This window comes from Chloroflexus islandicus (assembly GCF_001650695.1).
In the GTDB taxonomy this organism is placed as follows: Bacteria; Chloroflexota; Chloroflexia; order Chloroflexales; family Chloroflexaceae; genus Chloroflexus; species Chloroflexus islandicus.
In genome coordinates this window covers 57,672-98,351 of sequence record NZ_LWQS01000036.1, presented here as the reverse complement: position 1 = coordinate 98,351, position 40,680 = coordinate 57,672, and the positions used below count along the sequence as shown (strand labels likewise).

Below are 40,680 nucleotides of genomic sequence, written 5' to 3'. Positions count from 1 at the left end.
CGTGCGGCAGTTTCACTGCCGCCATGCCGCCGCAGTGCAAGAGCGTCTCACTGCTCAGACGTGATAGATGCCACGCTCCTCGCGCATCACCGGCAACTCAGCGAGCCATGCCAAATCGCGCCCGATCACCAATTCGCGCAGCGTGGCATGATGGGTGTTTTTCATTGGCACTAATCGCATCTGAAAGCCATACTCGCGCGCAAGTTCTTTCACCTCTTCCGCTTCATCATACGTTAGCAGCACCTCGCCGGCCACCTGCCGGCACAAGTGGAACAGACGCCGGTGATCGATCTGGTGGTAGCGGTAGAGCCGTTTGCCGGCCCGCTTACCGCCGGCTGTGTAAGGCGGATCGACAAAGAACACGGCATCCGTGCAGCGGGCAAATTCTTCAATCACTGCCATCCCATCAGCGCAGCGAATATCGATCCGGTGAGCCACCTGTTGCAGATCACGCAGCCGGCGGGCTAAGGTCTGAGGGTACCAGCGCGAGGCGATGCCTTTGCCGTTTTCGCCGTGCTTGAGAAAACTGGCGCCATCGGCCAGAATTCCGCCGTGGAGGGTACGGTTGCGTAGAATGGTGTGAAAGGCGCGTTCGCGCAGACTGGCCGGCGGACGGCTCAACTCAGCGATCAGCGTTTCGCGGCTGAGTTGGAACGAGAGAATGCGCTCGGCCAGCCATTCTGCTTCGCCGCTAACAATCGTTTGCCAAACCGCAGCCACATCCTCGTCGAGTTCAACCATCACCACGCGCTCGACCCAATGCTCAAACAACGCGGTGAGGCTGATAATCCCGCCGCCGGCGAATGGTTCGACCAAGATGCGCGGCTTCTGTGCTAAACTGGCCATCCAGCGCCGGAAGGTAGGGACAAACCACGTCTTGCCACCCGGATAGCGAAACGGGCTGCGCTGCGGAACGGCAGCGACGTTGACAGGCTGCGGCAGGCGGGTTGGTCTATCACGGGATTGCTCGCCGTCTGGCGTATCAGGAAACAGATCGAGTTGGTGTGGATGGGTCATAGGCTGTTGCTGCTAGCTTGTTGGTTCCCTATGTCATTGCGAGGCGCCGTCAGGCGGCGACGCCATCCCCCGTTTTCCGCTTGTCATTGCGAGCCAAGCGTAGGGGCATCACACCGTGATGCCCGCGCGTAGGGGCATCACACCGTGATGCCCGCGCGTAGGGGCATCACACCGTGATGCCCGCGCGTAGCGACGCCATCCCCCGCTTTCCGCTTGTCATTGCGAGCCAAGCGTAGGGGCATCACACCGTGATGCCCGCGCGTAGGGGCATCACACCGTGATGCCCGCGCGTAGGGGCATCACACCGTGATGCCCGCGCGTAGGGGTATCACACCGTGATGCCCGCGCGTAGTGACGCCATCCCCCGCTTTTCGCTTGTCATTGCCAGCGAAGCGAAGCAATCTCCCGCGAGCACGGGAGCAATCCCCTCAGCGTTCGCTCGCGCTGAAGCAGGAGATTGCTTCGGGCGCTACGCGCCCTCGCAATGACAAGCGGGATTGTCATCACTTGCCGCCAGAGCGATTCGCCAACACCTCACCCATACTCCACCATCACCTGCACCATACCCGCTGGCGCCTGATCGAGCAGCGCATACGCCGCCGCCGCTTGTGCGATCGGGAAGCGGTGGCTGACCAGCTCGGCCAGCCGGAGCTGGGGTAACAGCTCGAGCACGGTTGCGGTGCGGCGGGCGTAATCCCAGCGCGGCAGGGTTTCCGGCGCCAGCCGGCCTACCTGCGATGAGCGCACTGTCACCCTCCCGCGGTGGAAGTGGCCGCCGAGGGTGAGTGTCACCGGCTTTTGCCCGTACCACGAAGCGACCACCACCAGCCCTTCGACGGCCACCATCTCAATCGCCGGTTGCAGGGCCGCTGGCGCGCCGCTCACCTCGATGGCGATGTCAACCCCGCGTCCGCCGGTCAGTTCAGCAATCGCTGCCGGATCGGCGTGGGCCAGCGTGATTGCGCCGAAGTGTCCGGTGAGTGCGCGCCGGTACGGGTCGGGGTCAATCGCGATCACGCGCACGCCGGCGCGGAGCAAGAGCTGCGTCACGAGCAACCCCACCACGCCTTGCCCCAGCACCGCCACCGTCTCGCCCAACCGCGGCGTAGCGTCGTGGCAGATGGTCAGCGCCGTTTCGACGTTGGCGTAAAATCCTCCCAACGCTGGATCAAGGTTGTCAGGGAGCCGCTTGACCAGATGCGCCGGCACGGTAAAGACGTTCTGGTGAGGGTGCAAGGCGGCGACCGCATCGCCAATCTTGAGACCATCGACACCGGGGCCAACATCGATCACTCGTCCAGCAATGGCGTAGCCGTATTTGATCGGGAAAGCGAAGCTACCGCTAAGGGTCGGCAGATCAAGCGGCAGGGTAGGATCGACTTCGCCGCGGTAGACCAGCCGCTCGGTGCCGTGACTGATCAACGAGGCGATAGCGGCCACCCGCACCTCGCCGGCTGCCGGTGGCGGCGCGGTTTCCCGGCGCACGGTGACGGTGCGCGGTGCGGTGAACCAGATGGCTTCAGCGGGAAGGGTTTGCATAGCGGGTTTCAATGCGATAGTGCAAAGCGGTCAACTGTACTGGATGTCGCCCTCTATCACCACATCGGCGCCGTACACCGTCCATGTTGCGTTAGCCAACTTCATCGCCTGCGCGAGCGTTGTCATACCTAGATCGCCGATCGCAACCGGCCCCGCGCCAAGGATCAGCGGCGCGATCGTGATCGCAACCGCATCGGCTAAACGCGCGCGCAGCAAGCTGGTGAGCAGCCGCGCGCCGCCTTCGACCATCACGCTGGCGATGCCGCGTTCACCCAGCGCCGCCAGCAGCGCTGCGAGATCGACTCTGCCGGTTGAGGTGGCCGGCACGGTGAGGATCGTCGCGCCACGTTCCGCCAAAGCAGCGCGTTGTGCTGCCGGCGCGGCGGCGGTGCAGGCCAGCACGGTGCCGTGAGCGGCGCCGTCGCGGATGACCGCGGCGGTTAGCGGGATGCGCAGCGTGCTATCGACGATCACCCGCAGCGGATCGCGCCCCTCGACCAGCCGCACCGTCAAACGCGGATCGTCGCGCAGTACCGTGCCGATGCCAACCATAATCGCGTCGTGGGCAGCGCGCAGCCGGTGGCAGAAACGCAGTGATTCCGGCCCGCTAATCCATTGCGAGCTGCCATCAGCCGCCGCCACTCGCCCATCGAGGGTCTGGGCAAAACTGAGCGTCACTCGTGGTCGGGTCATCGCCGGCGCACAATCTCAACGACCGAGCCGGCGAGGATGGTGTCGCCGAGCCGCACCCCCGGCTTGGCCACCCGCACCGCCACCGCGCGAATCTGCGGATGGTCGGTGAGCACTGCCGTCGCAATCCGCTCGGCGACCGCTTCGGTCAATTGCAACGCTGGCCCGCAGACAATCTCGCGCGCCCGATCGTGAATCTGGCTGTAGTCTACCGTCTGGTTCAAGTCGTCGCTGGCCCCGGCAGCGCGCAGGTCAAGCTCAACCGCCACATCCACCACAAACCGCTGGCCGAGCTGGTTCTCTTCCGGGCGGGTGCCGTGGTAGCCAATAAACTGCATCCCGCTGAGGATAATCCGGTCGTGGCCGATCCCCCAATCACTCATCGTCGCTATCCTTTTCTACCGCGAGCCCGTACATCAGCGGGATCGCCGGCACGTCGGGCGGCGCGTGCCACCGGCGGTCTGTCGCCGGAACCATCCGCTCGAACGGTCGCTCACCATTGACATAACAATATTCGCGTAGCTCACGGAGCCGCAAACCGGCCTGTGCCAGCGCTGTCACCACCTCACCCACTCCCCAGCGATAGAGGGTGCATGGCTCGGGGTTAGTAAAATCGCGCACACCGGGCAAAAAGCCGGACGGCGACAAGCCGCCTTCCGCTGCGCCGACATAATCTCCCACTCCCGGCAACTCCAGCGGCGCGCCGCCGTGCGGGTAGTCGTAAGCCAGTCGCCAATCGGCGCTAAACATGTTCGAGGCGGGATGAAACTCCATCAGCGCAAACCTCCCGCCGGGAGCGAGCACGCGGGCAATGCCGGCGGCGAAGGCGGTGAGATCGCGCAACCAGCAGATCACGCCGTAACCGGCATAGATGCGCTCGAAGCGCAGACCATCCGCTGCCGCGGCGGCCAAATAGGCGTAGACATCAGCCTGCACAAACGTAGCCGGAATGCCGCTGGCCGCACTCAGTGCCTGCGCATGGGCAATCGCGGCATCGCTGAGATCAACGCCGGTGACGATGGCTCCCTGCGCGGCCAGTGAGAGGCTATCGGTCCCCGTGTTGCAGAGCAGGTGCAACAAGCGGCAACCGCGAATCTCGCCAAGCAACGCCATCTCTTCCGGGAACAACGTCGAACCGCCGTGGCGCAGAAAGGCAGCTTCATCGGCGCGATGGCTGGTATGCGCCGGCACCACCGCATTCCACGAACGGCGGTTTTGTTCAGTGATCGGGTCGGGTGTCATCGTCTGCGCTCAATAGTAGTGCGTGTCTTCGTCCTCATCAACACCAAAAAACCGTAACCATTCCTCAATTTCAGCCTTGCTCAGCGGGCGATCAGCGCGTTTATCGCGGGCATTGACGCGCGGCTGATCAAGCGCCTGCAAGCGGCGGGCAAACTCTTGCGCCGAGATGACCGGAATGCCGCGCGCTTGCGCTTCCCCCGCCACGGCCCGGTCTGAGGAAACGACCAGCCACTCTTCCCGCCGCCGGATCGCCCGAATCTGCCGGATGAGTTCGTGATCGGCGGTTTGCGGCGGTTTGGCGAAGCGCGTCTCAATACCGTAACCGTTCAAGTTTTGCGGATGGCCGTACACGCCGCCGTCGAAGACGACCACAATCTTACGGCCACGCTTGCGCGCAGCGTAGCGGCGAAGTTTAGCAACCAACTTCGCCTCGTCGTCGGGATCGCTCAATTCGATGTCTGGCATTTGGCCGATTAAGTTGTGGCCGTCGATTAAAATAGGCATGTCTCTATTGTACCTGATGTATGGCTTGCGCTGCCGGTGTTCTCTTGTGGACCCGCTTGTCATTGCGAGGGCGCGCAGCGCCCGAAGCAATCTCCTGCTCAAGCGCGAGCGAACGCTGAGGGGATTGCTCCCGTGCTCGCGGGCCGTTTGTCATTGCGAGGGAGTGGCGGCGTCCAGCAGCGCTGGCGCCGCCCGACCGAAGCAATCCCCCGCTTCAGCGCGAGCGAACGCTGAGAGGATTGCTCCCGTGCTCGCGGGAGATTGCTTCGCTACGCTCGCAATGACAATCCTACCTGTCATTGCGAGGGCGCGCAGCGCCCGAAGCAATCTCCTGCTCAAGCGAGAGCGGACGCTGAGGGGATTGCTCCCGTGCTCGCGGGAGATTGCTTCGCCTCGCAAGGGCATCACGATGTGATGCCCCTACCCTCGGCTCGCAATGACAAGCGAAAAGCGGGAGATTGCTTCGCTACGCTCGCAATGACAAGGAGCTACCACCATGCTGCCTCACCAGAACGCATATCTCGTCGCGCCGCGCTTCCTCGCCGGCGAGTATCCTGCTTCCACCGCGGCTGAGGCTGCTCGCCTTGAACAGTACATCGCGGTTGGCGTCTCGTGTTTTATCGATCTGACCGCGCTGGGAGAGGCATGGGACTACACGGCAGCACTGCCGTCTTCTGTCCACCATCTCCGCTTTCCTATCCCCGATTTTGGCCTGCCGGCGTCGCCAGCCGTGATGAACGCGATCCTCGACGCGATTGACCAAGCGCGGGATGGCGGCCAGACCGTCTATCTCCACTGTCGCGGCGGGATTGGCCGCACTGGCACGGCAGTGGGGTGCTGGTTGGTACGCCACGGCCAGACCGGCGATTCAGCGTTGGCAACACTGGCGCGCCTGTGGCAAACCGTCGCCAAAGCCGCCGTTCATCCCCATAGTCCAGAGACGCCGGCGCAAGTCGCGTATGTGCGGAACTGGGCAACGTTGCAACACTCACTGCCGGCAGAGCGTCGGATGCAGTGAAGGACACAACGCGAGGGGGAATGAACGATGCGTACAACTGATCCGCCGATCGGGCCGGAACGTCCGGTCGAGCGCCAAATGGGCCGGCGATTGCTGGGGATTGCCCTGATCCTCGGCGGGCTGGGCTGGTTGTTGTTTGAACTGTTGAGCCGGGGTACGATTGCTGGGATTGATCTGAACCTTGCCCGTTCTGATAGCGCGCAAACCATCCCGGCGCAACGCTTCACCGTGGCGCGGGTTGAAGTGAGCGGCGTGAACGATCAAGTCATCGTGAATGGTACGACCGGCGAAGAAGTGATCGTCAGCGGTTCGCGGCTAGGTTTTGGCTGGGCGGCGAACGCGGCTGCCGATGCCGCTGCCCAAATCGATGTGCATATCGAGCAACGCGGTGATACGCTCTACGTCAATGTCAATCACCAGCCATGGGCGCCGTGGAGCTTTGGCCGCAACCCGTATGCGCGCCTTGAACTGGCCTTGCCGCCTGATGTAACGTTCAACATTTCGCTGGTGTCGGGTGACGTGACGCTGCGCCAGACCGCAGCCAGCGGAACTGTCAGCACAATTAGCGGCGATGTGGTCGCCGACGGTGCGCGTGGCCAACTGACCATGAATACGACCAGCGGCGACATTGATCTGCGCGATTATCGCGGCTCGTTGCGGGTGACGACGGTGAGCGGCGATCTCACTGCGGTTGGCCAACTGGATGAGGTAATCGCGCAGACGACCGGTGGTGATGTGAAGCTGCGCGGCGAGCTTGGCGCCATCCAGATCACGACCGTCTCCGGCGATGTCGAGATCGATACCGCTGAGGCGGTACGGTTGGCGGTTGAGACGACCAACGGCAAGGTGTCGTTTACTGGCCGGCTGGCAAATGGGCAGCAACGGTTGTCAACCATTTCCGGCGATATGGCGATCACCCTCCTTGCGCCGGTCAATGCCAATCTCTCGTTTGCAACGGTGAGCGGGCGGATCGATGTGCCCGATCAATTAGCCGTGCAAGCGTTCAACCGGCGTTCGTTAACGGCGACCATCGGCGAGGGCGGGGCAGCGTTGAACGCGACTTCAACATCGGGGAACATCACCTTACGGTTGCGTGAGCCGTAATAAGTGCTGTCTACGCTTGGATGGAGTGCAGCAGCGCTTCACAAACGTGTGATGAGTATGAGTCGGTACGGCTCAGATGCCGCGCTGCTGTAGAGAGCGGTAGCGCAACCGTTCCTCAGATCTACCTTTATGGAGTGCGGCAGCTTCGCTGCCGCTGGTCACTGCGGGGTACGCCGATCTATTCCATCCACCCGGTGGAAACGCTTATACAAAACCTGTGCAAAATCATTGCAAACGTGGTATGCTGATTCTAGGCAAACCACGTTTGTCGTTTACCAATCTAACAGATGGAGTATGTGATAGATGGCAACCACACTGACCGATCCACAGGCTACGCGCCGGTTTGAAATCCGTGAAGAATACCGCAGCGGCCCTGACGGGTTGATGCGGGCTTGGATCTCATCACCCCAACAAGGCTTGCCGGTGCTCTTGATCCACGGCTACGGCGCATTGATCGAACACTGGCGTCCGGTGATGCGCCCAATTGCCAGTGAGCACACCCTCTACGCGATCGATCTCTACAATTTTGGCTATTCGGCCCGGCCCGCGGGCCGTCCGAGCCGCGAGCGGTGGGCCGCGCAGGCGGCGGCCTTCATCCGCGATACCATCGGCCAGCCTGCCGTGGTGGTCGGCCACTCGATGGGGGGCGTGGTCAGCGCCCAACTGGCCCGCGCCTATCCTGATTTAGTCAAAGCGCTGGTACTGGTCAACAGTTCAGGCGCGCAATTGCAGGCCCGTCCGCTCAGCCCCATTGACCGCCTCATGCTCAACGCGATTGGCGCGCCATTGGTTGGTGAAGCGCTAGCCGGTGTTTTCGGCAATCGCTGGGGCGTGCGGCAAGGCTTGCTCTCGGCCTACCACCGCAAAGAGTGCGTCACGCCAGAGCTGGTGGAGACGTTCAGTGGCCCGCTGCGCCGGTACGGCGCCGGTTCGTACCTCAAGGTCAGCCGCGAATTTGCCAATCTCGTGCTCGATCTCACGCCGGGCGAGATTCAGATGCCCACGTTACTCATTTGGGGGGCGGAAGATCAATCGATCCCGCCGGCCCATGCCGAGATTATCAAGAACCGGATGATCCCGCACGCCGAGATCAAGATCATTCCTGATAGCGGCCATTGCCCCTTCGACGAAACCCCGCAAGCCTTCCTCGACATTCTCTTGCCGTGGTTGCGGCACTTGCCCGCCTAAGGTTGATGCCGTCGTCGTCGTTACGGCGACGACGGATCCCACTGGTTCATCATCGCCTGCGCGGCATTGCGAAAATAGTCGGCCATCACGCTGCGGGCCGGTTCCGGCACACCGGCTTCATCGAGCGCGGCCAGCATGTGTTCGAGCCACGCATCGCGTTCGGCTGGCCCGATCGGGAACGGCGCGTGCCGCATGCGCAGCCGGGGATGGCCGCGCCGTTCGCTATACGTGCGCGGGCCGCCGAAATATTGCATCAGAAAGAGCCGTTGGTGCTCTTTGCCCGGCTCAAGATCCGCCGGGAACATGTGACGGAGGCGCGGATCAGCCTCCACCCGCGCATAGAAGCTATCCACAATCCGGCGGAAGGTGGGTTCGCCGCCGATCTGCTCATAAATGGTTGGTTCGCTCATGGGAATGCCTGCACTAGAACGATCGCTGTTGCGCCGTCGCCGGCGCTGTTTTTATGCTACCATAAGTCCGGTGGTTCGTCCGTATCCTGCCCGATCAGGGCAACGATACCAATGATTGCTGTGGCGAACCTTGTCCGCAAGCTCTTCCCTATGGAGTGCGGCAGTCAAACTGCTGCACTCCATCTCAGACACCAACCGCTATGACCTATCCTACTCTTTCCATTGCTACTGATCGGCTTCGTCTCACGGTTCTGGCCGCCGGCGGGCCGCGCATTCTCGGTTTGCAGCTTGACGACGGCCCTAACCTGTTGGCCGAAACGCCGGCGGCGCGTTGGGCAACGCCGTGGGGCGAGTTTGCCTTGCTCGGCGGCCACCGGCTCTGGCATGCCCCCGAAGCCTTTCCGCGCAGCTATTGGCCCGATCTGGCTGGGCCAGAGGCCGAGCTCATCGATAATGGCGTCATCTTGCGCAGCGCCGTTGATCCGGGCGGGATTGCCAAAACCATTGCCATCACGCTTGATCCAACCCAACCGCGTGTGCATCTGCGCCATACCCTGACCAATCATGGCCTATGGCCGGTGGAATTGGCGCCGTGGGCGATCACCCAACTGGCGCCGGGCGGGGTGGCGATCTTGCCGCTGCACGATGGCCAACCGCCGGCGAATCCGCTCGCGCCTCATCGCCAGATTGCCTTGTGGCCCTATACCCCGTTACCCGATCCGCGGCTCCACCTCACCGCCGATTACATCCTCATCGACACCTCGCTCAGCGGCCCGCCGGCCAAAATCGGCGCGCATAGCCCTGCCGGCTGGTTAGCCTATCTCCATCACGGGGTAGTGTTTCTCAAGCAGGTTACGTATCATCCTGATCAACCCTACCCTGACCGCAACAGCAACCTCGAAATCTACTACGACCAAGGCTGTACCGAATTAGAAACGCTTGCGCCATTGCTGCGATTAGATCCCGGCGCCGCTGTCACGCACGACGAAGTATGGCTCGTTGCGCCATGGTCAAGCCACATAGATCGCGGAGATCTTTTCAAAACCCTCGCCAAAATGGTAGCGGAGCTGGTATAATAACGGCGCGCGGTACAGAGTAATAGCAGATATGACATGGGCTGGCAGCCGCAACGCGACGCCATTCGGGGCCTCATGGCGATAGCCTCGTTGCAAATCATACTACGAGGGATATTGCTCGCCAGTGCGGAAAAACGCCGCGACTGAGCCGTTATATTGCAAGATGCGGCCATGCCGCGCCGCGCCAGACCGAGCGCGCTAAGGCGCTGTACATCATCAGAATGCGGTAAGGTTGTGATCTCTTTCTGATACATATGAGCAACATTTGTTGACACCTGCCGATATTCGTGCTACTATTGCGGTACAGGCCAAAATCAGCGGAACAGTAGCAGGTTTTGGCTTTTAAGCAAAAACTCCGTGTGGTATTCGATCGTAACCTCTGGACGCCGCCACGGCGGCGGTTGATGACAGCCGAGCAGTAAGCTCCTGGAAAGGCCCTGATGCGCACTCTGATCTTCACCGGAAAAGGCGGCGTTGGCAAAACAAGCGTCGCGGCAGCAACGGCCCTCCGGGCTGCGGATCGTGGCTTAAAGACGTTGGTGATGAGCACCGATCCGGCCCACTCACTGGCCGACTCGCTCGATCTCGAGGGGCCGCTCGGCCCCGAACCCGTTCGGATCACCAAGAACCTTGACGCGCTCGAGGTCAGCATCTACCACGACATCGAGAGCAATTGGGGCATCGTGCGCGAACACTTCGCTCAGCTCATGGCCGAGCAGGGCGTGCAGGGCATTTTGGCCGATGAGATGAGCGTCTTGCCGGGTATGGAGGAGGCGTTCCCGCTCATCCGGATCAAGAAGCACAAGGAGCGCGGCGATTACGATCTGCTGGTGATCGACTGCGCGCCGACCGGAGAGACGCTGCGGCTGCTCTCGGCTCCCGAAACGTTCAAGTGGGCGATTAATATGCTGCGCGGCGCCGAGCGGTTTGTGATCAAGCCGATCCTCCGCCCGATGAGCAAGATTAATCCGACCCTCAATAAGATGGTTGCGCCGCCTGAGGTGTACGAGGCGGTTGATGATATGTTCCGCCAGTTGGAGGGCGTGACGGCGACGCTGGCCAACCCGCTTGAGACCTCGATCCGGTTGGTGATGAACCCCGAAAAGATGGTGATCAAGGAGAGCCAGCGGGCGTTGACCTACCTGTCGATGTATGGCATGACCGTCGATATGGTGGTGGTCAACAAGATTCTGCCGCTTGATCAAGACAGCGGGTATTTGAACCACTGGCGCGATGTGCAACAGCGCTACCTGCAAGATGTCGAGCACTCCTTCGTGCCGTTGCCCATCCGGCGGGTGCCGTACTACCCCGAAGAGGTGGTGGGGCTTGAGAAGCTGCGCCAGATGGGTGACGACATCTATGGCGACATGGATCCGACCGCTGTGCTCTACGATCGCGCGCCGCTCGATATTGCCAAGGTCGGCGATAAGTACTATCGGGTGAAGATCCGGTTGCCCTTCGCCGACGTCTCCCAGCTCGATCTGTATCAGAACGGTGATGAGCTGGTGGTGCAGATTGGTGATTTCCGGCGGGTGTTGACGCTGCCGACCAGTCTGGCTGGCCTCGAAGCCGGTCAGGCCGAGATGGAGGGCGAGTGGTTGAGCGTGCCCTTCATGGCGCCGCAGATGGCGTCGCGGTAAGGTGGCTTTACGGTGGGGTTTCTCGGAGGCTTGCCTCCGGTGACCTAATATGGGGAGTTCGTATTGTTAAGGAGGTGTGTGCATGGCGACGAGAGGCTGGTTCTCGGAGTCGTCGGCGCAGGTGGCGCAGATCGGCGACATCATGTTCCAAGGCCACTGGCAGTGGGTCTCGAATGCGCTGCAGGCCACCGCGGCCGCGGTTGACAACATCAACCGCAATGCTTACCCGGGTGTGTCCCGGAGCGGCTCGGGCGAGAGCGGCTTCAGCAGCAGCTCGAGCAACGGCTTCCGTCCGAAGCGCATCCGCTCGCGCTTCAACCGCTAGGTTGGCGGGCAGGCGTGAGGCGCGCTGCTCGCCGCCTCACGCCGATCCCTTGGGAGCGTTATGATTAACCTGCTCTATTACAGCCATACTACCGTTCCAGCTCACCTCGAAGAGATTACGCGGCTTGATGTGCTCGATCCTGATGAGCAGGTGCTGGTCGCGGTTGATGGCGTGCTGCTCGATCGGCAGGGGCTCCGGCTGAGCGGCCCCACACTGCACGACTATTGCCTGATTACCGATTTGCGGGTGGTGTTGTGGGCGCGTGATTATGGGCGCCATCTGTGTTTTGCGTTTCCGTTGAGCGAATTGACCTTGATCGATGGCCGCGGGGTCGATCCGATTCACGGGATGGTGACGCTGGGATTTAGCGCGCCTGACGCCGAAGAGCAAGTCTTTACCCTCACGCTGGTGCCGCAAGCGTATGTGCCGGCGTTGATGATCTTGTTGCGCACGGCGGCTGAAACAGCGCGCGCGGCGTTGGCCGCTGGGATGGATGCCCGCCAAGCGGCGCCTGACGTGATGACGGCGCTCGGCGCGGCGATCTATGGTTCTGAAGATGCGTTGCGTCCCGATGAAACGCCCTATCGTTGGCCCGGCGGCGCGCCGCGCACGCCGGCAACGCCAAATGCGCCCTTTGTAGTTGATCCGGCGAATTTGCCGCCTAATCAAATCTTTACTGCCGGCCGTCTGGCCCGTTCGGCATGGGATACCCTGCGCCGCACGTTGCGCGAGGCGGATTTACCGTTTGACTTGAGTCCGGCGAGTATCCGTGAATTGACCGAAGCAATCCGTGCTGTTAATGATTTAGTTCAAACTGTCACCAGTAATCCTGCTGCCCAGCAGATGGCGATGGCGTTTTTAAACCGCCAAGCGGCTGCGCGCCAAGCCCAAGCTGAACCGGTGGCGGCGGCGCCAGTCGCTGACCCGCCGGTCGCCGAGCCGCCTCCCGCACCGCCGGCTGGGCCGCGTTATCACGAAATACCGCTGCGCCGGCGCAATCAAGCGCCGCCGGAAACGCCAGCACCCCAACCGCCATCGCCAATCCCGATGGCTAAGCGGGTGTCATCCATCGAGATGCCGGATCGGCGTGAAATACCGCTCCGCCGCCGGAGCGCGCCGGTTCGCCGCGCGCCGCTTGCAGCGTTGAGTGGTTCGGGCGACGCCGATCATGATCAAGCATAGCTGTTGTTAGCATTGGCGGTCGTAACCGCCCTAAGGAGCAGGTATGAGCCCATTTCTCGGTGTCAATGTGAGCATGGCGAGCGTCGAGGAATTGCGCCAGCGCGATTTGCTGGACGAAGGCGAGACGCTGCTCGCTCTCTTCGATGGTACGTTGCTCGATGAGAATCGCCGCCGCGTCGGCGGTCTGGCGCTAGCTGATTTTGTCGCCTTGACCGACCGCCGGCTGATCTTGTGGGCGCGCGGCTTTTTTAACGATACCGTCGATGGCTTCCCGTGGAGCGATGTTGATGTGGTGCGCGCCGAGACATGGGATCCGTGGCATGGTCGTGTCAGTCTTGCGTTGCGCATTCCGGCAACGCCGCCGCGCAAGCGTCGCGTTGCGCTCGGCGAGGTGCAAGATCCCGGCCAACCTGAGCGAGTGATTGTGAATACGCTCGATTATATGCCGGCGGAAGATGTTGATATGCTGGCCAAGATGGTGGCATGGGTCGGTGACCAAGTGTTGGCCGGCGTCAGCGGTGAAGAGCTGGTGAAGGCCTTTGAGGCCGAGTTTCCAGCCGTGGAACGCAAGCCGCTGCCGCCGTTCTTTATGAGCGAACCCGCTCCGCCGCCGATGCCGGAACCAGAGCCGAAGAAGCCGGCCAAGAAGCCGTGGTGGAAGTTTGGCGCTGCTGACGAGGAAGAAGAGCCGGCTCCCACTTCACCCAGTAATCTGATTGCTGCCTACGAGAGCCAGCGCGGCGGCGCTCCGGCTGGCGCGACGCCGGCGCCGGTTGGCCCGTTGCCAACGTTGCCCGAACAACCCAATATGTACGAGGTGAGCCGGTCGTTGCGCTTGATGCTTGAGGTGCCGCGCGGGTTGGCGCGCGGTCTACGGCGGGCCAGCGAGATTATGAGCGGCGCGACCGAGTTGTTGAACAATATGCAGGATCCGCGTGTGCGCCGTAATGCGATGCGCGGTATCTATTACGCTGCTGCCCAGCAAGAGGCGGAGGGCGGGCCGTTGGCTCCGGTGGGGCCGGTGGTGCGCGCTGCCGTCCGGTTTGCTGAACCACTCGAACAACCGCAAAGCGCCGAGCAGCCAGCGCAGCGCCGGATTGCGGTGCGGGCTACTGTGCGGCAAGCAACGCCTTCGCCAGCAGCGCCTGAACCGGCGGCATCGCCGGCGCCGGCGGCTGAACCTACCGGCCCGCAACCGGTGCGCCGCGCGATTAGCGTGCGCCGGGCCGAACCGCCTGTCGAGGAGAATGGCTCGTCGATGCCGGTGCGCCGCGTGGTGGTCAATCGCACCGATCGCCCTGCCGCCGTCAGTGGTAGTGGCGCCGGTATGCCGGCGCGTGAGCCGCTCAATGGCCGATCGGATGATGAGCCGGAAGCGCAGTGATCGAACGTGGGCGGGGGAATCAGGTTGCAGCAGGCGAATGAGGTAGTATGACGCGAGTCATTATCTATTCCGGTAAGGGCGGTACTGGGAAGACGACGCTCTCGGCGGCGACAGCGGTGATGCTGGCGCAGTCTGGCCGCCGCACACTGGTACTCTCGAGCGATCCGGCTCACTCGCTGGCCGATGTGATGGGGATCCCGATTAGCCGCGATCGGCCAACGCCGCTGGCTCCCCATCTCTATGGCCTCGAAGTGGATACGATCTATGAGTGGCGCCAGAATTTGGGCGGGTTTCAGCAGTTCGTGACCGCAACCTATTCGGCCCGCGGGATTGAACGCTCAACGGCTGCTGAGCTGGCCAATCAGCCCGGTCTTGATGAAATCCTCGCCTTGCAACGGGTGATGGATGAAGCGCAGAGCGGGCGTTGGGATGCGATTGTGCTTGATACCGCACCGACCGGCAATACCTTGCGCTTGTTGGCCTACCCCGAAATGATCATCGGCGGTGAAGCCGGGAAGCGGTTGTTCCGCGTCTATCGCGGGATCGCCAATGTCGCCCGCCCGTTCCGGCGCGATTTGCCCGATGACCGCTTCTTTGAAGAGGTGGGGAAGCTGCTCGAACGGATGGATCAATTGGCCAACTTTTTGGTCAGTTCGGCAGTATCGGTGCGGTTGGTGCTGAATCCGGAACGCTTGCCATTACTCGAAACGCGCCGGGCCTATACGTTCCTCAGCCTGTATGGCCTGCAACTCGATGCGGTGCTGGTGAATAAGATTTTGCCGCACCGCACCGATCTGGGCCCGTACTTCGATTACTGGGTCAATCTCCAGCAGCAGTATCTGGCCGAGATTGATGCAAGCTTTGCGCCGACGCCGATCTTCCGCACGGTGTTGCAAGGCGGTGAACCGATCGGGGTTGAGGCGCTGTTGCACGTTGGCCGGCTGACCTTCGGCGATGTTGATCCGGGGGCGCTGCTGTATGATGAACGGCCGATCTGGCTCGAGCAGTGGAGTGAAGATGGCGAACCCGGCCAGTATGATCTCTGTTTGCGGTTGCCGTTCCTTGATGCCGGTGAGTCGATCGAAGTAAGCCATAGCGGCCCCGATTTGACGATTATGGTTGGGCGGATCGAGCGCACCATTGCCTTGCCGCGGGTATTGTACGACTGTGTGCTCGGTGAACATCGCTATGAAGATGGCGTTTTGCGGCTGGCCTTCTACGAGGCAAGTGCCGCCCGCGCCAGCGGCAAACAGCAAGTCGAGGCGGCCTAACGTGATCGCTGCTGCCTCTCCGTTGTCTATCCCGGTTGCATTGCGCGCCGGTTGCGAGCACTCTGCATGCGCACGCTGATCTTTACTGCTCATCATCAACTTCAACAGAGCGCGGCTGCGCTCGCGACGGCTTGCCATGCCGCTCGGCGCGGCTATCGCACCTTGGTGGCTTCGAGCGGTCCCGGCCATCTGATCGGTCATCTGCTACACCAGACGCTTGGTTCGCGCCCGCTGGAACTTGAGCCGAACCTCGCGGCGATGGAGATTCATCCCCACGAGGAGGTTGCTCGCCGTTGGGAGCAGGTGCGTCCGTCGCTGCGCAGCGGGCTGGTGGCCCGCCTGCGCGATCTTGGCCCTGATGAGCTGCCGGCATTTCCCGGCATTGATGCGGTGGCGGCGATGTTGGTCGCCGAACGTGCCCGCCAGTCGGGCCGGTTCGATCTGTTGATCCTCGATGGCCCGTCACCTGACGCGCTCATTCGGGCGTTGACGTTGCCCGATGTGCTGCGCTGGGCAGTGCGCCTGATCTTCGGCCTTGACCGCGGTCCCGGCAAGTCGCGTGCTTCGCAAGAGCAGGCGATGATCCCGGCAGCGATCGTGGCGCCAAGTGCGACCGCGCCCCTGCAAGAGTTGCGGATTGAGCTTGAGCAAACGCGCTCCCTCGAAACCGAGAGTGGGGCGCGGGTGCGGATGGTAGCGTTGCCGCCAGAGTTGCGCCTGCCGCCGCTGCGCGCGGCGTTAACCGCTTTTGGCCTGTTTGGGTTGGCTAGTGATGAAGTGATTGTGAATGGCCAGCCTGACCAAGTTGATGACGAAAGCCGCCACGATTTCAGCCACGAGACCAGCCGGGCGCGCCCGTTGTTGCGGATTGGGCAACTTGAACTGACGCCGGCCAATCGCGATACGTGGGCCTTGCGCGGGGCGGCGCTCTACCGTGATGGCGATGTCTTTGCCTCTGAATCGCCGCGCCCTGCCAGTAGTGAGCGCGATCTGCGCCTGCTGATTCCGTTCCTCGATGCCAAATCGCTCGATATTGCCGTAGCCAGCGAAGAGGTCGTCGTCCAACTCGGCCAGTTGCGCCGGCACGTGTTGTTGCCGGGGTTGGTTGATGGCGGTCGCTTACGGGCGCGGGTCGAGGGTGAATTACTGCGGTTGTGGGTAGAGTAGCGAAGGGGGCGCCTATGTCAGTGCTTGCCCAGCCGATCCCGATCGAGCGACCGCCGGCGCGGCCGATCGATGCGCCGCCAACGGCCAAGTACATTGAGTACGCCAATGAGGTGGCGGCGCGCCTTGCCGGCAAGCTGAGCGCCCGCGAACGGCGCCGGCTGGAAGGCGAACGCGCGCTCTTGGCCCGCGCCCGCTTTATCGAGCTGAACGGCGTCGTGCATCATTATCAAGATGTGGGGCCGCTCGATGGCGAGCCGTTGCTGCTCATCCACGGCTGGGATTGTTCGTCGTTCTGGTGGCATCACGTGGTCGATCCGCTGGCGCAGGCTGGCTATCGGGTGGTGAGCTACGATTTGAAAGGGCACGGCTTTTCGGATAGCGACCCGCGCCAAGATTATACGGTGGCCGGGTTTAGCGCCGATGTGCAGGCGTTGTCGCGTGCGCTGAATCTTGGCCCGGCCCATGTGGCTGCCTTCTCGCTCGGTGCGTTTATCGGTCTGCACGTGGCGGCCCACCAACCCGACTTGGTGCGTTCGCTGATCTTCTTTAACTTTAGCTTGCTGCCGTACAATAAGTTTGCTTCGCAGTTCGTGCCGCGTTTGCTCGATACCGTGTTTAACGGGGTGTTGCGCCCGATCGAGCGGCGTAATTTATGGTGGCTGCCCTTTATCTATGCCCGGCTGGTGATGGCGCAGAATACGCCGTCGGTTGGGGATATCCGGCTTGGCACGCTCGGTTTGCGCTATTGCGATCCGGCCGCAGTGCGGGTGTCGGCAACTGAATTGTCGCGTCCCGAGATTTTGGCCGCCGTGGCCGAGCAAGCCAAGACCATCCAGCAGCCGCTCTTGTTGGTGGCCGGCGCCAACGATCCGATTATGCGTCCGGCTGATGGGCGCAAATTGGTGGCGCTCGCCCCTAATGGTTCATTCTTAGAAGTGCCGAAGTGCGGCCATCTGATCTTGTTTGAATTGCCCGAGCACGTCATTCAAATTATGCGCCTCTTCTTGAAAGGCGTTCGCTAGGGAGGTCGGTGTATGCAGTTGTTGCTTCGTTCCGGCGGCCAACAGATGATCATTGATATGGAGCGCGCTGATGACCGCCCGCTGTCGGTCGGCCAGTATACGTACCGGCCCCGCCGGTTGGCCGGCAAGGTGCGCCGGCTGGTCGCCAAGATGTGGCCTGATATGCCCTCGTCAGTGCTCGATGAGCGCCTGACCTTCGAGGCGCTGGATAACGGGCGCGAGACGGCATGGGGCGATAGCGGCAGCTTTTCACCGCGCTCTGGTTCGACGGTGCTGCTTGGGCGCTGGGATGAAGACGGCAGCGTGGGGATTGCGTTGCACGAGTTGGCCCACGAAATGCATCTGCGCCACGGCGGCTACGATGATAGCGATGGCGTGGTGCGCGAGGCGCTCGCGATGCTGGCGGAACGCGAAGCCGGTCTGCGCCGCACATTTGAGCGCGAACCGTACCATTCCGCGTGCCAGTTGATCGAACAACTCGAGGAGTTGCCGGCCTTTAGCCGGATGGCGTTCAGCAAGCGGTGGGCCGAGGTGGTAAGTGTGACGTCGGCGGCTGGGTTAGCCGATCTGATTAATTACTATCTGGATCGCAGCGAGCGGTTGGGGTTGGCGCGCTGGCTTGATCGCCTGACGAAAAATGTTGATGTGCGGGATCAGTTGTTGGCCCGCTTGGCGAGTACATCGCTGCGTTACAGTCTGGATCTGCGCCGCCACCTGATTAAGAAGTTGGTGCGGTGCAAACCGGAAACGCCGGTGGAGCAACTCATGTATGTGCTTGACTCGATCGCTACGCTTGACCGGCGCTATCCCAATGATGATCTCGAGCGCATTATCAATTTCTGTTTCGCGCCGTATGTGCCGCAGCGTCGCCGTCTCTTCGCCTTTGGCTCGTGATAGAGAGGAGCGCGTATGAATCGCTTCGAGGAAGAAAACCCGACTGTTCGTTGGATGCCCGGATTTGCGCGCCGGTGGTTTGGTCTGACCAATGAAGACCCCCGCCGCAGTATCAATGCGCGGTATCAGTGGATGCCCGATTGGTTGAAGCGTTTGTTGAATTTAGATGACGCACCAGTGCCGTATTCCGGCGAAGCGGAGCCGGCTGCGCCGAGCCGGTCGTCGTATGGGTATACGCCGCCGCCGCGTTCGTATACTCCCGGCGCGCCCTCGTTCAAACCCGGCGCGGCTTCATACACGCCCGGCGCGCCCTCGTTCACGCCGCGCAGCTTTGCGCCGGCCGCCTATCAGCCGGCCAGCGAGGAGTCGCCTTCTACGCCAGCTCGCCTCAGCCTCGCTGGTGATGAGTTGCCGCCTGATGTGCAGCCGATTGGCTATCTGCTGCGTTCGTATGCGCGCGGCGCCTTGCCGCCACAGGGGCTTGAGGCCTTCACGCGCGAGGCGCGCACGACGACTGAGAAGGTGCTGAACTTCTACGGCCATTGGATTCGCTTCCAGACCGAGGAGTTTGTTCGGATTGGGTCCGATCTCTTTAATGCCGCGATCGATGCCTTGCCCGGCGAGAAGACCAAGCAACAACCGCAGACGATCCGGCGGATTAAGGTCGTGGCTGATAATGGCAATGGGAATGGCCATGGCCACGGCTCCTATCAGGCGCCAGTAACGCCGCCGGAACCTCCGTCTGCGACGCTTCCGCCGGCTGATGAGCCCGCAGCCGGTTCTGAAGACAAGGATAAAGAGTAGTCTATGTCCCGTCCGGTGGTGATTATGGGCGGGTGGCTGTCGTCACCCGCCGATTACTTCGGTATGGCGCGCGTGCTGGCCTCGCCGCCATACAATCGGATCGTGTATGTGGTTGATTTCAGCCGGTTAGCGTGGGCGCGCTTGCGCGATCCTGATTTTGGGCCGGCGCTCGATGCGCTCGCAGCCACGGTGCGGATTGCGCTCGAAGAAACTGGCGCTGATAAGGTTGATTTGATCGGCCATAGCGCTGGTGGCCGGATTGCGCGCGCCTATTTGTCTGATGAGCCGTACCAAGGGGTGCGCTACGCTGGCCATGAGGTGGTGGCAAGCTTAACCACCTTGGGGACGGCCCATGCCACCTCAGAGATCTGGGTGAAACAGTTTGCCGACTGGCTTGAGGCGCGCTACCCCGGCGCAGCGTTTCCGCATGTCAAGTATCGCGCTGTGGCCGGGCGGAGCGTTCGTGGCCGTCGTTTCGGCAATCCCGAAGAGATGATTGCCTATCGTTCCTATGAGGTTTCGTTCGGCGATGGGAATCTGGTTGGCGATGGGATTGTGCCGACGGCAGCGTGCTATCTGGCCGGCGCCGACAACTTGATCTTAGAGGGTGCGCGCCATGCACCGTACAACGCGCCGGCGACGTGGTACGGCGCGCGGGATGTGGTGCCGCTGTGGTTTGAGGATTGATCAGGAGTGCTATGGCCCGTCCGCTGGTGATTATTGGCGGTTATCTGACCAGTCCGAGCGATTTTGCGGCGCTGGCGCGGACGCTCGAGCAACCACCGTTTGGTTTTCGCGTCTTCGTGACCCCGATCGGTCGTATGCGCTGGGCTTTAACCCGCGATTGGGATTTTCGGCCGGTGTTGCGGATTGTGCGCGACACGGTGGCTCGAGCGTTGCGCGAAACCGGGGCTGAAACCGTGACCATTCTGGCCCATAGCGTCGGTGGCACAGTGGCGCGCATGTATCTTGGCGATCAGCCGTACAAGGGTGAAATCTACGGCGGCCACCGGTTCGTGCATCACTTGATCATGCTTGGTACGCCGCACCATAGCCAAGAGTTCTGGACGCGCCAGACCGTCGGGTTTACCAATCGTTGTTATCCCGGCGCGTATTATGATCATATCCGCTATACCTCGATCATTGGCCGCAGCATTCAGGCCAACCGGCAAGGACGCTGGGTCGAGCGGATGGCGTATAACAGCTACGTGCTGATCGATGGCCCTGCCGGCGCGCAGGCATGGGGTGACGGGATTACAACGCTTACCTGCGCAGCGCTCCCCGGCGCCGAGTATCTGGTCGTATCCGGCTTGCACCACTCGCCCTTCCATGGGCGGCCGTGGTACGGCGACCCCGAAGGGTTAAGAGACTGGCAACGAGTGTTGCTCGGATCGTCATCAGTTGTTGTTTGAAATATCGCTGATTTGTACTATAATACAAATTGCATGAAATCATCGCACATTGACCGGTTGATTCTGTATGCTATGGCGGCTGTGTCGGGTGTATCGCTTGCGTGTTATACCGCAGTGCTCTATCTCTGCCGGCAAGAGGTGACTACGCATCATCCAGCGCGGGCAGTATTGCGCAATCGGTTAGCGAATGTCGCGCACGCGCTCGATTGGCTGATGAACGTGATGGTGGCAGTGGTCGGGATTGGCCGGCTCTTTCGCGAAGAGCATTTTGGCGGGCAACACCAACCACGCTGGTTGAAGATCTATTTTATGATCACTGGCCCGTTGCCAACCATCGGTATGGTTGGGGCAATGATTACCGGCCATCGCTGGGGCGAGTCAATGCGTGATCATCCGCAGCAGCGCCGGTTGCATCGCTTCTTTGCATGGCTGGGATATGTCAGTTGGTGGCTAAGTTTTATTCCGATCTTCTTCCAGCCGTGGTTGAACCGGCAGGCGGCAGTATCTAAGCAGGGTTCAGAATCGGTTGTCTCTTAAGGAACATCGCACTTGTGCGCGAGGGGGAACGCATGACGACTTCACCTTCGGTTGAACCAACCACGGCGGGCGCTGCGGCGCTTGAGCAACAAGACCTGTTTGCTGCAACCAACCGCGCCTATGATATGGTGTTTAAGGGCACGGTAGATTTCTTCGTGATTAAGGCGGCAAAAGATTTGGGGCTGTTTGATCTGTTGGCTGCCGAACCGCGCACGCTGGCCGATCTGGCAACCTTGACCGAGACGGTGCCGCCGCGGCTAGAGAAGTTCTTGATTACGCTCGAGCAGGTCGGGTTGGCGGCGCGGCAAGAGGATCGCTGGAAGCTGACTCCCTTCGCCGAGCAATTCTTTGCCGATCCCGAACGCCATCGCAATATGACGATGGTGCCGTTCGTGGATTATATTTCCGATTTGATCGAGAATTACTACCTACGCTTGGCTGATGTAGTGCGCGGGAAGGTTGATTTTACCAGCATTGTGCCGCATCCGCCGCGTACTCGCGAAGATAGCCTGTTCTACGAAACGCTGCACCGCTCAAATATTCAACTCTTCGTCGAGTTGTTGGTCAAGCGGGCCCGGCTGGCCGATGTGCAGATGCTGATCGATGTCGGCGGCGGGATTGGCGATATTGCTGCGGCTCTCTGCCAAGCCTTCCCCAACCTCAAGGTGACGTTGATCAACTTGCCTAGCGCACTCGATCTGGTGCGCGAGAATGTGGCGGCTAAAGGTCTGAGCGACCGGATTACCCCGGTGGCGATTGATATGTACCGCGAGCCGTATCCTCCCGGTGATGCGGTGCTCTTCTCGCGCATTCTCTACCCGATGAATGCGCAATTCTGCTCGATGCTGCTCAAGAAGGCCTACGATGCGTTGCCGAGCGGCGGGAAGGTGCTGATCCTCGATATGGTGATCAGCGATCCGAACCATCCCAACTACGATTATCTCACCCATTACCTGTGCGCTATCGGCATGGGCTTCTCGGTGCTTGAGTTTAAGGATCACGCGATCTACCCTGATCTCCTGCGCCAGATTGGGTTTACCGACATCACGTTCGATGAGGGGTACGAACACGTTTTGTATCAGGCCGTTAAACCGTAACTGTAAGGTTCAGCCATGTGTGACCGGTGCAGCTTCTGCCCGGCAATGCGGTAAGCAACTATGATTTCGACTGAACAGCGCGTCTCGCTCAGCCGAAAAATCCGGGCCCATATCGAGCTTGCCGATCCGGTGACGTGGATTTCGCCGGTGCTGGTCTGTTTCTGTGGCGCACTGGCGTCAGGCTACGAGCGAGGCTTTGACTGGACGCGGCCCGATCACTGGTGGCTCATGCTGTTGGGGGCGTTGATGACCGGCCCGCTCGGCACCGGCTTTAGCCAGAGCATTAACGATTATTTCGATCGTGAACTGGATGCGATCAACGATCCGCAACGCCCGATTCCGGCTGGGATTATTACGCTCAACGAGGCGCGCTGGAATTGGATCGTCCTCGGCACAGCCACTATGCTGGTGTCGCTGGTCTTTGGCCAGCCGTTGATCGTCTTCTTCGCCTTTGTCGGTATCGTGCTGTCGGTAATCTACAGCATGCCGCCGATCAAGCTGAAGAAACACTTCTGGTTGGGGCCGCCGGCTGTCGGGTTGGGGTACGTCAGTATGAGCTGGATGGCCGGCCATCTGATCTTTGCGCCGCTGACGTGGCAGAGCGTGGTGGTGGCGTTGATCAATGGCGGTTTAGCGGCTGGCTTGCTCTTCCTCAACGATATCAAGAGCGTTGAGGGTGATCGCAAGCTGGGTCTGAAATCGCTCACGGTTGCGATTGGCGTGAAGCGCACGCTAATTGTGGCCTATGCAACGATTAATGGCTTCGAGGCAATGCTGATGATATTGGCGTGGATGTGGGGTCAATACTGGGTAGCGGCGTTTATTCTGCTGGCGTTGGTGGTGCCAATCTATAATCAGATTAAGCTCTACCGCGAACCAAACCAGCAAAATTACGTGCGTTACCTGCTGGCCTCCAACCCATTTGTGGCCTTAATCCAGATTGTCTCGGGTTTTCTGGTGGGCGGCTATTTTGGCTGACCGTTAAGGAGGTGCGAAGATGACGGAGACTGAAGGTGAGGTCCGAGTGCGCAGCGTCCCGGTGCGGCGCAGCGACAGCTTTGTCGAGTCGGCGATGGAGTTCGGCGGCGGTGTCGTTCGCCTTGGTTTCTCGGTATTTACCATGCCCCTTGCGCTGCTGCCGCCAGAGTCGCGCCAGCACATGCGCAATGCGACCAAGGAGCTGATGTACGCCTTCGCCTCGTTGCCGCGTGATTTCGCCGAAATCGCGGGCAAGAGCATCGAGAAGTGGGCGGCTGAGGGCGAAGAGAAGACTGAGGCGAAGTAACGCCGGTTGCTCTCTGTGAGCAGAGGAGGAGAGTCGTATGAGCAATGAGACGACCAACGAGCGTGATGGCTTGTTTGAGCTGGCGGCTGGCTTTGTCGGGGGGGCAACCCGGATTGGCCTGACGGTTGCTTCGGTGCCGCTGGTGCTGCTGCCGCGCAATTCGCGCCGCCGCGTGCGCCGCGCGATGGCCGAGGTAGCGATGGCCGTGGTGGCATTTCCGAAAGAGCTGGCCAATATTTCAGAGCGGGTGGTTGATGATATCGTCGCGGCTGAGCCGCCGCAGATCTCGCTGCCGAGCCCGAAGCAGGTTGGCGAGCAGGTGCGCTCGTTTACCGAGCGGCTGTCGCGCGCGGCGGAAGAGCTTGGCACGAGCTTTAGCCGCGCTGCCGGACGGGCTGCCGATGCGGTTGAGCAGGGTGCAGCCAAGGTTGATGAGTGGGTTGAGACGCCACCGAAGACGCCGCCGGCGCCGTGATCGCTCGGTGGAGTTGTGGCTGACGCAGAGGCGTGGGATGCGCTGTGACGCTCCCATTCCTCTGCGTCTGTCTCTCGCTGCCAAAGGTGTGTGATCTGCGCCTGTTGTGCGGTTGACCGGCAACCGAGCCGTGGTATTCTGTAAATAGGGGATGTAGCGTGATCTACACCCGCCTGTCGTGACCAGTCCACGGAGCTTTGTGACCATGCAGATCGTTATTCTCGGCGCCGGCTATGCCGGTTTGCGCACAGCGCTCGATCTGGCCCGTTTCCGCCGTGAACAAGGGCTTGATATTACTATCCGCTTAGTTGATCAACATCCGTACCACCAGCTCATCCAGTTGTTGCATTTGACCGCAACCGCCGGGATTACCGATCAGAAGTCGATCTATCAGCTCGATCGTTTGTTGCACGGTCGTGATATCGAGCGGGTGGAAGGGCGCGTGACGGCAATTCATCCGCTTGAGCGCACGGTGACGCTGGCCGATGGCCGGAGCGTGCCGTACGATCGGCTGGTATTGGCACTGGGTAGCGAGACCTCTTTCAATGCACCCGGCGCCCGTGAGCATGCGCTGCCCCTTCATACCTTCGCCCATGCCGTCGCGCTGCGCAAGCACATCATCGCTCAATTTACCAAAGCGGCGTCGTTGACCGATCCGACCGAACTGCGGATCACGATGACGACGGCGATCGTTGGCGGTGGCTATACCGGTTGTGAGTTGGCCGGCGAGTTGGCGGCATGGGCCGATGATCTGTGCCAGCAAACCGGCGCGCCCCGCAAGGAAGTGCGCATTGCGCTGATTGAACGCGAAGATCATTTGCTGCCACACCTTGGCGAGTGGGCGAGCCACGAGGCTGTGCGCCGCTTGGAACGCCTCGGTGTGAATGTGTTTCTCAAAACGCCGGTAACGCAGGTCGAGCCGCAACGCTTGCGCTTTGCCGATGGCCGGATGTTGCGCGCCGGCACGATTGTCTGGGGCGCTGGCGTGCGCGCGCCGGCCCTCTTGGCCGAGGCCGGCTTTCCAACCGATCGAATCGGGCGGGTGCTGGTTGATCGCTATTTGCGGGTTAGCGGGCAAGCGGTCGTGTTTGCCATTGGCGATTGCGCCGCCGTGTCTGATGGCCGGGGTGGCGTTTTGCCGCCTGCCGCATCATACGCTATCCGGCAGGGCGCCCATTTGGCTACGGAACTGGCGGCTGAAGCGCGCGGCGAAGCGCCAAGGCCCTACGAGCCGGTTGAGCTGGGCGAAGTCGTGTCATTAGGGCCGAATGATGCTATCGGGAGCGCATTAGGCGTGCCGGTGATGGGCTATCCGGCGATCATGCTGAAACGGGGGATTGAAGAGTACTACCGCGCTACCATTGAGAGCGCCTAAGCGATAGGAGCGTGATTATGATCGTGCAGGAACAGTTTGTCTCGATTAAAGCGCCGCCTGCCACCGTCGAGCGTTACTTGACCGATCCCGAATTGATGGCGCAGTGGCGCTCGCCGCTGGTGGTGCTCGATCCGATTGAGGGCGATTTGATGGCGTTGGGCAGCAAGCACAAACTGCGCCTCAAGTCGCTGGCGCTGGCTGGTGCGACGTATACGGTCACCGAGCGCGATAGCGGCCATATCTTGCTGACGATCGATGGCCTGTGGCGCGGTAAGGAGCTCTGGCGTTGGTTTGCTGATGGCGATCGCACGGTTGTGCAGAACCGGGTCGAGTACGAAGTGCCTGATCCTAGTCTGCGGGTGTTTGTGACTGGCCTCGGCCAGATCTTTGCCTCGCTCGATATGCGCATCCAGCTTGATCGCTTGCGCATGATTATCGAAGGCAGCGGCCAACCGGCAGCGGCCCAGTCGCGCTGATACGGCGCGATCGCCTGCCAGCGCTGGCGCGGGGTCGGGCGATTGATAGCGTAGGTGCTCAATCGAAAGGGCGGGTTTATAACCCGCCCTTCTTAGCTTGTGATGGACTTTTGCATAAAAGCACAGATATTGCACAAAGACTGCATCGTTTCAGCCACTACAATGCAATCCGGCCCTGTGCTAGCATACAGTTATCAGGATGGCAGGTTCGTCAGTGATGAGAGGTTGCGTATGGCTCGACAGCAACGGTTTAGCCCGCGCGATGAGGTCTATCTTGCCAGCACCAGCTTTGAAGTGTATATGGCTGCCGGCGGGGTGTTCATCGGTCTATTTGGGCTGCTCTTTGCGATTAGCATCAAAATCAGCTTTGCATGGTTGATTTGGCCAGCGCTCTTTGTCTCAATTCTGGCCGGCTATATTACGCTCAACCGGCTTGAGAAGCGTGAACGCCAGCGCAAGCTGGCCGAGCTTGAGGCCGAGTACGCGGCGAAAGAACGGCGAGTGAACGGCGATTAAGCCGCAGTTGTACGCATCTTGTCATCTTGGCCGCAGCAGAGTTGTGCTATCTTCCAACTAACTGTGTTATGCCAAGAGGATCGAGATGCAGACACTTCGCCAGCTTCGCCGCACTCGCGATTTGACCTTTGTCGATTTGGCGCTCTTGACCGGGATTCCGGCGCGAGCCATTGCCGAAGCCGAATATGGTATGCGTCGCCTCAGCCACGGTGAGGCTGAGGCGATTGCGTTGGTGTTAGGCTTGTCACCCGCAGCGTTGCTGCCACCGCCGCCGCGTCCATCGTCGCAAGCGAACGTCTTGCCGCTCGCCTTGGCCGCCGGGTTAGCGGCAACGCTGGCGGTGACGCCACTGGCAACCGGAGTCGCTCCCACGTTCCAACAGCAATGGCAGGCTGCGCTGCTCAATCAGGCCGGCGCACAGCTCATCGCAGCTATTCCTACCGTGGCCTTGCCGGCAGCAGCGCCGGCGCAACCGGTCGTGAGTGCTGCGCCTTCCGTTGCTCTGGCGACTCCCACACCTGACGCGCTGGCACCCCTTGTTGCGCCTGCGCCGCCGATCCCCCCTGCTCCTACGGCGCTGCCCCAATTCTACCTCGATGAAGCTGGCCCGCACGGGTGCCCAGTGCAGCCTGCGTCCGGCCACGTTGTCATCACCCAAGGGTATGGCATTGGTACCCACACGCCGGCTCATATTTGGGGTGCGATCGATTTGGCGGTTGATGGCGACGGCGATGGCTTGGCCGAGCCGGGGCCGAGCTGGTATGCGCCGGTGGTCGCTACCCACGATGGGGTGGTGAAGGTGACGATGAATAGCTATCCTGCCGGCCATCACGTCTGGGTGGTGGCGCCGGACGGGATCTGGCGCACTGGCTACTCGCACTTGGCGATTGTGACGGTGATTGACGGACAGCAGGTGCGGGCCGGCGAGGTGATCGGCTTGATGGGCAGTACCGGCTTTGCCAGTGGCCCGCACCTCGATTATCAAGTCTGGCGTGGCGACGTCAATGTTGATCCGACGTCATTGGTAGAGTGTGGTAGGAAATAATCGCCGCAAAAAGACGCAGAACACACGCAAACGGATTGGCTGGTTTGTGAGAGCTGGTTGCGCCGGCAGTGTTGCTAAATGGCTTTGGGGTCAGCCTTCAGTGATTTGTGCGTTCTGTGTCTTTTTGCGGCCATTCTTCACGCCCGCAACGAACGCTGGAAGAGCGACAGCGCGAAGATCATGCTCGCCGCGGCAAACACGGCCAGCACTAGACCGCTGGCCCACAGCGGCAGGGTGGCCTCCACCCCGAACGCCAACGCGCGCACGGCGTCGATCAGATAGGTTGCTGGATTAATCAAGACAATCGCTTGCATCCATCCCGGCAACACTGATAGCGGGTAGAGTGCATTTGAGGCAAACAGCAGCGGCAGGTTAAAGAGGAAGATCATACCGTGATAGCCGGCGATGCTGCGCGAAATAGCCGCCACGCCGAGCGCCAGCCCGCTGAAGCCGATGGCAAAGATCGCGAGCAACACCAGCGCACCTAGCCAGCCAACCGGGTTAATCGCCAAGCGCGCCCCCATGAGCAACCCAATGATTAACATCAGCGTCGCTTGAAAGAGCGCCTTGGTTGCGGTACTCGCCGCGCTGCCCAACAAAATGCTCAAGCGAGGGATTGGCGCGGCCAAATACTCTTTCACAATCCCGCGCAGCCGCTCATCCAACAACACCATGCCGCCGCCAACCGCGCCGCCCAATGCGCTGAGGGCAATGATGCCCGGCAGAATAAAAGACATATAATCACTGCCGCCAACATCGCTAATCATGCCGCGCATGCCGACCCCAAAGAGCACCACCCACAAAACCGATTGCAATGCCAACCCAACCAGCTCTTCGGTCTGCTGCACGAATTTGCGCATATGCCGTGTCCAGATGACATACGTGGCGTACATAGCGTGCTCCTCTAGCAGTGTATTAATCACGCAGCGCGGTGCCGGTATAGTGCAAGAACACATCGCCGAGCGAGGGACGGGCAAGGGTGACATCTTCGACGGCGAAGCCGTTGTTGCTGATCGCATTCAATACCGCCGGCAACCGACGGCTGCCGTTATCGGTATAAATCAGGGCCAAGCTATCGGCTGGGTCAGTCTCGACCCGGCTGACGCCATCGATCACAGCGGCAACCGTGGCCAGATGCTGAAAATCACCATTCCCGCGCACCCGGATGACATCGGAGCCGAGCGAAGCGATCAGATCACCCGGCTTGCCTTCGACAATCAGGCGACCGTGATCGATGATTCCTACGAGGTCGGCCAAAGCCTCGGCTTCATCCATCGCGTGAGTGGTGAGCAAGATGCTCATCCCGCGGCGGCGGTTCAGATCGCGCACATAGCTCCAGATATTGACCCGGTTTTGCGGATCGAGGCCCTGCGTTGGTTCGTCAAGCACCAACACCTGCGGATCGGTCATCAGACCGCGGGCCAATTCAAGCCGGCGCTTCATCCCGCCGGAATAGCTCTTGACCGGTCGATCGATGGCGTCGGTCAATTGCACCAGCTCAACCAATTCAGCAATCCGTTGCCGGCGCACAGCGGATGGCAAGCGATAGAGACGACCGTGAAAATCGAGCGTCTCGCGTCCGGTCAGCAACGGATCGAGCACCATCTCTTGAAACGTCACGCCGATCCGGCGGCGCACCTCGGCGGCATCGCGCACCACATCGTAGCCGAGAATGCGTGCGCTGCCAGACGTCGGCGGGAGCAAGGTGGTGAGAATGCTGAGCAGGGTCGTTTTGCCAGCCCCGTTGGGGCCAAGCAATGCGTAGATCCGCCCAGCCGGCGCTTGGAGCGTGACATGATCGAGCGCCGTCACCGTGCCGTACCGTTTGACCAGCGCCTGTGTTTCAACTGCTTGTTCGTTCATCACCGTGCCTTTGCCATCAGGCCATAACTCTTTCAGAGCATAACGCGCCTGTGCAGCGATGTCAAGCCCGTCTGTGAGAACTGTCACAGGGATTGACTTTCCCTGATGATAGTGCTATGATCGCACGGCAAGCGTCAATGACGATGCGCAGGTTGATAGTCATCGACCATGCGTTCGACAGCCGACGGAACGCCGACTGCCGCGCACAGATTGCGTTCCGTCTTTACTATTGCATAAAACTAGTGCGTTCGTACATTAGCAAGGAACCTGCGGCTATGTTTGCCCAGATCAAGCGCATTCTGGTGGGCCGGCCAATTGCCACCGAACACCAGCACCACGAACGGCTCAGCAAAACGACGGCGCTGGCAGTCTTTTCATCAGATGCGCTCTCGTCAGTCTCGTATGCAACCGAAGCCATCCTCACCATTCTCATTCTTGGCGGGAGCGCGGCGCTTGGTCTCTCGCTGCCGATTGCCGCCGCGATTGCCATGTTGTTGCTGATCGTTGGCTTTTCCTACCGGCAAACGATCAAAGCGTATCCGCAAGGCGGCGGCGGCTACATCGTAACGCGTGATAATCTCGGTGATCTGCCGGGTTTGGTGGCGGCAGGCGCATTGCTGATCGACTATGTGCTGACCGTCGCAGTCAGTATCTCGGCAGGTGTGGCTGCCATCACGTCACTGGCGACGAACTGGGGCTTTCCGTCGCTCCGCGATCACGCGGTTGAGATTGCCCTCGTCTGCATTCTGATCGTCACAATTACCAACCTGCGCGGCGCTAAAGAGAGCGGCGTGATCTTTTCCATCCCGACGTATGCGTTCATCACTGGGATTCTTTCGATGATCGTGGTAGGCATTGGCCACGATCTCGTGTTTGGCGCCGAGCCGGTGACGCATTCGATCGATCCGGACATTCCGCTCACCGGCGAGGCGCTTTCGCTGTGGTTGATTTTGCGCGCCTTTGCCGCCGGTTGTACGGCTCTAACCGGGATTGAGGCGATCAGCGATGGCGTGCAGGCGTTCAAACCGCCGGAGGCGCGCAATGCGGCGATCACGCTCACGTGGATGATCAGCCTATTGGTCACGATGTTTCTGGGCATTACGTGGCTGGCGTATACCCATCAAGCGGTACCGAATGAGTTTACTCACGAAACGATTGTCTCGCAGATTGCGCGCACGATCTTTGGCGTGGGGCCGGTGTACGTCTTCATTCAGGTGGCGACTGCGTTAATTTTGGTGTTAGCGGCCAATACCGCCTTTGCCGACTTCCCGCGCCTCGCTTCCTTCCTCTCGCGCGATCGCTTCTTGCCCCGCCAGTTTGCTTCGCGCGGCGACCGGTTGGTCTTCTCGAATGGCATTCTCGTGCTGGGGATGTTCTCGGCGCTATTAGTAGTGATCTTTCGGGCCAATGAGATCGCGATGCTGCCGCTCTATGCGGTCGGGGTGTTTACTTCATTCACCCTCTCGCAATCGGGGATGGTGCGCCGCCATCTGCGCTTACGCCAACCGGGATGGCTGCACAGTGTCATGATTAACGGTTTCGGCGCGATCCTCACGGCGATCGTGCTGGTGATCCTCATGGTCACCAAGTTTGTCCATGGCGCGTGGATGGTGATCACAGCCATCCCGATTCTGGTCTTGATGTTCCGCGCTATCAACCTGCACTATCGCCGCGTCGCCGAACAATTGTCGTTGAGTGGCGCCATCTTGCCGCCCGAACTGCGCCGGCACACGGCAATCGTTTTGGTGAGCGGCATTCACCGCGGCGTATTGCCGGCCTTGCAATATGCGCGCTCGATTGCGCCTGATAACGTGACTGCGGTGTATGTTGATCTTGACCCTGACGCGACCGAGAAGTTGCGCGCGCGCTGGCGCGATTGGGGGTGCGATATTCCGCTGGTCGTGCTCGAATCGCCGTTCCGCTCGCTGATCAACCCGATTGTGCGCTACATCGAAGAGGTTGAGACGCGCTATGGCGATGATGTGATCACGGTAATCTTGCCCGAATTTGTGCCGGCGCGCTGGTGGGAGCATCTGTTGCACAACCAGACCGGGTTGTTGATCAAGACTACTCTGCGGTTGCGTGGTAATGTCGTGACCAGTGTGCCGTACCGGTTAGAGCGGTGATTCTGCTCGTAGGGGCGCAGACCGTGCGCCCCTACGATGTGTGCGTGACGTGATCGATTGCCCGGTTATCTCTGGCCATCCGCTGGATGATCTGCGCTCGATCGGGCAAGGCCGTATCACCGACCCCTTCTACGACACAGGCCGCTGCCGCGGCAGCGAAGCGGGCCGCCGCAAAGGGATCGCCTGTTTCCCACAGCCGGATGAGGAAGGCGGTGGCAAAGACATCGCCGGCGCCAGTTGGATCAGACTCTTGGGCTTGGTAGGCAGGGATATGGTGTGGCCTACCGTGCAAGAACATCGTGGCGCCGCGCGCGCCGTGGGTGACAATGCCGATCGGGGTTGCACTGGCGTAATAGGCGGCTAATTCGTCATCGCCTCCCACATCTTCGCTGCTGAGACTGAGCACATGCACGCGCGCTAGCTCTTTGGGTGCGGGTTGCCAGCGGCGCAGCCGAACGGGTGATGGCAAGTCATCGTTCCAATCGCGCAGCCACCCCTGTGCCGTGGCACCGATCAAGGCGCTCGGAAAGGCGGCGGCTATTGCCGGGGTGCATTCATGCACGACCGGGCCAAGCAAGACGATGGGGGCAGTGCGCCAGCCAAGCGGAATATCGGTCACGCTCATCGCTGGCGCGACCGCGTGGAGCCACTGGCGCCGGCCAGCCGGTGTGTAGCGGTTCTCAAAGGTTGAACTCACGTGCGTCGCAATGTTCGCCCATGCCACGCCAGCGGGAGCCGGTTCGGCGCTGGCGGTGACAATAGCCGGACGCAAGCCAAGCCGTTGCGCCAGCAGGGCAGCGAAGCGAGCGGTACCGCCAGCGGCAGTTGCGCCAGCCGGCAACAGATCGCGAGTCACGTGACCGATAGCAACAAAATCAATCATAGGGTGTCAGCGCAGACGCGAAGGCGGGAGGGGTATGGCGCGAGAAGCAACTGGGGGCCGGTGAGCAACCAGCCCCCTACCAGTTACGATTTCGCCGGATAGATCACAATCTTGCGATTCTCGCCCTCGCCGGAACTCTCGGTATAAATCGTCTTATCATCGCGCAGGGCAAGGTGAACGATCCGCCGCTCGTAGGCCGCCATGGGTTCCAGCATAATAGGCCGGCCCGTCTGGCGCACCCGTTCCGCCATCCGGCGGGCAAGGCTTTCGAGCGACTCTTGGCGGCGTTGGCGATAATTGCCCACATCTACCACCAACTGCGGCCATGCATGCACGCGCCGGCTCACCAACAGGTTCAGCAAAAATTGGAGCGAGCGCAGCGTCTCGCCGCGGCGTCCGATCAGCAAGCCCATCGCCTCTTCATCGGCGCCCTCAACGTGCAACGTAATCGTATCTTCCGGTTCACCCTGCGGGCCGGGCACCCGCGAGACGACAGCCGTCACATACGCATGGATATCCATGCGTTCGAGCAGATCTTCGAGAATGCGTTGGGCAATAGCGCTCACCTTCTCGATCGACGGTCGCTCTTCTTCATCTTCGACAACGGTGACGCGCACTAATGCTTCATCACCATTCTCGCCCGGATCAAGCACCTCAATCGCCACTTCATCGCGATCGCGGCCCAGTTGGGCCAACGCCAGCTCGACAGCTTCGGCGACGGTGCGCGCGCTGATCTCGATGCGCTTCATAGACACCTCTCGGTCACTGTGACCGTCTGCTTAAACGTCTCTTGTCCCTAGCGACGGCGACGCGGGTTGGGATGCTGGCGCGCTGCGCGATGCTCTTCGCCAGCGGTCTCGCTCGATTCTACCGGCGCTTCAGTCAATGGCCGCATCACCGACCAAAAATCAACCTTCGGGGTTTCGGGTTGCGCTTCAGTCGCTTGACTCGCAGTGGCCGGCGCCAACGACAATGCCGGGGCCGGACGGTTGTCGGGGGGCAGGAAGCGCAGGTAATTGGCCAGCGACCCCCAGCCTGAGGTGAAATACTGCTGGATCACGCCAATGATGCTGCTAATGACCCAGTACAGTACTGCGCCAGTCGGGAAGGTAAAGGCAATGTAGCCGAAGACGAACGGCATAATCAACATGGCCTGCGTAAACGCCTTTTGTTGCGGATCTTGCACCCGCGGCGTCGCCATCAACTGTTGCATCAACTGCAAGACGATCGAGAGCACCGGCAAGATGAGATAGGCGAAGCCGGCGAAACCATTTGGGCCAAACGCCGGCATACCGAGATCCATGCCAAAGAAGGGGGCGGCAAGGATCTGGGCCAGCCGTTCGTCTTTGAGCATTTCAGCGGCGGCGGCGCTCAGGTTGACCCGTTGTTCGGGCACCATCAGGTGATACACCGCTTGGTACACGCCGAAAAAGATCGGTAATTGCAGCAAGAGCGGCAAACATCCACCGACCGGGTTAATCTTGTGCTCGCGGTAGACGCGCAGCGTCTCTTCTTGGAGGCGCTGGGGATCTTTGCCGTACTTGCGCTGGATCTCCTTCAAGATCGGCTGCACCTCTTGCATGCGGCGGCTCGAACGGAGCGAGCTGAGGGTCAGGGGCAGAATAAAGAGGCGCGCCGCGATCGTGAAGAGCACGATGCCCAGCGCCATATTGCCGGTCAATGATGAGAAGAAGAGCAGCAATTGTTCGAGCAAACCAACAAATGCCGACCAAATGTTCATGATGATCCCCGTTCGTGTTGTGGATGCGAGGTAGCCGATGTTGATGCAGTTGATTCGGGTTCCGGCGCGTTCAAGAGGCAAGCCTGCCGCAGAAGTGCGGCAATATCGGCTTGTAACCGGCTAAAGGGCGCTTCAACCACTTCCGGCGAGCGGATAACAAAGACCAAATCGTAGCCGCTCTGCAATGACGGCAGCAGCAAGCGAACCGCCTCACGGACGCGCCGGCGCGCACGGTTGCGTTGAACTGCGCCGCCGATGCGCCGGCCAGCGATGAACCCGCAGCGCACGGCATTGCGCCGGCCCGGCGCGACGGTCAAGGCCAGCCACGGTGACGTAACAGTGCGACCCTCGTGGCGCACGCGGCGAAATTGTTCGGGCCGGCGGAGCCGATTTGCGCGTCGCATGGGTAAAAAAACAAACGGGCTATCGGCCACAGATGGCGCAATGGCCAGCCGCTGAAGGCGACACTGTAGGCGATAACCCGTCCCATCCCGTCATTAGCGGTGTCCGCGGCGCACCGCTCGCCGCTCATCACTCACCGTCAGCTTCCAGCGCCCCTTGAGACGCCGGCGGCGGAGCACTTCGCGCCCGTCTTTGGTCTCCATCCGCGCCCGGAAGCCGTGTTTGCGGCGGCGCGGGATGCGCTTCGGTTGCCATGTTCGCTTGGGCATTGTATTTACTCCTCAGAGATTATCGCTTTATTGACAAAAACTGTTGCCATTATACTCGTCGCGCTGGATGCATGTCAAATAGTCGCCTGCCGGCGCCATCGCCGGCAGGCCAATTCCTATCCTTACGCGACGCGCCTATTCATCGTGACCGATTTGCTGGAGGGTGCGCCGGATCGCATCGCGCTGGCGCCGGTTCGATGGGCGCTCAATCTCGTCGTCGTCATCATCGTGGTCGCGGCGGCGGCGATCGCGGTCCCGATCGCGGCGGTTGCTCGGCCCGCCGAACTTCGTCAACAGATCTTCGAGGGTCGCATTGCCCTCAAACGCATCTTCTTCCTCTTCGCCGACCACGTACATTTCAGGGGCCGGTTGGGCATTGCGCCGTTCGCGGCGGTCACGCCGCTCGCTGCGTTCGCCGCGTTCGCTGCGTTCGCCGCGTTCGCCCCGCTCACGGGCTGCTTGCGCAGCAGCGGTGTAGCGTTCAAAGTTACCGCGGCCACCACGGGCAGGCGCGGCCTCTTCCACCGGCTCGCTCGCCTCAGCGCTCGCTGCTGCTTCCGGCTGTTCCTCTTCGAGGCGCATAGTCAGGCTGATCCGCTTGCTCTGCTGATCGACGCCGAGCACCTTCACCTTCACCTTGTCGCCGACCTTGACCACATCTTCGACCTTGGCAACGCGGTGCGGGGCAAGCGCCGAGATATGGACGAGGCCATCGCGGCCAACGCCAATATCAACGAACGCGCCGAAGGTAGCGATACCGCTCACGGTGCCTTCGACAATCTGGCCCGGTTCGAGCTGCTGCATCCGCTGGGTGCGCAGGGCCCGGCGCAGGCTCAGGCTGATGCGGGCAGCCTCGCCATCAATCTCAAGCACCTTAAACTGATAGCGCTCACCGACCTTCACCGCATCTTCCGGCTTTTCAACCCGGCCTTCGGCCAGCTCGCTGACGTGGATCAAGCCATCTTTACCGACGCCGATATCGGCGAAGGCACCGAAGGGGGCAAAGCCAGTAATCACGCCTTCAACGACATCGCCGACGCGCAGGCTGGCCAGCTTTTCGCGGTCGATCTCTTGGCGGCGCGGCTGCTGCTGTTGCGGCTGTTGCTGCGGCTGGCGCGTGCGGCGCGGCGTTTCCGCCCGTGCAGGATCGCGCATGGTCAAGCTGATGCGGCGCGCATCGGTATCGATGCTCTTGACCCACACCTTCACCGTATCACCGATCTGCACCAATTCCGAAGGCGTCTCGATCCGGCGATCGCTCATCTCTGAGATATGGACGAGACCGTCGCGGCCTACGCCGATATCCACAAAGACGCCGTACAACGCGATCGACGTAATCTTGCCCTCCAGTTCCATGCCGGGTTGCAAATCCTTCAACCGGCGCGGCTTCTGCGGTTGTTGTTCACCCACCGGCGTAAAACTTGCGCCAGCCGGTTCCGCCTCAGTGGACGCACCCTCACCCGCGGCGGCTGGAGCCATCGCCGCCGGAGCATCAGCAGCCTCCCCTGCGGCGGCGGGCTGGGCCGCCTCCTGCTCAGGGGTAGGCGCTACCGCCTCTGCCGGCTGAGTAAGCGCGGCGACGGCAGCCTCAGCCGCCGGAGCAGTAGCTGCCGCGAGAGGCGTGTCAGGCAGCTCGCCCGCAGCGACCTCATCCCTACGTACCTGATCCGTCATTGCCTACCTTCCTCCTCACGTAAACGATTACCGAAGCTATGGTTGTGGCATCAAGCAACCACGTTGCCGGACGCGCACCGACGTATGTTACGAGCGCATTTGCTGCCGCACCGCGCGGACAAGGCCGTCATCGTGCAGTTCTTCCAACCGGTAGTACACACCGCGCAAACATTCGGCCAGCCGGCGCGAGAGCCCCCGATCGAAATTCGGATGCTCGGTATCGATCACAATTGAATGGATCTGATGCGCCGCAATCATCTCTGCGATCCGGTACGCCTCTTGCTGGGGCGGCAAGTCAGACAGCGCCACATTTGCCTGCCCGTCTGTTAATAGTACCATCAGCGGCACCACTTCTGTATCACGCCGGCGAGCGCGTTCGAGCAGCTCGAAGGCGGTGATCAACCCGCGTGACAACGGCGTCTTGCCGCCGGTCGGCATCGATTGCAAGCGGCGCTGCGCCAATTCGACGCTATTGGTCAACGGCAGCAACACGCGGGCATAATCGCGCTGAAAGCTGACCAACCCGACCTGATCGCGGCGCTGATAGGCATCGCGCAGCAGCGAGAGCACAGCGGCTTTGGTGGCTTGCATACGCTCTTCGGCGGCCATGCTCCAACTGGCGTCAACCACGAAGCACACTGCATTGCGCGTGCGGCGGACTCGCACCTTTTGGCGGAGGTCAGACCGCTTAAGCAACACCTTTGGATGCCGGCGATGCGGTGCACCAATGGTATGCAGCAACTCGGTGCGACGCTTCCGCTGATAGATCGCCGCTTCGCGCAAGGTGGCATCGAGCGCCAAATCGGTCACGCGCGCGGCGCGGCGGCTGGTGATGTAGCGGCCTTGCTTGCGCGTCGTGCGCGAGCGCGAGCGGCGACCGGGAGCGTGCCGCTGGAGGCGATCGGGCGTCGCTTCGAGGCGGCGCGGTTTAAAGATGTCGCCAGCCTTATACTCAGCGCCACCGGTTGACTTGTCGCCGGTTGGCGTAGTCGCTTCGGGTGTACCGGCCCCGCCGACTGGAACCGTGGCGCTGCCGCCGCCGTTCTCGTTGCCGCCTTCATCGTTGCCATTGCTCACATCGGTGAGGTCAGGGTTTTTTTTTACTTCAGCCTGCGCGCTGACCTCTTCGACCCGCTTGCCGTATTGGTCAAGGATGCTGGCCATCCGTTGCTCGTCAAGCTTGACCTCACCGAACGGTTGGCGGCGCATACGGTGGGGCAGGGCCAGTTCGGCGGCCAGCCGGATATCGTCAGCGAGCAGCATGCGCCGGCCACTCCAAGCCGCGTGGGTGCGGGCCGTTTCAAGGATGGTCAGATCGGCGCGGTGGCCATCAACCCCCATCTCAATGCAGAGACTAGCAACGACCGCCATATCGGTGCGATCGATCCGCACTTGGGGCAGCAAGGCGCGAGCAGCGGCGATCCGTTGCGCCAACGCTTCTTCCGCTTCGTGCCATTGCTGGATGAAGCCGAACGGATCGGCCTCGTAGGCCATGCGCCGCTCGATGACAGCCACCCGGTCATTCACATCGGTCAGGCCAACCACTTCCACCGCCAAGCCGAAGCGATCGAGCAACTGCGGGCGCAATTCGCCTTCTTCCGGGTTCATCGTACCGACGAGGATGAAGCGGGCCGGGTGCGACACACTCACACCCTCGCGCTCGACGGTGTTCACCCCCATCGCCGCGGCGTCAAGCAGCAGATCGACGAGATGATCATCGAGCAGATTCACCTCATCGACATAGAGGACGCCGCGATTGACTTGCGCCAGCAACCCCGGCTCAAAGCGGCGTTGGCCTTCGGTAATCGCATGTTCGAGATCGAGCGAGCCTACCACCCGGTCTTCCGAGGCTGAAACCGGCAATTCCACCAGCCGGATCGGGCGCACCATGGTTGGCAGCGGCCCCTGCGCGAGGCGGGTTTGGCAAGAAGCGCACAACGTCGCCGGCGTATCGGGATCGCAACTGTAGGGGCAATCAACCACCACTTTGATCGATGGCAACAGGCGCGTCAGCGCGCGCACCGCGGTTGATTTGGCCGTCCCCTTCTCGCCGCGAATCAGCACCCCGCCGATGCGCGGGTTGATCGCATTGAGAATCAGAGCGCGTTTGAGCCGCTCTTGGCCGACAATGGCGGAGAATGGATAAACCGGTCGTTGCGGAAGGCTTGTGATATTCACGACAACAAAAATCTTCTAGCTCAATGTGAGCCAGAAGCCATAGCAGCAATGCCGCGTAATGTTGGGATGTGGCATCTTCATCATCCGGCGAGCGAACTTGACCTACGGCAATGCTTACGGCGAACACGTCCACGTGCTTGCAACGAAGCAGCATAGCAATTGTGTCATAAAGCCGCCGAAAAGTCAAATGACGCTGTGCGTGATGAGGGGGAAAAGGGGAGGCGAATCGACGCGGATGCGACGGATTGCATCCACGCATATCCTTGTCTGATTATGTTTGGCCGGTATGCTATAATATAGCGATTCGATCCGGGGGTTCACCGGATGATAGCGGCGATGAACTCGTTCATGTGGTGACGGCAGCAGCGGGCTGCCGGCGGGTAAGAGGTGGAGTGTACTCGTGGGTCTCAACCCCTTCAATACGATTTTTGGCGCTTTTAGCCGCGATCTTGGCATTGATCTGGGCACTGCCAACACCTTGGTGCATGTGCGCGGCAAGGGCATTGTGATTAGCGAACCATCGGTGGTGGCCATCGATACGCGCACCAAGAAGGTGCATGCGGTCGGGGCGGAAGCCAAGGCGATGGTGGGCAAGACGCCGGCCAATATCGTGGCGGTACGGCCATTGAAGGATGGCGTGATCGCCGATTTCGATGTGGTCGAGCAGATGCTGGCCTACTTTATTAAGAAGGCGCATGCCTATGCTGCGTTGCCGCTGGTCGATCCCCGTCCGCGGGTGGTGGTCGGCGTGCCATCAGGCGTGACGGAAGTCGAGAAGCGGGCAGCGCGCGAAGCGGCGTTGAATGCCAAGGCGCGCGAAGCGTATGTGGTGGAAGAACCGATGGCGGCTGCGATCGGGGCCGGCTTGCCGGTCGAAGAGCCGATCGGGTCGATGATCGTTGATATTGGCGGCGGCACCACCGAGATTGCGGTGATTGCCCTTGGCGGCATTGTCATCAATCACTCGATCCGGATTGCCGGCGACGAGATTGACGAGGCGATCATCCAGTTTGCCCGCCGCGAATACAACCTCTTGATCGGCGAGCGCATGGCCGAAAAAGCGAAGATCGCCGCCGGTTCGGCCTATCCGCTTGATGAAGAGATCAAAGTAGTATTGCGCGGGCGCGATCTGCTGACCGGCTTGCCCAAAGCGATCGAGGTCAGCTCGGTTGAGTTGCGCGAGGGCATTGCCGGCCCGGTGAACGCGATTGTCGCCGAAGTGCGGGCCGCGCTCGAAGAGACGCCGCCGGAGCTAGTGGCCGATATTATGGAGCATGGGATCATGCTGGCCGGCGGCGGCTCGTTGCTGCACGGGCTTGACAAGCGGATTGCGGCTGAGACGCGCATGCCGGTGCATATCGCGCAAGACCCGCTCTCGTGCGTGGCGCGCGGCGCCGGCAAGATGGTCGAACACTTCGATAACAGCGTCTATCAAGATATTCTGACGCGCGCGCAAACGAGCCGGCGGGTGCGGAGATAGCGCATGCGCGATTTTCTCGATGACCGTCCTCTGAAATTACGCCGTGATCGCAGCGGCGATCGCCATTATTGGCGCGTGGCCGCACTAGCGGTTGGGCTGGCGTTGATCAGCCTGCTGCTGATCATTCTCGACCGGCAAGGTATTGTGGCGCCGGCGCGGTTGGCGGTGCGCGAGGCGGTGCAACCGCTGGCCGGCTGGTTGACCGAGCGCCGCGCCATGATCGAGTCGTGGTGGGCGACACCGCGTGACGTGGCGGCGTTGCAAAGCCGGATTGCTGAACTGGAAGCGGAAAATGCGCGCCTCAACAGCGAAGTGTTGCGACTGGAACAGGCGCGGGTTGAGAATATCTTTTTACGCCAGCAACTGGCT

General features: G+C 61.1%; 43 protein-coding genes (1 of these 43 cut by a window edge). 27 read left to right on the top strand and 16 right to left on the bottom strand.

Translation table 11 applies throughout. From position 1 onward, the window contains the following. Positions 1–54: 54 nt before the first annotated feature. From A6A03_RS03950 to A6A03_RS03925, 6 genes are all read right to left on the bottom strand, one after another. Positions 55–1,017 (bottom strand): DNA adenine methylase, encoded by a 963-nt coding sequence (locus A6A03_RS03950; protein WP_066783766.1) that lies wholly within the window; start codon positions 1,015–1,017, stop codon positions 55–57. Positions 1,018–1,551: 534 nt separating this feature from the next. Then, positions 1,552–2,556, bottom strand: a complete 1,005-nt coding sequence (locus A6A03_RS03945) for a zinc-dependent alcohol dehydrogenase (RefSeq protein ID WP_066783764.1) — start codon at positions 2,554–2,556, stop codon at positions 1,552–1,554. A gap of 30 nt (positions 2,557–2,586) precedes the next feature. Beyond that, positions 2,587–3,249: a RibD family protein gene (locus A6A03_RS03940; RefSeq protein WP_066783761.1), complete on the bottom strand. Its 663-nt coding sequence runs from the start codon at positions 3,247–3,249 to the stop codon at positions 2,587–2,589. Continuing rightward, a complete protein-coding gene (gene folB, locus A6A03_RS03935; RefSeq protein WP_066783759.1) occupies positions 3,246–3,629 on the bottom strand; it encodes a dihydroneopterin aldolase in 384 nt (127 codons plus the stop codon). Before folB ends, A6A03_RS03940 begins: the two co-directional genes overlap by 4 nt. Beyond that, positions 3,622–4,488, bottom strand: a complete 867-nt coding sequence (locus tag A6A03_RS03930) for a class I SAM-dependent methyltransferase (protein ID WP_066783757.1) — start codon at positions 4,486–4,488, stop codon at positions 3,622–3,624. Before A6A03_RS03930 ends, folB begins: the two co-directional genes overlap by 8 nt. A 9-nt stretch (positions 4,489–4,497) precedes the next feature. Next, the gene (locus A6A03_RS03925; protein ID WP_066783755.1) at positions 4,498–4,992 is read right to left on the bottom strand and encodes an NYN domain-containing protein; all 495 of its coding nucleotides are present in this window, start codon (positions 4,990–4,992) and stop codon (positions 4,498–4,500) included. A gap of 496 nt (positions 4,993–5,488) precedes the next feature. On the opposite strand from A6A03_RS03925, the gene A6A03_RS03920 reads away from it, so the two are divergent. From A6A03_RS03920 to A6A03_RS03910, 3 genes are all read left to right on the top strand, one after another. Further along, entirely contained in the window at positions 5,489–6,010 is a 522-nt protein-coding gene (locus A6A03_RS03920; RefSeq protein WP_066783753.1) for a protein-tyrosine phosphatase family protein, read from the top strand. Between the two features lie 27 nt (positions 6,011–6,037). Next, on the top strand, positions 6,038–7,114 hold the full coding sequence (locus A6A03_RS03915) for a DUF4097 family beta strand repeat-containing protein (RefSeq protein ID WP_066783751.1): 1,077 nt from the start codon (positions 6,038–6,040) through the stop codon (positions 7,112–7,114). Positions 7,115–7,417: 303 nt separating this feature from the next. Continuing rightward, a complete protein-coding gene (locus A6A03_RS03910; RefSeq protein ID WP_066783749.1) occupies positions 7,418–8,302 on the top strand; it encodes an alpha/beta fold hydrolase in 885 nt (294 codons plus the stop codon). A gap of 20 nt (positions 8,303–8,322) precedes the next feature. Here A6A03_RS03910 and A6A03_RS03905 read toward each other — a convergent pair whose 3' ends face one another. After that, on the bottom strand, positions 8,323–8,712 hold the full coding sequence (locus tag A6A03_RS03905) for a globin (RefSeq protein ID WP_066783746.1): 390 nt from the start codon (positions 8,710–8,712) through the stop codon (positions 8,323–8,325). Positions 8,713–8,912: 200 nt separating this feature from the next. On the opposite strand from A6A03_RS03905, the gene A6A03_RS03900 reads away from it, so the two are divergent. From A6A03_RS03900 to A6A03_RS03800, 21 genes are all read left to right on the top strand, one after another. Beyond that, positions 8,913–9,788, top strand: coding sequence for a hypothetical protein (locus tag A6A03_RS03900; protein ID WP_066783743.1), 876 nt, complete (start codon positions 8,913–8,915; stop codon positions 9,786–9,788). Positions 9,789–10,228: 440 nt separating this feature from the next. Next, positions 10,229–11,428 carry an ArsA family ATPase gene (locus tag A6A03_RS03895; RefSeq protein ID WP_066783741.1) on the top strand — a complete coding sequence of 400 codons (1,200 nt, stop codon included), beginning with the start codon at positions 10,229–10,231 and terminating at the stop codon, positions 11,426–11,428. Between the two features lie 82 nt (positions 11,429–11,510). Further along, complete coding sequence (locus A6A03_RS03890) at positions 11,511–11,753, top strand: bacteriochlorophyll c-binding family protein (protein WP_066783739.1); 243 nt, start codon at positions 11,511–11,513, stop codon at positions 11,751–11,753. A gap of 60 nt (positions 11,754–11,813) precedes the next feature. Beyond that, positions 11,814–12,935, top strand: coding sequence for a hypothetical protein (locus tag A6A03_RS03885; RefSeq protein ID WP_066783737.1), 1,122 nt, complete (start codon positions 11,814–11,816; stop codon positions 12,933–12,935). A 43-nt stretch (positions 12,936–12,978) separates the two neighbouring features. After that, entirely contained in the window at positions 12,979–14,319 is a 1,341-nt protein-coding gene (locus tag A6A03_RS03880; RefSeq protein ID WP_066783735.1) for a hypothetical protein, read from the top strand. 47 nt (positions 14,320–14,366) lie between these two features. Continuing rightward, complete coding sequence (locus tag A6A03_RS03875) at positions 14,367–15,590, top strand: ArsA family ATPase (RefSeq protein WP_066783733.1); 1,224 nt, start codon at positions 14,367–14,369, stop codon at positions 15,588–15,590. A 66-nt stretch (positions 15,591–15,656) separates the two neighbouring features. Further along, positions 15,657–16,757 carry an ArsA family ATPase gene (locus A6A03_RS03870; RefSeq protein ID WP_066783731.1) on the top strand — a complete coding sequence of 367 codons (1,101 nt, stop codon included), beginning with the start codon at positions 15,657–15,659 and terminating at the stop codon, positions 16,755–16,757. A gap of 14 nt (positions 16,758–16,771) precedes the next feature. Next, the gene (locus tag A6A03_RS03865) at positions 16,772–17,779 is read left to right on the top strand and encodes an alpha/beta fold hydrolase (protein WP_066783730.1); all 1,008 of its coding nucleotides are present in this window, start codon (positions 16,772–16,774) and stop codon (positions 17,777–17,779) included. Positions 17,780–17,791: 12 nt separating this feature from the next. Continuing rightward, entirely contained in the window at positions 17,792–18,673 is an 882-nt protein-coding gene (locus A6A03_RS03860) for a hypothetical protein (RefSeq protein ID WP_066783726.1), read from the top strand. Between the two features lie 15 nt (positions 18,674–18,688). Beyond that, complete coding sequence (locus tag A6A03_RS03855; protein WP_245668816.1) at positions 18,689–19,477, top strand: hypothetical protein; 789 nt, start codon at positions 18,689–18,691, stop codon at positions 19,475–19,477. A gap of 3 nt (positions 19,478–19,480) precedes the next feature. Beyond that, a complete protein-coding gene (locus A6A03_RS03850; protein ID WP_066783724.1) occupies positions 19,481–20,164 on the top strand; it encodes an esterase/lipase family protein in 684 nt (227 codons plus the stop codon). 11 nt (positions 20,165–20,175) lie between these two features. Next, a complete protein-coding gene (locus A6A03_RS03845; protein ID WP_066783720.1) occupies positions 20,176–20,889 on the top strand; it encodes an esterase/lipase family protein in 714 nt (237 codons plus the stop codon). A 33-nt stretch (positions 20,890–20,922) separates the two neighbouring features. After that, positions 20,923–21,426, top strand: a complete 504-nt coding sequence (locus tag A6A03_RS03840) for a hypothetical protein (protein WP_066783718.1) — start codon at positions 20,923–20,925, stop codon at positions 21,424–21,426. Positions 21,427–21,458: 32 nt separating this feature from the next. Then, on the top strand, positions 21,459–22,523 hold the full coding sequence (bchU, locus tag A6A03_RS03835; protein ID WP_066783717.1) for a bacteriochlorophyllide d C-20 methyltransferase BchU: 1,065 nt from the start codon (positions 21,459–21,461) through the stop codon (positions 22,521–22,523). A 60-nt stretch (positions 22,524–22,583) separates the two neighbouring features. Then, complete coding sequence (gene bchG, locus A6A03_RS03830) at positions 22,584–23,501, top strand: (bacterio)chlorophyll synthase (RefSeq protein ID WP_066783715.1); 918 nt, start codon at positions 22,584–22,586, stop codon at positions 23,499–23,501. A 19-nt stretch (positions 23,502–23,520) separates the two neighbouring features. Next, complete coding sequence (locus A6A03_RS03825) at positions 23,521–23,808, top strand: hypothetical protein (protein ID WP_066783713.1); 288 nt, start codon at positions 23,521–23,523, stop codon at positions 23,806–23,808. 37 nt (positions 23,809–23,845) lie between these two features. Continuing rightward, positions 23,846–24,283, top strand: a complete 438-nt coding sequence (locus tag A6A03_RS03820) for a hypothetical protein (protein ID WP_066783711.1) — start codon at positions 23,846–23,848, stop codon at positions 24,281–24,283. Between the two features lie 205 nt (positions 24,284–24,488). Continuing rightward, positions 24,489–25,658 (top strand): NAD(P)/FAD-dependent oxidoreductase, encoded by a 1,170-nt coding sequence (locus tag A6A03_RS03815; RefSeq protein ID WP_066783709.1) that lies wholly within the window; start codon positions 24,489–24,491, stop codon positions 25,656–25,658. A 17-nt stretch (positions 25,659–25,675) separates the two neighbouring features. Continuing rightward, positions 25,676–26,134, top strand: coding sequence for an SRPBCC family protein (locus A6A03_RS03810; protein ID WP_066783705.1), 459 nt, complete (start codon positions 25,676–25,678; stop codon positions 26,132–26,134). Between the two features lie 231 nt (positions 26,135–26,365). After that, positions 26,366–26,650 carry a cytochrome P450 family protein gene (locus tag A6A03_RS03805; protein WP_066783703.1) on the top strand — a complete coding sequence of 95 codons (285 nt, stop codon included), beginning with the start codon at positions 26,366–26,368 and terminating at the stop codon, positions 26,648–26,650. Positions 26,651–26,735: 85 nt separating this feature from the next. Continuing rightward, complete coding sequence (locus tag A6A03_RS03800; RefSeq protein ID WP_066783701.1) at positions 26,736–27,695, top strand: peptidoglycan DD-metalloendopeptidase family protein; 960 nt, start codon at positions 26,736–26,738, stop codon at positions 27,693–27,695. 137 nt (positions 27,696–27,832) lie between these two features. Here the strand turns inward: A6A03_RS03800 and A6A03_RS03795 are convergent, their stop codons facing one another. Further along, positions 27,833–28,588, bottom strand: a complete 756-nt coding sequence (locus A6A03_RS03795; protein ID WP_066783700.1) for an ABC transporter permease — start codon at positions 28,586–28,588, stop codon at positions 27,833–27,835. A gap of 22 nt (positions 28,589–28,610) precedes the next feature. After that, positions 28,611–29,645, bottom strand: coding sequence for an ATP-binding cassette domain-containing protein (locus A6A03_RS03790; protein ID WP_245668814.1), 1,035 nt, complete (start codon positions 29,643–29,645; stop codon positions 28,611–28,613). Positions 29,646–29,833: 188 nt separating this feature from the next. Here A6A03_RS03790 and A6A03_RS03785 point away from each other — a divergent pair, with 188 nt between their 5' ends. Continuing rightward, on the top strand, positions 29,834–31,684 hold the full coding sequence (locus A6A03_RS03785; protein WP_066783698.1) for an APC family permease: 1,851 nt from the start codon (positions 29,834–29,836) through the stop codon (positions 31,682–31,684). A gap of 31 nt (positions 31,685–31,715) precedes the next feature. Here the strand turns inward: A6A03_RS03785 and A6A03_RS03780 are convergent, their stop codons facing one another. From A6A03_RS03780 to A6A03_RS03750, 7 genes are all read right to left on the bottom strand, one after another. Next, entirely contained in the window at positions 31,716–32,567 is an 852-nt protein-coding gene (locus A6A03_RS03780; protein ID WP_066783697.1) for a PfkB family carbohydrate kinase, read from the bottom strand. A gap of 83 nt (positions 32,568–32,650) precedes the next feature. After that, entirely contained in the window at positions 32,651–33,316 is a 666-nt protein-coding gene (gene jag, locus A6A03_RS03775; RefSeq protein ID WP_066783696.1) for an RNA-binding cell elongation regulator Jag/EloR, read from the bottom strand. Between the two features lie 47 nt (positions 33,317–33,363). After that, positions 33,364–34,308 (bottom strand): YidC/Oxa1 family membrane protein insertase, encoded by a 945-nt coding sequence (locus A6A03_RS03770; protein WP_066783694.1) that lies wholly within the window; start codon positions 34,306–34,308, stop codon positions 33,364–33,366. Next, positions 34,305–34,712, bottom strand: a complete 408-nt coding sequence (rnpA, locus tag A6A03_RS03765) for a ribonuclease P protein component (protein WP_066783770.1) — start codon at positions 34,710–34,712, stop codon at positions 34,305–34,307. Before rnpA ends, A6A03_RS03770 begins: the two co-directional genes overlap by 4 nt. 93 nt (positions 34,713–34,805) lie before the next feature. Continuing rightward, positions 34,806–34,979: a 50S ribosomal protein L34 gene (gene rpmH / locus A6A03_RS03760; RefSeq protein ID WP_066783693.1), complete on the bottom strand. Its 174-nt coding sequence runs from the start codon at positions 34,977–34,979 to the stop codon at positions 34,806–34,808. 135 nt (positions 34,980–35,114) lie between these two features. After that, positions 35,115–36,653, bottom strand: coding sequence for a S1 RNA-binding domain-containing protein (locus A6A03_RS03755; protein ID WP_066783691.1), 1,539 nt, complete (start codon positions 36,651–36,653; stop codon positions 35,115–35,117). 87 nt (positions 36,654–36,740) lie between these two features. Continuing rightward, a complete protein-coding gene (locus A6A03_RS03750; RefSeq protein WP_066783689.1) occupies positions 36,741–38,831 on the bottom strand; it encodes a putative cobaltochelatase in 2,091 nt (696 codons plus the stop codon). Positions 38,832–39,231: 400 nt separating this feature from the next. Between A6A03_RS03750 and A6A03_RS03745 the strand changes: the two genes are divergently transcribed. Continuing rightward, positions 39,232–40,311: a rod shape-determining protein gene (locus A6A03_RS03745; protein ID WP_066783687.1), complete on the top strand. Its 1,080-nt coding sequence runs from the start codon at positions 39,232–39,234 to the stop codon at positions 40,309–40,311. Positions 40,312–40,314: 3 nt separating this feature from the next. Beyond that, on the top strand, positions 40,315–40,680 hold the 5' portion of the coding sequence (gene mreC, locus A6A03_RS03740) for a rod shape-determining protein MreC (RefSeq protein ID WP_066783685.1). The gene runs 543 nt beyond the window's last position; only the first 366 of its 909 coding nucleotides appear in the window; the start codon lies at positions 40,315–40,317; its stop codon lies beyond the right edge, outside the window.

What these genes read in the sequence shown, in the direction of transcription:
- A6A03_RS03950 (WP_066783766.1), bottom strand. Translation starts at nt 1,017, where the DNA reads ATGACCCATCCACACCAACTCGATCTGTTTCCTGATACGCCAGACGGC.
- A6A03_RS03945 (WP_066783764.1), bottom strand. Translation starts at nt 2,556, where the DNA reads ATGCAAACCCTTCCCGCTGAAGCCATCTGGTTCACCGCACCGCGCACC.
- A6A03_RS03940 (WP_066783761.1), bottom strand. Translation starts at nt 3,249, where the DNA reads ATGACCCGACCACGAGTGACGCTCAGTTTTGCCCAGACCCTCGATGGG.
- folB (WP_066783759.1), bottom strand. Translation starts at nt 3,629, where the DNA reads ATGAGTGATTGGGGGATCGGCCACGACCGGATTATCCTCAGCGGGATG.
- A6A03_RS03930 (WP_066783757.1), bottom strand. Translation starts at nt 4,488, where the DNA reads ATGACACCCGACCCGATCACTGAACAAAACCGCCGTTCGTGGAATGCG.
- A6A03_RS03925 (WP_066783755.1), bottom strand. Translation starts at nt 4,992, where the DNA reads ATGCCTATTTTAATCGACGGCCACAACTTAATCGGCCAAATGCCAGAC.
- A6A03_RS03920 (WP_066783753.1), top strand. Translation starts at nt 5,489, where the DNA reads ATGCTGCCTCACCAGAACGCATATCTCGTCGCGCCGCGCTTCCTCGCC.
- A6A03_RS03915 (WP_066783751.1), top strand. Translation starts at nt 6,038, where the DNA reads ATGCGTACAACTGATCCGCCGATCGGGCCGGAACGTCCGGTCGAGCGC.
- A6A03_RS03910 (WP_066783749.1), top strand. Translation starts at nt 7,418, where the DNA reads ATGGCAACCACACTGACCGATCCACAGGCTACGCGCCGGTTTGAAATC.
- A6A03_RS03905 (WP_066783746.1), bottom strand. Translation starts at nt 8,712, where the DNA reads ATGAGCGAACCAACCATTTATGAGCAGATCGGCGGCGAACCCACCTTC.
- A6A03_RS03900 (WP_066783743.1), top strand. Translation starts at nt 8,913, where the DNA reads ATGACCTATCCTACTCTTTCCATTGCTACTGATCGGCTTCGTCTCACG.
- A6A03_RS03895 (WP_066783741.1), top strand. Translation starts at nt 10,229, where the DNA reads ATGCGCACTCTGATCTTCACCGGAAAAGGCGGCGTTGGCAAAACAAGC.
- A6A03_RS03890 (WP_066783739.1), top strand. Translation starts at nt 11,511, where the DNA reads ATGGCGACGAGAGGCTGGTTCTCGGAGTCGTCGGCGCAGGTGGCGCAG.
- A6A03_RS03885 (WP_066783737.1), top strand. Translation starts at nt 11,814, where the DNA reads ATGATTAACCTGCTCTATTACAGCCATACTACCGTTCCAGCTCACCTC.
- A6A03_RS03880 (WP_066783735.1), top strand. Translation starts at nt 12,979, where the DNA reads ATGAGCCCATTTCTCGGTGTCAATGTGAGCATGGCGAGCGTCGAGGAA.
- A6A03_RS03875 (WP_066783733.1), top strand. Translation starts at nt 14,367, where the DNA reads ATGACGCGAGTCATTATCTATTCCGGTAAGGGCGGTACTGGGAAGACG.
- A6A03_RS03870 (WP_066783731.1), top strand. Translation starts at nt 15,657, where the DNA reads ATGCGCACGCTGATCTTTACTGCTCATCATCAACTTCAACAGAGCGCG.
- A6A03_RS03865 (WP_066783730.1), top strand. Translation starts at nt 16,772, where the DNA reads ATGTCAGTGCTTGCCCAGCCGATCCCGATCGAGCGACCGCCGGCGCGG.
- A6A03_RS03860 (WP_066783726.1), top strand. Translation starts at nt 17,792, where the DNA reads ATGCAGTTGTTGCTTCGTTCCGGCGGCCAACAGATGATCATTGATATG.
- A6A03_RS03855 (WP_245668816.1), top strand. Translation starts at nt 18,689, where the DNA reads ATGAATCGCTTCGAGGAAGAAAACCCGACTGTTCGTTGGATGCCCGGA.
- A6A03_RS03850 (WP_066783724.1), top strand. Translation starts at nt 19,481, where the DNA reads ATGTCCCGTCCGGTGGTGATTATGGGCGGGTGGCTGTCGTCACCCGCC.
- A6A03_RS03845 (WP_066783720.1), top strand. Translation starts at nt 20,176, where the DNA reads ATGGCCCGTCCGCTGGTGATTATTGGCGGTTATCTGACCAGTCCGAGC.
- A6A03_RS03840 (WP_066783718.1), top strand. Translation starts at nt 20,923, where the DNA reads ATGAAATCATCGCACATTGACCGGTTGATTCTGTATGCTATGGCGGCT.
- bchU (WP_066783717.1), top strand. Translation starts at nt 21,459, where the DNA reads ATGACGACTTCACCTTCGGTTGAACCAACCACGGCGGGCGCTGCGGCG.
- bchG (WP_066783715.1), top strand. Translation starts at nt 22,584, where the DNA reads ATGATTTCGACTGAACAGCGCGTCTCGCTCAGCCGAAAAATCCGGGCC.
- A6A03_RS03825 (WP_066783713.1), top strand. Translation starts at nt 23,521, where the DNA reads ATGACGGAGACTGAAGGTGAGGTCCGAGTGCGCAGCGTCCCGGTGCGG.
- A6A03_RS03820 (WP_066783711.1), top strand. Translation starts at nt 23,846, where the DNA reads ATGAGCAATGAGACGACCAACGAGCGTGATGGCTTGTTTGAGCTGGCG.
- A6A03_RS03815 (WP_066783709.1), top strand. Translation starts at nt 24,489, where the DNA reads ATGCAGATCGTTATTCTCGGCGCCGGCTATGCCGGTTTGCGCACAGCG.
- A6A03_RS03810 (WP_066783705.1), top strand. Translation starts at nt 25,676, where the DNA reads ATGATCGTGCAGGAACAGTTTGTCTCGATTAAAGCGCCGCCTGCCACC.
- A6A03_RS03805 (WP_066783703.1), top strand. Translation starts at nt 26,366, where the DNA reads ATGGCTCGACAGCAACGGTTTAGCCCGCGCGATGAGGTCTATCTTGCC.
- A6A03_RS03800 (WP_066783701.1), top strand. Translation starts at nt 26,736, where the DNA reads ATGCAGACACTTCGCCAGCTTCGCCGCACTCGCGATTTGACCTTTGTC.
- A6A03_RS03795 (WP_066783700.1), bottom strand. Translation starts at nt 28,588, where the DNA reads ATGTACGCCACGTATGTCATCTGGACACGGCATATGCGCAAATTCGTG.
- A6A03_RS03785 (WP_066783698.1), top strand. Translation starts at nt 29,834, where the DNA reads ATGTTTGCCCAGATCAAGCGCATTCTGGTGGGCCGGCCAATTGCCACC.
- A6A03_RS03780 (WP_066783697.1), bottom strand. Translation starts at nt 32,567, where the DNA reads ATGATTGATTTTGTTGCTATCGGTCACGTGACTCGCGATCTGTTGCCG.
- jag (WP_066783696.1), bottom strand. Translation starts at nt 33,316, where the DNA reads ATGAAGCGCATCGAGATCAGCGCGCGCACCGTCGCCGAAGCTGTCGAG.
- A6A03_RS03770 (WP_066783694.1), bottom strand. Translation starts at nt 34,308, where the DNA reads ATGAACATTTGGTCGGCATTTGTTGGTTTGCTCGAACAATTGCTGCTC.
- rnpA (WP_066783770.1), bottom strand. Translation starts at nt 34,712, where the DNA reads ATGCGACGCGCAAATCGGCTCCGCCGGCCCGAACAATTTCGCCGCGTG.
- rpmH (WP_066783693.1), bottom strand. Translation starts at nt 34,979, where the DNA reads ATGCCCAAGCGAACATGGCAACCGAAGCGCATCCCGCGCCGCCGCAAA.
- A6A03_RS03755 (WP_066783691.1), bottom strand. Translation starts at nt 36,653, where the DNA reads ATGACGGATCAGGTACGTAGGGATGAGGTCGCTGCGGGCGAGCTGCCT.